We start from the raw sequence: 56,093 nt of genomic DNA, 5'->3' as shown, positions 1-56,093 counted from the left end.
AGCTGTCTCTCGACCTCGCGTTCCCGCCTGGTGTCGGCGTGCACGCCGGTGAGCCGGACGATCAGCGGCAACGTCGGGCCCTGCACGAGCAGGGTGAACAGCACCACCGCGAAGGCGATGAACAGGATCTGCGAGCGCGCGGGGAAATCGGCGCCGGAGGCGATCGTGAACGGCACGGCCAGCGCCAGCGCCACCGTCGCGACGCCGCGCATTCCCGCCCACCAGGTGACGACCACCTCCCGCCAGGTGAACGCGTCGTCGGCGGAGCGCCGCAGCTGCCCGCCGAGCGCCAGCGTGGCAAGCAGCCAGACCAGCCGCAGCAGCACGACGACCGCGATCACGGTCGCGGTGACGCCCGCCAGCGCCGCCCAGTCCGGGCCGACCGCGGCCAGGACGACGCGCAGTTCCAGCCCGATCAGCGCGAACGCGAAGCCGGTGATGAGCATCTCGGCGATATCCCAGAACGCGTCGGCCACCAGCCGGTACTCGCGGTCGCCGATCTCGGTGACCGCATCGGTCAGATACAGCGCGCACACCAGTACCGCGAGCACCGCCGAGCCTGCCCAGTGCTCGGCGACCCCGTAGGCGACGAACGGCAGCAGCAGGCTGAGCGCCACCTGGCAGGTGGCGTTGTCGAGGTAGCGGGTGAGCCTGCTGCCGAGCCAGCCGAGCAGCAGACCGACGCCGAGCCCGACCACGGCGGCCACGACGAACTCGCCGAGCGCGTGCCACGGCGAGAACAGCCCGGTCACCACCGCCTGGATGCCGACGGTGTAGATGACGATCGCGGTGACGTCGTTGAACAGGCCTTCGCCGCCGAGGGTGACGATGAGCCTGCGCGGCAGCCCGAGCCTGCCCGCCATCGAGGTGGCGGCGACCGGGTCGGGCGGGGCGACCAGCGCGCCGAGCACCAGCCCCGCCGCGACCGCGGTCGCCGGGTTCCAGGCGTGGAACACCGCGGCGACCGCGATCGCGGTGACAATCACCAGCCCGACCGCGCGCAACGCGATGATCTGCCAGTTCTCGGCGAACTGGCGCCACGAGGTGCGCCGGGCGGCGGCGTAGAGCAGCGGCGGCAGGACAAGCGGGAGAATGAGTTCGGGCGGGATGTTCAGGCTCGGCACCGCCGGGATCAGCGCCAGCAGGCAGCCGAAGACCGTCATCAGGATCGACGGCGCCACGCCGGTCCGCCCGCCGAGCGGCTCGGCGAGCACCGCGGCGAGCAGGATCACCAGAGTGAGCACCAGCTGGTCCATGGGCGAAAGTCTCACCGACCGCGGCGGCCATCGGGCCGTCGACGCGCCGATACGCGGCCGACCGAGGACCGCGCATCCCACGACTTGGCACCGGGCCGGTGCCCACCGGCAGATCTCGCACCGCCCCGCCGCGCACATCCCGGCTCGGGAACTATGCGCAGGTCAGGGCAGGACAGCAGCCGCGGGCGGAAGCACGATCGGCGGCAGCGGGAACGGCAGCTGGATGACCGGAGGTGGTGGCGGCGCGGGGGGCGGCGGCGCCGGAACCGGGATGATCTCCGGCTCGGGTTCCGGCGGGGGCGGCGGCGGGACATACACCGGCGGCGGCGGTTCGTAGACCGGGGGCGGTGGTTCGTAGACCGGTACGGGTTCCGGGGGCGGTGGGGGCGGCGGCGCGGGGGCGGGCGGGACGGCCGCATCCGGAGTGGTCACTGTGCAGGTCCAGGCGCCGTCGTCGACCTGCCAGTGCGCGACGATGCCGCCCGCCGAGCAGTTGCCGCCGACCCGGCGCGCCGGCCACGGCGGGGCGAATCCCACCGGCTGATCGGCGTACCCGTCCGAGGTCGGCGTGCCGACGCCGTTCTCGTCGAGCTTGTCGTTCTCGTCACCCTGGTTCGCCCGCATGATCAGGCCGAGCGCGACGACCAGCGCGAGCAGCGCGGCCAGTACCGCCGCGATCGCGATCACCCGGGTTCTGCTGCTCTCTGCCATCGCACCGCCTTCGCCCGCGGACATGGACCTCCCCTGTCCAGCAGGCTACCGCACGGTTGCTCTTCGGCCGGTCCGGTCGAGCAGACTGCCCTGGCCAGGGCGCATACGTATATTCGGCGGTTGCCGGATGTTTACTTGATCGCGACCCTGACCTTGATCGCGTCGGCGTCGGTGTTGTGCAGGGCCTGCGCGATCAGGGTGCTCAGATCCAGCTGGGGACCGGTGGCGGTGATCGACTCGGTCAGTGGCCGCAGGCCGGGCAGCAGAGCCGACAGCTCGGGGCCGATCTCGTTCAGCTCGGCCGTGAGCTCCTCGAGGAAGGGCACGAGGCCACCGTCGCGCAGGTACATCTCCGGGTCGCCCCCGCCGGCGGCAGTGGCCCGGCCGACCGATTCGACGAACTCGTCGATCACCTGACTCAGCCGCACGAACGCGGGCGCGGCCGCCGAGGTGGCCGGTCCGGCCCAGGCGATATCGCCGGAAACGTACTCGAAGTTGTTCTGCAGTTCGGCGATCGCGGGCGCGCGACTCATGATCGCGGCGGCCAGCAGGTCACCGGCGCGCGCCAGTTCGGGGATGACGTTCTCGGTCCCGGTCATGGCCTGGCCGAGCGTGTCGACCAGCGAACCGACGACCGCGGGGTCGAGCTGCTCCACTGTCTTGGTGACCAGCCGCGCGACCTCGGGAATCGATATCGGGGTCCGCACGTTCTCCCCCGCCAGCCGTTGCCCGTCGCTCAGGTACGGTCCAGCACCGTCGCGCGGCACGAACTGCACGTACGGCTCACCGAGCGAGGACAGGTGCTCGACGGTGACGACGCTGCTCATCGGCACCTTGTGCTCGGCGCCGAACCGGAAACCGACCTCGACACCGCCGGTCGCCGCGGTGGCGACGGCGGTGACCTCGCCGATCTCGATCCCGGTCAGCAGGATCGGCGAGCCGACGCTGAGGCCGCCGGAGTCGGCCAGCTCGATCGAGGCCTCGGTGAAGTCGGCGAACGGGTCGACCCGCACCACGCCGAAGGTCAGATAGCTCGCGCCGAGCACGGTGATGGCGGCGATGCCGCCGAGCGAGGCAAGGGCACCGGTCTTCATCGCACCATTCCGATCATCCGCAGCGCGGTGACGATCTGCTCGATCTGCTCGTCCTCGGACACCCGAACGCCGGTGACGTTCACCTTCGGTCCGCGCTCGGCGAAGGGAATCACCTTGTCCCGCAGCAGCGCCGTGAGCAGCGCCATGTTCGTGGACGAGCGCAGGTCGGCCGAGCCGCCGGTGGCCAGCGGCAGGAACGCGGTCGCGGCCGCGTCGCCCGCGCCCGCGATCGGAGCGAGCCAGGTCAGCGAGGAACCGACCGGGCCTAGCGCCTGGAAGATGGTCATCGTCCTGGCGATCGAGTCCTGGGTACCCGACAGCGACCGGACGGCCTCCGGCGTGAGGATGTTCGTGAGTTCCGCTTCGATGCCGACCATCACCTCGGCATTGGACGCGAGGCCGTTGACCAGCAGGTCGATCTGGTCCAGGTTGGCGGCCAGATCGGCGGCGTCGGCACCCATGACCGCCGAGATGCGCGCGGTCTCGGCCGGGTCGCGCGGCATCACCGAGTTCACCCGGCCGATCATCTCCTGCAACTGGCCGACGGCGCCGCCCTGCACGAACAGCGCCATGGTCGCCATGGTGTCCTCGAGCTGGACCGGGTTCTTCGTCTGGTCGATGCCGATGGTGCCGCCGTCGCGCAGCAGAGTGCCGAAGCCGTCGCGCGGGGTGGTCAACGCGACGTGGATGTCGCCGAGGATGGTGTCCTGGCGCAGCTCGGCGATGGTGCGCGCGGGCAGCTGCACCGACGCGCGGATGTCGGCGTCGACGATCACGTAGCCGCCGCGGCCCGCGGGCGCGTCGGCGGGCTGGACCACCCGGACATCGTCGACGGTGCCGATCTCGGCGCCGTTGGCGATCACCTTGGATTTCGCGGGCAGGTTCAGCGCGCTGCTGAACTCGATGTGCACCCGGTAGGTGGGGCCGCTGACGGCGGAACCGGGCACCGGCACGTCGGCGGGGTCGAAGCCGCAGCCGCCGACCGCGAGACCGGCCACGACCACCAGCGCGATCACACCGCGCCGCATACTCTTTCGCCTGATCATCGGGCACCTGCCGTTCCCAGCACCAGCTGGACGAGGTTCACATCGGTCAGCCCGAGCGCCGGGTCCTGGCACTGCCCGGGAACCGCCGCGTTCACCGCGGCGCACACCTGGTCGGCCTCGGTGGCGGGCAGCGCCACCTTCGGCGGGGCGTAGGTGATCGTCGTGCCGCCTGCCACGCTCTGGAACGCCGAGGTCAGGGCGGGCATCTTCAGCACCACCTCGCGCAGCGAACCGACGTCGGCGCGCAGCAACTTCACCAGCCCGACGGTGCTGTCGAGCGCCCCGAGCAGCGGGTCACCCAGGATGACGGTGAGGTCGTTGAGCATCGGCAGCAGCTCGCCGAGACCGTCGAACAGCGAGGTCGCCGGGCCGAGCAGATCGTCGGAGGCTTGGTTCAGCAGCGGCGCCAGCCGGACCAGCATCGTTTGCAGGTCGCCCCAGTTGGCGGCGACGCGATTCGAGACCGAGGCGAAGGCGTCGAAAAGCCCCGCCAGATGGCCGATGTCGGCGTCGGGCTGGTTCATGGCCGAACCGAGTTTGTGCACCAGCTCGTTGACCGTCGGGCCGACGCCCTGGGTGGCCCGGTCCAGCGAGGCCAGGCCGTCGACGAGCGCGGTCGGCTGGCCCGCTTCGGCGCCGGAGAGCTGTTCGGACAGGCTCGCCAGCGCGGTGAGGGTTTCGGTGATGCTCTTGGGCGTCAGTGTCTTGGTGATGCACGCGTCACCGAGCGGGGTGGTGTCCTCGCCGGTGGTGAGAACGGCCAGATTGCGGTCGGCGGCAACGGAATACGCCACGGTGGTCGCGGAAGCGTCGGCGTGGACCGGATATTCGGCGTCGACTTCGAATTCGACCCGCACCTTGGCGCCCTCGTTGCGCACCGCGGTCACCGCGCCGACATCGATGCCGCGCATGGTGACGTGATTGCCCGGGTAGAGGCCGATCGCGTCGGGCATGAGCGCGCAATAGGATTCGGTCTTCTTCAGCGGATCGAAGGCGACGAAGTAGCCGCCGATCACCAGCGCCACCAGCACGGCGACCCCGGCGATCGACATGAACGCCTGCGAGGCGAGCAATCGTTTCAGCATCAGCACGCCTTCCCCGGCAGCGGCACACACACATCGGACTGGTCGACCACGATCCCGGCCTCGGGGGTGGCCAGCTCGGCGAGCTTGGCCTGCAGGCTCGACACGGTCGCGAGCAGCGGCGCGAACCGGCCCTCGAGTTCGCGGATCCGTGGGAGCGCGTCGGCCAGTGCCCGCGCCTGCGGTTTCAGGGTGGATTCCCAGCTCGGTGCCAGCGTGGCGAGCCGGTTCACCACCGAGGTCAGGAGCCGGACCGCTTCGGCCAGTTCGGCTTTGCGGCCCAGCAGCACGTCCTCGAGCAGGTTCACGTTGTCCATCAGTCTGCCGAGATCGGACTTGGCGCCGTCGTACATGGAGACGTACTCGTCGAGGATCGCGATCGAGGTCGACACCTGGGAGCGCTGCCGGTCGAGCATGTCGACGTACTTGCCGACGGTGTCGAGAGTGGTGCGCAGGGCCTCCGGCGAGGATTCGATGGCGGAGCTCGCGGCGGCCAGGTTCTCGCGCACGGTGTCACCGTCGACGGCGGCGAGTGGAGTGGTGGCGTCCTGGAAGGTCTCGATCAGACTGTAGGGCAGGCGGATCCGGTCGGCGGGGATGGGCTCCTCGCCGAGCGGCCGGGAGCCCGCCGGGTACAGCGCGACGTAGTGGCCGCCGACCACGGTGAGCATCCTGATGTCGAGCGAGGTCTGGTCACCGACGAAAACGTCGCGGTCGACGGTGAACTCCATGACCACCTTGTCCGGCTTCAGTGCCAGCGAGGTGACGCTGCCGACCGAGATACCGGCCAGCCGCACATCGTCGCCCTCGCGCACCGACTGCGCCTCGGCGAGTTCGGCGGTGTAGGTGTGCTTGCCGAACGGCACCACGTAGACGATGCCCGCGCCGACGATGAACAGCACGACCAAGCTCAGGCCGATGATGCCCATGCGCAGTTCACGGGCACGCTTGGTCGCCTCGTCCATGATCGGGCGATCGCCCGAGAAGAGCCTCAGCCGTTGCATATCGTCACCTTCTGTCCGGCGATCAGCACCTGCAGCGGCGCGGGCACCTCGGCGGCTCCGTTGCTGCAGTGCGGCGTGAAGTCGGTGAAATCGCGCGAAAGCGAGGCGTCGACGGTGGCCAGCAGACCGGGCAGGCGCACGAACACGTCGACCGCTTCCTGGGGGTTCGGGAACAGTCCGCGGATCATGGCGTCGACATCGGCGCCGCCGCCCTCGACGAGACCGAGTCCGGCCAGCAGCCGGTCGACCGGCGCGAGCACCGACGGCGCGGTAGCCGCGAACTGCGCGACACCGCCGATATTGCGCTGCATCGCCTCGAAGATGTCGGTGAGCCGGGCCAGCAGCGGCAGCAGGTAGCCGACCCGGCCGCCGTGCCGATCCCCCAGCGTCGACAGGTTGCGGATCAGGGTGTCGATCACCTGCTGGCGGTCTTGCGCGTAGCTCGCGAGCTCGTCGATCGCGGTGAGCGCGGGCCCGAGACCGCTGCCGTCACCCTCGATGACGGCGAGCATGCTGGCGGTGAACTGGTTGATCGCCTCCGGCGACAGCGTGGCCAGCACCGGCTTGAGTCCGCTGAACAGGCTGGTCACGTCGAAGGACGGGACGGTCATATCCGCACCGATTCTCGCGCCCGCCGGGATCGGCGTGCCCGGGTTGGGCGCCTGCTGCAGGTCGATATAGCGCTGACCGGTGAGATTCTGGTATCGGATGGCCAACTTGCTGTTGTCGTAGATCGGGGTGTCGGTCTTCACCGTGAGCGACACTTTGGCCTTGTCGCCTTCCAGCCCGATCTTCTCGATCTTGCCGACCTGGACCCCGAACATCCGCACGTCGTTGCCGACCTTGAGGCCGTTGGCATCGGTGAACAGCGCGTCGTGTGCCACGGTGTCACCGGCGACCGGCCGCTTGATCAGGGTGAAGACGAGCCCGAGCACGGCCAGCATGACCAGCGCGAACACACCGAGCCGCAGGGCGACACCACCGACCTTCATCAGGCACCGGCCTTTCCGAACAGCGGCACCGCGATGGCGGGCACGCCGCTGAGCTCGACGTCGAGGTTCAGGACAGGGCCGTCCGGGCCGTCGGGCATGGCGCCGCGCAGATTGGTCAGCAGCGCCCGCAGATCGGCGCCGGCCTGCCGGGAGTTGGGCGACATCTGGGCCAACGCGTACAGCATGGGGGCGAGCATGTCGGTGGTCTCGGCGAAGTGGCCGCCCGCGGTGCTCAGCGTGGTGGTCAGCGCGGGCAGGATGCTGCCGCCGATCACGCCGACGCCCATGTCGTAGCGGTCCTTGTCGACCTGGGTGATCTTGATTTCGCTGAGCCGGTCGAGCACCTGCATGGTGGCGCCCGCGAACTGGCCACCGCCCTCGAACGCGGGGCCGAGCCTGCCGAACAGCTCCGACGGCGCGACATCCTGATTGTCGGCGATGGTCTTCGCTACCGTGATCAGCGCCTGGACCAGCGGGGTGAAGGCCTTGAAGTCGGCGGCCAGCTGGGAGATCACGGTCGCCATCTGCGGGCTGGTCACGGTCATGCCGACCTGGGAGAGGCTGCGCAGGATCGCGCTCATCGTGGCGTCGTAGACCCGGCCCGCGTTGGCACCGGTGAAATCGAGAACCGTGCCCTCCCGCAGCGGGTTGCCGCCACCACCGCGCCGGAGCTCGATCTCGGCGATACCGAACAGGTTGGTCGGCGCGTAGTCGACAGCGAGGCTGTCGTCGATGCCGTGCAGCCGGTCGCCGTCGAGCAGCAGCGCGATCCGCTGGGTGCCGCGCTCGCCGGGGGTCACCTCGGCGACCTCGCCCACGGTCACCCCGTCGATGCGGACCTGGCTGCCCGCGCCGATCCCGTCGCCGAGCTGCTCGGTGTGCAGCGCGATCCGCAGTCCCTCCTCGGTGCGCAGGTTGCGATAGGCCACGGTGGCGAGCACGACAACGGCGATGAGGCCGAGGATGACCGCGCCGGTCCGGCGCGAGGTGCGCCGATCGGCGGCGACACCGGGCATTCCATAGTTAGGCACTAGCTCACCCCGTAAAACTGATCGCCGAGTTGAAGCCCCACAGCATGATCGACAGCACCATGTCGATGGCGACGATGGCCACCGAGCTGGCCCGCACCGCGCGACCGGACGCGATGCCGACCCCCTCCGGTCCGCCGGTGGCGAAGAAGCCGAAGTAGCTGTGCACCAGGATCACCACCGTGCCGAACACGGCGACCTTGATGACGGCGGCGATCATGTCGAAGCCGGAGACGAACTGGAAGAAGTAGTGGTCGTACACCCCGGCCGACTGTCCGTAGACCATGGTGAGCAGCCCGCGGCAGGCGGCGTAGGACAGGATCAGCGCGATCAGGAAGGTCGGCACGATGGCGATGGCGCCCGCGATGACGCGGGTGGTCACCACGAACGGCACCGAGCGCAGGCCGAGCGCCTCGATCGCGTCGATCTCCTCGGAGATGCGCATCGAGCCGATCTCGGCGGTGATCCGGCAGCCCGCCTGGGCGGCGAAGCCGATGGCGGCCGCGATCGGCGCGAGCTCACGGGTGGTGGCGTAGGCGGAGATGACGCCGGTCACCGGGCCCATGCCGAGCATGTCCAGCGAGGCGAAGGATTCGACGCCAACCGAGGCGCCCATCACCAGGCCGAGCACGATCATCATCGGGACGGTGCCGCCGCCGACGATGATCGAGCCGCGGCCCCAGGTCATGTCGGTGACCGCGCGCAGCGTCTCGTCGCGGTAGCGGCGCAGCGTCAGCGGCACCGAGGACAGCACCTGCCAGACGAACACAGCGATGAAGCCGAGCGATTCGCCTGCCGAGGCGACGCGCTTGCCGAGGCGCGCTGGGCCGCGCAGCCAGTGCAGTGAGGTGGGGAGATAGGAGGAGGCAGCCATCACGCCAGCTTCGTCGGGAGGAACATGGCGCTGATCTGCGTGCCGAGCAGGTTCACGATGGCGATCGAGACCACCGAGAGCACGACGGCCGCGTTCACCGCGTCGGCGACTCCGCGCGGTCCGCCCTTGGCTTCCAGCCCGCGCTGGCAGGCGATGACGACGACGAGGAAGCCGAAGATCAAGGCTTTGAGCAGCGACACCCACACGTCACCGACGGTGGCGAAGGACCCGAAGGTCGACCAGTAGCTGCCGGGGGTCACGCCCTGACCACCGACGGCGACCGCATAGCCGGCGATCACGCCGACGAAGATGATGAGCACATTGAGCATCGGGGCGACGATCAGCATGGCCGCCATCCGCGGGATCACCAGCCGGTGCACCGGGCTGATGCCCATGGTGTTGAGCGCGTCGATCTCCTCGCGGATGGTGCGCGCGCCCAGGTCGGCCGCGATCGCCGCCGCGCCGGCGCCACCGAGCAGGAAGCCGGTGGCGATGGGCGCGCCCTGCTTGATGACGCCGAGACCGCCGGTGGCGCCGAGCATCGAGTCCGCGCCGAGGCTGTGGATCAGATTGCCCACCTGCAGCGAGACGATCACGCCGAACGGGATCGCCATCAGGATCGCGGGGATCGCGGTGACCGTGATCAGCCGCCAGGCCTGGATGAGGGTCTCGCGCCACTGGAACTGACCGCGCGCGGCGTCGGTGACCGAGCCGGTGACCGATTCCTTGGCGAGATCGACGGCCCGCCCGAAGGTACGCAGGGACGACACGATGGTGTCGGTGAAATTCTTGCGGACGATCCGGGTGGCGGAATCCGGCTTCGCGGAGTGCAGATCGGTGGACATCAGCGATGCCCCCGGCCCGCTCGCGAAGCGCGGGGCATGGTGGTTTTCATACCGCACTCTCTGGCTTCGGCGTCGGTGCCAACTCCAGCAAGCTAACCGGTACTCTGCGTCACAACAAAATTTCGGGGTGGTGACGCTCGTCGCTTTTCTGCGGTTCCGCGGACAGAACGATTGTTTATGTGATCTGACCCACCCGCATTACGGACTTGCGGCCAGGAACACAAAGGCCGCGAACACCGCCAGGTGCACACCACCTTGCAACAGGGTGGCGCGCCCCGGCACGATCGTCAGCGTGCTCACCACCACCGTGAGGGCGAGCAGCACCATCTGGGTCGCGCCGAGACCCAGGATCAGCGGCCCCTCCAGCCAAATCGTGGCCACCGCGATCACCGGGATGGTGAGGCCGATGCTCGCCATCGCCGAGCCCATCGCCAGATTCAGCCCGATCTGCACCTGATTGCGCCGCGCCGCGTTGACCGCGGCCAGCGTCTCGGGCAGCAACACCAGCATCGCGATCACCACACCGACGGCCGACGGCGGCAGCCCGGCCGAGGCCACCGCCGATTCCAGCGCGGGCGAGACCACCTTGGCCAGCCCGACCACGCAGATCAAGGCGAGCAGCAGCAGCCCGAGACTGACCAGCGCGGCCCGGTTGGTCGGGGCCGAATCGTGCGGATCGGTCTCGATGACCGCGCCCGCGTCCTCCACCGGAAGGAAATCGTCGCGGTGCCGCACCGTCTGCATCATCACGAACAGCAGGTACAGCGCCAGCGAGGCGACCGCGGCGAAGGCCAGCTGCGCGGTGGAGAACTCCGGGCCGGGCAGGCTGGTGGTGAAGGTGGGCAGCACCAGACTGAGCGTGGCCAGGGTCGCGACGGTCGCCAGTGCCGCGCCGGTGCCCTCGGAGTTGAACACGGCCACCCGCCTGCGTAACGCGCCGACCAGCAGCACCAACCCGAAGATGCCGTTGCAGGTGATCATCACCGCGGCGAACACGGTGTCGCGCGCCAGCGAGGCCGATTTCTCGCCGCCGGAGATCATCATGGTCACGATCAGCGCCACCTCGATCACCGTCACCGCCACCGCGAGGATCAGCGAGCCGAACGGTTCGCCGACCCGGTGCGCGACCACCTCGGCGTGATACACCGCGGCGAGCACCACACCGACCAGCGCGACACTCACCACCGCGACCACCGCCCCCGGCACCGACCGCCCCCAGGTGAGTGTGAGCAGCAGGGCGGCGAGAAAGGGGAGGAGGATGGTCCATCTGGTCGTCAATGCGGCGATCATGATCTCCATCGTTCCAGGTCGGCATGCGCGGGCCCGGCAAGCGCGACCCGAAAGATCGCCGATGGATTCCACCGGCCGCCCCGATGCGGAACAATGCAGGCCGTGCGGACCCAGTTCACCCTCGAGCTCGTCGCGTTGTCGAACGATCTCACCCTGATGTCTCGCCTCGCCCACGATGCGACCGAGCGAATCACCGAGGCACTAGCCGCCGCGGATCTCACCGTGACCTACGAGGTCTTCGCCATCGACGAGCGGCTCCAGCAGATGTTCGCCACCTGCGAGCACCGCACCATGGCACTGCTCGCGCTGCAGGCGCCGGTCGCCCGCGATCTGCGCCATGTGGTCACCACCATCCAGGTCGCCGGTGAGCTCTCGCGCATCGGCAGGCGCACCGAGACCGCGGGCCAGTACGTCTACCGCGCGCACCCCGATCGGGTGGCGCCGGAACCGATTGTGGCCGAGCTGGTGTCGATGGGCACCCTCGCCGCGGAAAGCGTTGCCCAGGTGAGCAATTCGGTGGCGACCGGAAGCTTCCCCGCCGACGACGGCGCCGCGGCGGCGGCGACCATGGAAGCGCTGTGCGGGCAGTTGCGCACCACGCTGACCGCCCACGAATCCGGGATCGACAGCGGCACCGCAATCGATCTGGCCCTGCTCGGCAGTCAGTTCCAGCGATGCGTCGACCATGCCGCCCGGATCGCGCGGCTGATCCAGTTCCTGGACACCGGGATTCCGCCGGAGAGCGGCACCCTGCCGGACTGACACCCACCCGGACGTGACATCTGTCACCCTGGGTTTACCGCTCGCTCGCCTAGGTCACCTCCGTCGATAGGTGAACGCTATTGAGCCGCAATCACATTGCACTGTCCTGTGCCGAAGGTCATAGCCGACAATCGGATACGGTGCCGCCTGCGGCCGTTAGGTTGTGCCGGTTCATTTTCGACGAAGTGTGGGTGGTACGGGCATGAAGTGGTCCTCGATCAGTGGCTCTCCCCTCGGCCGGGCGGTGCTCGCCCTGGCCGGGGCGGTCGTGCTCGCGGTGGTACTGACGGTGACCAATTCGCTACTCGACACGGTGAGCCCCACCGCCCCAGGCCCCGGCCCGGCGAGTGCGATCACGGTGTCGGGCAAGGAGATCGGCGACATGATCGCAACCCTCGTCGTCGCGAAGGAAGGCTCGATGACGGGCTATTCCCGGGACGAGTTCCCGCATTGGGACACCAACAAGCCCGAACACGGTTTCACCGGCGACCTGGCGCAGTACGCCAAATGCACCAGCCGGGAGGTGATGATGCTGCGCGACGCGACCGGCGGGGTCACCCTCGACCCGAAATCCTGTGAACTGTCGGTACCCGCGGGTGCGGGCTGGCAGGACCACTACGGCTTCGTCGACAAGAAGACCGGTCAGCTCGGGCCCTACAAGTTCATCACCGACCCGTCCAAGGTCGATGCCGAGCACATCGTCGCGCTCGCCGAGGCCTGGCGTTCCGGCGCGGCCGACCGCGACGAGGACACTCGCCGCCGCATCGCCAACGACGCACTGAACCTGGTCGCCGCCGACCCGTCGGCCAATCGCTCCAAGGGTGATCAGGATCCGGCGAACTATCTGCCGCCCGGCGAATTCCGGTGTGCCTATGTCGAGCACTACGTGAAGGTCAAGATAAAGTACGCGCTGACCGTTGACACCGCCGAGCACACCGCGTTGCGCACCGCAGTCGAGGACTGCTCCCGACGAGGAGAGTTCAAATAAGCGAGACGATCGAGATCACCGCCGACAGCGCCGTCATGACCGAAGAGGAAGGGACGGTGTCCGGCGAACTCGACGTCATGCTCGACGACGCGGGCCGCGGTCTCGTCCGCTACCGCGGTACCGACACCTGGTACACCATCGGCAACATCGAGGCCGAGCCGCCACGCACCTGGGAGTGTGTCGCCGACCTGGTGAAAGCGATCAAGAAGGTCGCCGGAACACGGGATGTGGCGGGCAACACCGTCGTCTTCGAAGCCTGAGGCCGCACCTGGCAATCTGGTAGTTATGCCGATCGCCTCCCCACCAACCCCGACCCGTGCCCCCGCGTGGTCGTCGCTCGGGCACCGGATGCCGCTCGCGGCGGCACTGCTGGCCACGGGCGCCGTGCTCGTCACGGCGCTCACCTGGCAGGTCGACAACGACGCGGGCATCATCGGCCTCGATCCACGGGTGCTCGACTGGATGCTCGCGCACCGCGGCGAGCCGCTGACCTCGATCGCGCGGATCGTCACCGATCTGGGTGACACGCTGTCGATGACCATCCTGGCCGCGGTGGTCATCTGCTGGTTCGCCGCCCGCCGGGACCTGCCGAACGCGCTGCTGGTCGCGGTGGCCTCGGTGGGCGCCGGAGTCCTGGTGGTGGTCGTCAAGCAGCTCGTCGGCAGGCATCGCCCGCCCGAGGTGACCCGGCTGATGGAGGAGCCGAGCCTGTCCTATCCCTCCGGCCACACCCTCGGCAGCACCGTGGTGATCGGCATCGTGGCGCTCACCGTGATCCCGGGCCTGCGGCACCGGCCGACGCGCCTGGCGGCCACCGTGTTCGCTGTGCTGTTCCCGATCGCGGTGGGCATGTCCCGGATCTACCTGGGCGTGCACTGGTGCACCGATGTGCTCGCCGGTTGGATCTTCGGGGTGTGGTGGTTGCTCCTGTGCGTCACCGCCTTCGCCTGGATCCACCGTGGGCGGCTCGCCCGGCGTGTCGCGGTCGGCACCGGGGCGGCCGAGCGGAGCTAGCCGCTCCCGCCCCGGTGCCCGAACCGGATGCCGGATCAGGACTTCGCGGCCGGTTCCCGCTGAACCGGCGCATCCCAATCAATGCGATACCTGCGCTCGTCCCCCATGGTCTTCTCGGGGTTCATCACGGTTCTGACCATCAGCGGCATCATCGCGTTCATCATCCGGCGCGCGAACGGGCCTGGCGTCTTGCTGTGGTTGATCTTGGCCGCGCGGGCGGTGATCGACTCCACTCTGGTGCGCCGCAACCGCTCATAGGCGGCGAACGCCGCACTCGGCGTGTCGCGGTCGCGCAGGCAGCGGGCCAGTTGCACGGCGCTCTCGATGGCCAGCGACGCGCCCTGCCCCGAGCTGTTCGACGGCGCGTGCACGGCGTCGCCGACCAGCACCATCCGGTCGCGGTACCAGTGCGGCACCGGCGGCATGATATGCAACGCGCCGGTGATCTCCAGGGTCTCGGCGGTGGTGCGGCGGGCGAACTCGCCGCCCGGTGTGTCGGGGGCATAGGTCTCGCGCAGCACCCGCAGCCACTCCGTCGCGGGGACCGCGCGGGCCTCGGTCAGCGAGAGGTACCGCTTGCTCGGCAGGTTGGCGCCCCAGGTGACCCGGCCCTGCGCTTCCTTCCAATACAGGTAGTAGGCCTTGGCGCCGAACGCGAAGACCATGGTGTCGTCGGGCAGGTCGAGTTCGTAGTCGAGCCGGGCGCCGAAACCGAGCATGCCGGTGTAGCCGGGGCCCGGCGCGCCCGGATCGATGAGTCCGCGGACGGTCGAGCGGATGCCGTCGGCGCCGATCAGGATGTCGGCGGTGGCGGTGCTGCCGTCGGCGAAGTGGGCGGTGACCCCGGTGGACTGCTCGTCGACCCGGACCAGCCGCTTGCCGTAACTGAAGGGCACACCGGCGGCGACCGCGTGATCGTGCAGGACCCGGTGCAGCGCACCGCGGTCGACGACCTGCAGGGGCGGCTGATCGGCGAGTACCGGCAGGACGTGTTCGCGGCCGCCGACGGCGAGCCGCATCCCGGCCACGGGCAGCGCGATCCGGCGCACGGCATCGCCCGCGCCGAGCAGATCCAGGGCGGCGACCCCGTTGGGGGCCAGCGCGAGCCCGGAGCCGATCCCCTCCGACGGCCCGGAGTAGGCCTCGTGGACGTGGGCGTCGATCCCCGCCTTGCGCAGGGCGGTAGCCGCGACGGGACCGGCGATGCCGCCGCCGATGACGAGTGCGGAACGAGTGGTGGACATGGGTGATCTCCAGATCTGTGTCTGCGTCACCCGGGCTATTGTGTGGGTGCCAGCCTCGCCAGCCGGGTGCGCGCATGCGTGTGAACACGGGTGTCGGGACGGTTGCCTCGGTCCGGTGGGGTGTTGCCGCACCGCACCGGACCGAGGGTCTATTCGGGGTGAATCCGGTCGTTCCCCCCTTCGGCGAGTTCGGGAATCCGGTCGGCGGGCATCCCTTCGGCGTGCCACTGCCGCCACATCTGCAGGCCGTCGAACGTGCCGGCGCGGAGTTCGTCGCGCAGCGAACGGGCCCATCGCGCTTCGGCTTCCAGCATCGCCAGCCCGTATTCGGACTCGACGACGAACAGCCGCGGCAGGGTGCCCGCCAGCCCGGCGAGGTCGGTCCTGGTGCGGTCGATCACCTGCTCCAGCGCCGTGACCCGGCGGCCGAGCAGTTCGATCACCTCGTCCGGCGGGAGCACGGCGAGCACCGAGAGGCCTGCGGTGAACCGGTGGTGTTCGGGCTCCGGCGAGGCGAGCAGTTCCCTGGTCCAATCGGCCATCTCGGCGCGCCCGGCGTCGGTGATCCGGTAGATCACCCGCTCCGGTCGCGCGCCGTCCCGCTCACTACCGACGACCTCGAGGAAACCGGCCTTGGCCATGTTCTGGACCACCGTGTAGAGCGAGCCCCACTTGATGTCCATGTCCTTGTCTTTGCCGTGCGCGCGCAGGGTGGCAGCGATCTCGTAGCGGTGCATCGGCCGTTGCACGATCACCGACAGCACGGCGAGCGCGAGCAGGTTGTTCACCTTGCGCTTCGTGGCCATCGCCGCCTCCTTACTCGTCTACGAATATACGTCGACGAGTATTCGGCGACAACCCTCAGACCTTGACCGGCTCGGCGTCGGCCCCCTGCTCGAGCAGCTTGCCCGCGATAGTGGACAGCGCCTCGTCGAGCAGCGCGCGATCGGCGGGATCCTCGTAGTTCCAGTCGTCGAGCCGATCACCCAGCCAGCGCCGCCAGCCCTGGCGCAGCACGTCGATCTCGACGGTGCCCTGCTCGGTCAGCGACAGCGCGCCCGCGTCGTCACGGAGCAGGCCGCCGTCGACGGCGTGCCGGAAGACCGGCGCCAGCACCTCCACCGGCAGCCGGTGCCGGAAGGCGATGGCGTGCACCGTGGCACGTTGGCCCTGCTTGTCGTAGAGGTACACCTGTCCGAGCGCCCAGGCCGCGTCGGGGCCGAGCGTGCTGCCCGAGGCCCGGATCAGCTCGGGAATGATCGGCTTGGCCGCCCTCGCCTTGCGCACCGTCGCCGCGACCGCGCGTTCCAGCTGCACCACCCGGTCGTCGGAGTCGGGCAACGAGAAGCCCTCGCCGATATCGTCCGCGCCGTGCCTGGCGCTGTCGCGCAACCGCACCTGCGGCAGGAACCAGGCCACGACGAACCCGACCAGCGCCACCGGGATCACCCACCGGAAGACGTAGCCGATCGAGCTCGCGTACGCGTCGATGATCGGCGCGGCCTGCTCGATCGGCAGCTCACGCAGCAATCGCGGGTTCACGGCCACCTCGGGTGTGACGCCGGGTGCCTGCCGCAGCGCCTCCGTCAGCGCGGGTTCGCTCCGATTGCTGTACAGGGTGCCGAACACGGCGGTGCCGAACGCGCTTCCGAGGGTGCGGAAGAAAGTGACGCCGGAGGTGGCGGTACCGAGATCGGCGTAGGGCACCGTGTTCTGCACGACGATGGTGAGCACCTGCATCGACAGGCCGAGGCCCGCGCCGAGGATCAGCATGTACAGCGATTCCAGCCAGATACTGGTCTGACGGCCCATCGTCGACATCAGGGCGAGGCCGAGCGCGAGCACCGCCATGCCGACGATCGGGAAGTAGCGGTAGTGCCCGGTGCGCCCGACCACCTGGCCGGAGAAGATCGAGGTGATGAACAGGCCGACGACCAGCGGGAGCGTCCTGACTCCCGAGACGGTCGCGGTGGCGCCGTCGACGTACTGGAGGTAGGCGGGCAGATAGGTCATCGAGCCGAGCATTGCGAAGCCGACGATGAAGCTGAGCACCGAGGACACGGTGAACACCCGGCTGCCGAACAGCCGCATGGGCAGCATCGGCGCCACCGCCCGGTTCTCCACCCGCACGAACGCGATCAGCAGCAGCACCGCGAGTACGAACAGCCCGATGATCTGCCAGGAGCCCCACGGATATTCGTTGCCGCCGAACTCGAGGCCGAGGATCAGCGCCGAGACACCGAGCGCGACGAGCCCGATGCCGAGGTAGTCGATCACCGGCCTGGCCACCGAGCGCAGCTTCGGCAGCGTCCGCGCTGCCATCGCGATCATGAGGATCGCGAGCGGGACGTTGACGTAGAAGCACCATCGCCAGCTCGCGTGGTCGGTGAACAGTCCACCGAGGGTGGGTCCGACGACGGTGGTGATGCCGAAGACCGCACCGAGCGCGCCCTGATACTTGCCACGTTCACGCAGCGGGATGGTGTCGGCGATCAGAGCCATCGAGGTGACCATCAAGCCGCCCGCACCGATGCCCTGGATCCCCCGTGCCACGATCAGCACGCCCATGCCGGGCGCGAGCCCGGCCAGCGCGGAGCCGACGATGAAGATCAGGCCGCTCACCTGGAACAGCAGTTTGCGGCCGAACAGATCGCCGAGTTTGCCTGCGAGCACGGTCGCGACGGCTTCGGCGAGCAGATAAGCCGTCACCACCCAGGCCATGTGGCCCGCACTACCGAGGTCGGCCACGATGGAGGGCAGCGCCGCCGACACGATGGTCTGATCGAGCGCCGCCATGAGCATGCCGAGCACGACCGTGGCGAAGATGATGTTGATCTTGGCCTTGCTCATCGGCGCGACGGGCTCGTCTACAACGACACCATCCGGCATGGCCCCAGTATGGGCGTTCCTGCCGCGCCACCGAGTTCAGTGACACGGCAGCAAATCACCAACGATCCTCAGCGCACGGCGTAGTCACCGAGCCCTGGTTCCAGCGCATCGAACGCGACGCGGGCGTACTCGGCCAAGGCCGTAGCGATCTCGGCGTTCGGCTGACCGTCGAGGGTGCGGCGCAGGATCTCCTCGAACAGCACCCGGTGCACCCCGGCGAGCTGGGCCGCGGCCACCCGCGGGGTGATGTCGGCCTGCGCGGCGCCGGTGTCCTCGGCCAGCGCGCGGGCCAGCGCGGTCTCGCGGTCCTCGTTGAACTCGCGCAGCCGCGCCACCAGGGCGGGACTGTCGGTGATCATCTTCGCGAACGGCAGGCCGCTGAATCCGATCACCTGGTCCTCGGCGGCCACGGCCGCGAGGTAGGCGCGGCGCAGAGCGGCCAGCGCCGACTCCCCCGGTGCGCGATCGCGCACCACGGCGGCGAGCTGTTCGACGTAGACCTCGCCGAGGTCGAGGGCGAGGTCCTCCTTGCGCGGGAAGTAGTTGGTGACAGTCATCTTGGCCACCTCGGCAGCCGCGGCGACATCGGCGATGGTGACTCTGTCGAATCCGCGGGCCAGGAACAGCTCGGTCGCCCGGTGCGAGATCTGCTCCCTGGTCTGCTGTTTCTTCCTGGCGCGTAACCCCTGCTGCGTGGTCATGCCATCACCATAGCTGAAGTCGTCCCATATTTATGCTTGACATATTTTTAGGTTCCACCTAAGTTTGTGTTCGCCGCCGGGTAGGGGCGATCCGCCGCCCCACCCATCCCCCCGATACCCGCCGCCTGGGAGTCCTCTTGCCTGTCACCACCGACCCCGTCCGCGACTATCTGACCGCCATCGCACGCACTCCCCTGCTCACTCCCGCCGAGGAGTACGCGCTCGCCGTGCGTGTCGCCGCGGGGATCGAGGCCCGCGCCGAGCTGGACGAGAACGCCGTCGGCGGTGTCGAACCGAGTGCGGCGCGGCGAGAGCTGCTGCACCGCACCGAGACCGATGGCCTGCGCGCCAAGGACCAGATGGTGCGGGCGAATCTGCGCCTTGTCGTCTCGATCGCGCGCCGGTTCCCGACGAACACCGGGATGTCGCTGCTGGATCTGATCCAGGAGGGCACGCTCGGCCTGATGCGGGCGGTGGAGAAGTTCGACCACCGGCGCGGGCTCAAGCTCTCGACCTACGCCACCTACTGGATCCGGCAGTCGATCGGCCGCGCGCTGACCGATCAGGGTCGCGCGATCCGGCTGCCCTCCAACGTGGCCGACGTGCTGCACCGGGTGATCCGGGTCCGCCGCGAGCTCACCCATCGGCTCGGCCGCGCGGTCACCGTCGAGGAGCTGGCCGCGACCGCCGAGCTCACCGTCGCCCAGGTCGAGGCGATGCTGCGGTACGAGGCCGAGCCGGTGTCGCTGCACGCGCCCGTCGGCGAGGACACCGAACTCGGCGCCCTGCTCCCCGATGCCACGCCGTCGCCCGCGGAGGTGGTCGCCGAGCGGATGCTCCCCGGCCAGCTGGCCGCCGCGCTGGCCGGGCTCACCGACCGCGAGTCCGCGGTGATCCGCCTGCGCTACGGTCTGGATCGCGGCGAGGGTCGCACGCTGGAGGAGGTGGGGTCCGAGCTCGGCGTCTCACGGGAACGAGCCCGCCAGATCGAGGCGAAGGCGATGACCAAGCTCCGCAGGCCCGGATGTGCCCGTAGGCTGGCGGGGCTGCTCGACTGAACCCTATGCGCCGATCTTACCGAAGAGTAAGATCCGGGGGCATGGCATGGAAACCATCTGAAATCGCGGACCAGACCGGGCGCACGTTCGTGATCACCGGGGCCAACGGCGGCCTCGGCACCGAAACCACCAAGGTGCTGGCAGGCAAGGGCGCCACCGTGATCATGGCCTGCCGCAACGCGGCCAAGGCACAGCCGATCGCCGACGCCATCCCCGGTGACGTCCGGGTGGCCGCGCTCGACCTGGCCGACCTGGCTTCCGTGCGCGCCTTCGCCGAGCAGCAGGGCGAATTCGACGTGCTGATCAACAACGCGGGCCTGATGAACATCCCGTTCTCCCGCACCGCCGACGGCTTCGAGACCCAGTTCGGTGTCAACCACCTCGGTCATTTCGCGCTCACCGGCCTGCTGCTCGACCGCATCGGCGACCGGGTGGTGACCCTGGCCAGCATCGCGCACAAGCAGACGCCGAAGCTCTGGATCGACGACCTCAACTACGAACACCGCCGCTACCAGCGCAATCTCGCCTACGCCCAGGCCAAGCTGGCCAATCTGATGTTCGCCCGCGAACTGCAGCACCGGCTCACCGCCGCCGGTTCGGCGACCAGGTCCTACGCGGTGCATCCCGGCGTCTCGGCGACCGACCTGTTCGCCCGCACCGAAACCCTGCTGGACAAGGTGAGCAAGCCGGTGATCAAACTCGTCGGCCATCCGCCCGCCCGCGCCGCGCACTCCACCCTGTTCGCGGCGACCGAACCCGACGCCGACCCGACCGTCTACTGGGGCCCCAACCGGTGGATGCAGTCCCAGGGTCCGGTCGAGCCGTGCCCGTCCAGCGGGCTTTCCCGCGATCGCGACCTGCAACGCAGGCTGTGGGAGGAATCCGAGCGGATGACCGGGATCGCCTACAAGTTCTGATCGACCGAGAGCACGATCTTGCCGCGGGTGCGCTGGTTGTCGGCGATGTCGTGCGCCTTGGCGGCCAGTTCCAGCGGCAGCACGGTGTCCACGTGGACCCGCAGCGCGCCTGCGTCCACCAGGACGGCGACCGCGAGCATGCTCGCCCGATCGGCCTCGACGATCATGAAGCCCGCCCGCAGCCCGAGCGGGCGGGCCGCCGCGGCCAGCGCGGCCTCCGCCGGTGATGCCAGCGACACCACCACGCCGCCCTGGCGCAGGGTGCGCAGGGAGCGCGGACCGTATTCGCCGCCGACCGTGTCGAGGACGACGTCGATATCGCGCACGGTCTCGGCGAAATCGGTCTCGGTGTAGTCGATGACCTCGTCGGCACCCAGTTCGCGCACGAACTCGTGGTTGTCGGCCCTGGCCGTTCCGATCACATAAGCGCCACGGGCCTTGGCGATCTGCACCGCCACGTGTCCGACTCCGCCCGCGGCGGCGTGGATCAACACCCGCTGACCTGGCCGCACCTCGGCGGTGTCGACCAACGCCTGCCAGGCGGTGAGCGCGACCAGCGGCAGCGCGGCGGCCTCGATGTGACTCAGCGTCGCCGGCTTGCGCGCGAGATGGCGGGCGGGCGCGGTGACGTACTCGGCGTAGGTCCCCGCGGCCTTCGGCAGCCGCGGCATGCCGAACACCTCGTCGCCGGGCGCGAACAGGGTGACGCCGGGACCGACCGCCTCGACCACTCCTGAGACATCCCAGCCGAGCGGGACGATGGTGCCGAACAGACCGCCGGTCGCGCGGTGCCAGGAATCGGTGGGGTTCACCCCCGCCGCCCGACCCGGATCAGCACCTCGGCCGGGCCCGGCTCCGGCCGCTCGATCTCGACCACCCGCAGCACCTCAGGTCCGCCCAAGGTGTCCTGTCCGATCGCGCGCATGTCATCTCTCCTGTGTCCGTGTGAGTGCTACGGGAGACAACGATGCCGTGACGTCGGAGCGCGAACGAGTGGCAAGATAGACAATATGTGCAAGAATCTTGCCATGCATCGCGTGGTGGTTCTGGCCCTGGACGGGGTGTATCCCTTCGAGCTCGGCATTCCGGCCAAGATCTTCGGGACCGCGACCACCGAGGACGGCGGCCCGCTCTACGACATCCGCACCTGCAGCCTCGACGGGGCATCGGTGCGCACCGATGCCGACTACGCGATCGCGGTCACCTCGGACAGCCGCGCACTCGCCGAGGCCGACACGGTCGTCATCCCGCCGTTCTCCGACTGTGACGCCGACATCGACTGGCTGCCCGCGGAACTGGCCGCGGCCATGGCCCTGATCCCGCCCACCGCGCGGATCGTCACCATCTGCACCGCCGCCTTCGTCCTCGCCGCCCTCGGCCTGCTCGACGACCGGCCCGCCACCACCCATTGGAAGCAGGCCGACCGATTCCGCGCGCAGTTCCCGCGGGTGCGGATGGACGCCGACGTGCTGTTCGTCGACGACGACCGCATCCTCACCGCCGCGGGCAGCGCGGCAGGCATCGACCTGTGCCTGCACCTGGTGCGCCGCGATCACGGCAGCGCGGTGGCCAACCGGGTCGCCCGGCTGTGCATCGTGCCGCCGTGGCGCGAGGGCGGGCAGGCCCAGTTCATCGACCGGCCGGTGCCGGAGCCGAACGCCGCGAGCACCGCCGCCACCCGGGCCTGGGCGATCACCCGGCTCGATCAGCCCTTGTCGCTGGCCGAACTCGCCGCGCACGCCAGGATGAGTGTGCGCACGTTCTGCCGTCACTTCCGCGCGGAAACCGGGCTGCCGCCGGGCCAATGGCTGACCCAGCGGCGCGTCGATCATGCCCGCCACCTGCTCGAAGCCACCGAGCTGCCGATCGACCGGGTGGCCGCCGAGTCCGGTCTCGGCACCGCGGCCTCGCTGCGCCAGCACCTGGCCGCCACCGTCGGGGTCTCGCCGTCGGCCTATCGGCAGACCTTCGCCCGAACCCCGCGCTGACCCGATGTGACGCCGGGCTCTCCCGCCCACACCTGCTCCTACGTCGCGTGTAGTAGGCAGGTACCGTGGAGCGCGTGTCCGCTGCACCGCACCGTCCCGCGCACAATCGGCCCGCCCTGATCGCGCTGGTCGTTGTCGTCTTCGTGGGATGTCTCGCGCTGGCCTGGTGGCAGTGGGAGCGGTTCGAATCGGCGTCGGGCACCGGCCAGAACCTGGGCTACGCCCTGCAGTGGCCGCTGTTCGCCGCGTTCGCGGTGTTCGCCTATGTGCGGTTCGTCCGGCTCGAACGGGAGGCCGAGGAACCCGCGGCACCGCTGCGGGCGAAGGAAGCGCCGCGTGAGATCCCCGCCGGGATTCTGCCGGAGCGCCCGACCGCAGCGCCCGCCGACGACCCGGAGACGGTCGCCTACAACCAGTACCTGGCGCACCTGCACGCCAGCGACATCGAGACGCAGGTCCGCTCGGCCGACCTGCACAGCACCGAGAGGAACGCCGGGTGACCACCGACGAAGACACCACAACCGCCGCGCCCGCGGTCGGCACCGCCAAGATCGGCTCGGCCCTGCAGCGCTATCGGGTGCTGGCCTGGGTCACCGGTATGTGGCTGCTGCTGCTCACCGGCGAGATGATCGCCAAGTACGGCTTCGGCGTCGACACCCCGAGCTGGATCGCGGTCGTGCACGGCTGGGTGTACTTCGCCTACCTGCTGGTCACCGCCGATCTGGCGGTGAAGGTGCGCTGGCCGATCGGCCGCACGGTGGGCACCCTCATCGCGGGCACCATCCCGCTGCTGTCGTTCTTCGTCGAGCACCGTAACGCGAAGGACGTCAAAGCACAGTACGGCCTCTGACTCCACCTACGCCGATCGCCGCCGCCCGGACAACCGGGTCGGCGGCGATCGTTGTTTCGCGACTCAGACCAGCGCGGACAGTGCGGGCAGGAGCTGGATCAGCGCCCGGCCGCGATGGGACACCGCGTCTTTCTCGGCGGGCGTGAGCTCGGCCGCGCTGCCGGTACCGCCCTCGGGGCGGAACAACGGGTCGTAGCCGAAGCCGCCTGCCCCGGCGGGCTCGCGCGCGATGCTGCCGCGCCACTCCCCGCGCGCCACGGTGGTGGTGCCGTCGGGCAGCACCAGCGCACACGTCGAGACGAACGCCGCGCCGCGCCGCTCGTCGGGGACGTCGCCGAGCTGACCGAGCAGCAGCGCGTTGTTGGCGGCGTCGTCACCGTGGCGGCCGGACCAGCGGGCCGACAGCACACCGGGCATGCCGTTGAGCGCGTCCACCTCGATCCCGGAGTCGTCTGCCACACAGGGCAATCCGGTCGCGACGGCACCGTCGCGTGCCTTGGCGATCGCGTTCTCCTCGAAGGTGGCCCCGGTTTCCGGCGCCTCCGCGTAGGGCGGCACATCGGCCAGGCTCACCAGCTCGATTCCGGCCACCCCGGCCTCGTCGAGGATGCGCCGCAGTTCCTTCAGCTTCTTGGCGTTGCGACTGGCGACCAGCACCCGTGCGGCCACCGCTACTTCTTTCCGGCAGGCTCGGGCAACACACCGGGGTAGGGCTGCGCGAGGGCTTCCTTCTGCACCGCGAACAGCTGCTCACAACCGGCGAGCGCGGAATCGAGCAGCTTGTCCAGCGTCGAGCGCGGGAATGTCGCACCCTCACCGGTGCCCTGGATCTCGACCAGGGTGCCGGTATCGGTGGCCACCACGTTCATGTCGACCTCAGCGCGCGAATCCTCCTCGTACGGCAGGTCGAGGCGCACCCTGCCGTCGACGACGCCGACGCTCACCGCGGCGATCATGCACGAGATCGGTTGCGGGTCGGCCAGTTTCCCCGCGGCGGCCAGGTAGGTCACCGCGTCGGACAGCGCCACGTAGGCGCCGGTGATGGCGGCGGTCCTGGTGCCACCGTCGGCCTGCAGTACATCGCAATCGATGGCGATGGTGTTCTCGCCGAGCGCGGCCAGATCGATGCAGGCCCGCAGCGACCGCCCGATCAGCCTGCTGATCTCCTGGGTGCGGCCGCCGACCTTGCCCTTCACCGACTCACGACCGCTACGGGTATGCGTGGCGGCGGGCAGCATCGCGTATTCCGCGGTGAGCCAGCCCAGCCCGGAATCCCGGCGCCACGGCGGCACACCCTCGGTCACACTGGCCGTACACATCACCCTGGTCTGCCCGAACTCCACCAGCACCGACCCCGCTGGATGCGTGGTGAAGCCACGGGTGATCCTTACCTCGCGGAGTTCGTCATCCGCCCTACCATCGGCTCGTCTCGACACACGGGTAGCTTAGGTGCCTAGAGGTCGAAGGTCTCGCCCGGGGAGACGGCGTGGACAGGGCCCGCGAACGCCGCCTTGGCCTCGGCGATGACGTCCTCGCGCGAGGTCCACGGGGGAATGTGGGTGAGCAGCAGTTCCTTCGCCCCGGCGCGGGTGGCGATTTCGCCCGCCTCGGTGCCCGAAAGGTGAATGCCCGGCGGACGATTCGCCGGATCGTGGGTCCACGACGCCTCCGACATCAGCACATCGGCGCCCTCGGCCAGCTCGACGACGGCATCGCACATGGCCGTGTCGCCGGTGTAGACGAACACGCGGCCGTCGGCGGCGGTGATCCGCAGCCCGTAGGACTCCGGCGGGTGGTACATCCGGCGCGCTTCGACCGTGTGGCCCGGACCGAACGAAACCGGGACGTTCTCGACCCAGGCCTGCGAGTCGATCACATCGGACCAGTCGTCGGTCTCGCCGCCGATCTCGGCGGAGGCGTTGCCGATGCGCAACGCCGCGTCGGACGGGCCACGCACCAGCGCCCTGCCCTGCGGCGGGTTCGGGTGGTAGCGGCGCCAGACCAACAGCGCGGGCAGGTCGAGGCAGTGGTCGGCGTGCAGGTGGGTGAGGAAGATGTCGACGTCACCCGGATTCAGGTGTTTTTGCAGCGCGCCGAAGATGCCGGGCCCGAAGTCGATGACGGTGGGCCTCATGTCCGGGCCGGTCAGCAGGTAGCCCGACGCTGGGGAGTCCGGGCCGGACACACTGCCCGAGCACCCGAGGACGGTAAGGCGCATGCCCCCATGCTGCCACGACGTGCTGGTGCTCAATGCAGGATCCCCCCAAATTCCAGACCGGACCCCCGGCTACCGCGTTGGTACTGCGCGGCCGACCGATGCTCCACGGCGGCGTCGACGTTCATCACCAGAGAGTACCCAGCCCGCCAGGACTCCACCCACCGCCCCGAAAAGATGCCCCTGCCAAGAAATTAACGGGTCGCTGGGCAACACTCCCCACAGCATCGAGCCGTAGAACAGGAAGATCACCACGCCGAGCACGATCTGGCCGACATTGCGCGCGAACCAGCCACGGCAGATCAGATAGGTGAGCCAGCCGAACACCAGCGACGACGCGCCGACGTGCACGCTGCCGGTGGACCCGGTGAGCCAGGTGCCGACCCCGGCGACTCCCCAGATGATCGCGGTCGCCGCGATGCCGCGCCCGATCCCCGACAGCAGCACCAGGAAGCCGAGGACGAGCAGCGGCAGCGTATTGGCCATCAGATGGTCCCAGCCGCCGTGCAGCAGCGGCGCCCACAGGATGCCGTCGAGCCCGTCGACCTCGCGCGGTTCGATCCCGCCCGCGTCGAGCCGGCCTGGCGCGCCGGTCGGCCGGTCGGCCGACAGCACCGCGTCGACCCCCTCGATCACATAGAGCGACCCGACGAAACCGACGATCACCACCGCGGCCCGCGTCCACGCCCCCAGACCACTACGCCGTGCGGGAGGACCTGGACTGGTCCGCCCCTGCAACCCGGCGATCCGGTCCGGATCGAACGAGGCCCCTACCCCACCGCTCACCGACATCGCCTCCCTCGGACCGACGGACTCGGCCGCTACCGCCAAGGGTACAGACCCACCGCCCCCGGCCCACTAGCTACGAAGGAGCAAGCAACGGTGCCTGATCGACGGGACACCAGGGGACCGCGACTCGAGCGCGCCAGCGCTCCAAAGACTCAAGCCCAGAGCTGGCCGTCGAGCTTTTCCTCCGCCTCGTCGAGGGTGCCGTCATAGGCGCCGGTGGACAGGTACTTCCACCCGCCGTCGGCGACCACGAAGGCGATGTCGGCGCGCGTACCCGCCTTCTGCGCCTTCTTGGCGACACCGAGCGCGGCGTGCAGGATCGCGCCGGTGGAGATCCCGGCGAAGATGCCCTCCTCGCCGACGAGCTCGCGGGTGCGCTTGACCGCGTCGTACGGGCCGACCGAAAAACGGGAGGTGAGGACCGTCTCGTCGTAGAGCTCGGGGATGAAGCCCTCGTCGATGTTGCGCAGGCCGTAGACCAGTTCGCCGTAGCGCGGTTCGGCGGCGACGATCTCGATGTCCGGCACCTTCTCGCGCAGGAATCGTCCGGTGCCCATGAGCGTGCCGGTGGTGCCGAGCCCGGCCACGAAGTGGGTGATCTCGGGCAGGTCGGCGAGCAGTTCGGGACCGGTCGTCTCGTAGTGCGCGAGCGCGTTGGCCGGGTTGCCGTACTGGTAGAGCATCACCCAGTCGGGGTTGCGCGCGGCGATCTCCTTGGCCATGGCCACGGCCTGGTTGGAACCACCGGCGGCGGGTGAGTCGATGATCTCGGCACCGAACATGGTGAGCAGCTGGCGCCGCTCGACCGAGGTGTTCTCCGGCATCACGCAGACGATCCGGTAGCCCTTGAGCTTGGCCGCCATGGCGAGCGAGATGCCGGTGTTGCCGCTGGTCGGCTCCAGGATGGTGCACCCGGGGGTGAGCAGCCCGTCGGACTCTGCCTGCTCGATCATCCGCAGCGCGGGCCGGTCCTTGATCGAGCCGGTGGGGTTGCGGTCCTCCAGCTTGGCCCACAGGCGAACGTGGTTGTCGCCGTCCCACTGCGGGGACAGGGTGCGCAGCCCGACCAGCGGCGTGTCGCCGAGGGTCGCGATCAGCGATTCGTAGCGTGCCACCGTCAGCGCCGGGTCGAGCGACGGGCGCGGAGCACGATATCGACACTGCCGCCCGCGACGGCGGGCAGGATGGTGACCGATGCGCCCGCGGGCACCTCGGCGTCGAGTCCACCGGCGAAACGCACGTCCTCGTCGTCGACGTAGATGTTGACGTAGCGGTTCAGCTTGCCGCCGGAGAGCAGCCGCTCGGCCAGCCCCGGATGGTTGGCCTCGAGGTTGTCGATGAGCGCGGAGAGGGTATCGCCCTCGCCCTGGACGCGCTTCTCGCCTCCGGTGAGACCTCGCATGATGGTCGGGATGGACACGGTTACCGGCATGGGGACTCCTCGGGTGTGACTTCTCGTTCGATGGGGTTCAGGCGTCGTAGGACTCGACGACCCGTACTGGTTCTTCGGTGACCTCGCCGTCGACGATGCGATAGCTGCGCAGTTCGTGCCGCTGCGGATCGCGGGTGGAGATCAGCACGTAGTGCGCGAACGGCTCGGAGGCGTAGGAGATGTCGGTGCGGCTCGGGTAGGCCTCGGTGGCGGTGTGCGAGTGATAGATGACGACGGGGGTCTCGTCGGCGTCGTCCATGGCACGCCAGACCTTCAGCTGCTCACCGGAATCGAAGCGGTAGAAGGTGGGCGAGCGCTCGGCGTTGAGCATCGCGACGAAGCGTTCCGGCCGATCGCTGTCCTCGGGACCGGCGATGATCCCGCAGGCCTCGTCGGGGTGGTCGGCGCGCGCGTGCGCCACCATCGCGTCAACGAGATCGGCCCGGATTACCAGCACTTCCTCGACCCTTTCCACGAACCTGTCTGCGTGCCGTCGAGCACCACCTCGACAACGACTCACCCTATTCGGGTATTCCAGACACCGCGCACTCCGGTCCCCACCAGCGCCGATCGCGCCGGTCAGCGGGGGAAGAGGTCGAGGTAGGCCGGGATGCCCGCGATCGAGGTGGCGCTCAGCACGGCGTCGACGACGGCCCGCTCGACCACGACGGCGGCGGCGGTGCACAGCTGGTCGAGCAGCAGCAGGTCGCCGGGGAAGGCACCGGGCAGCGGGGTCGGCGGCGCCTCGATCGTGCCGGTGGACAGGGCGAACAGGGTGTCGCCGTCCAGCGGTGAGTGCACCGGCCGGATCGCGCGGGCGAGCCCGTCGTGGGCGGTGGCGGCCAGGCGGCGGCAGGAGATGGGGTCGAGCGCGGCATCGGTCGCGACCACGCCGATGGTGGTGTTGAGCACGGTGCCCTTCACCGGCAGCGCGTTGAGTGCGGCGAGCTCGGCCTCGGTGCCCGGCCGCAGCCCGAAGAACTCCGGCCCGTCGGTACCCGCGCCCCACAGCAGCCCGGTACGCGGATCGACCACCGAGCCGACCGGATTGGCCACGATCACCGCGCCGACGGTGACTCCCGCGCCCGGGCCGTCGGCGAGAACGACGCTCGCCGAACCGATTCCGCCCTTGAGCGCGCCTGCCCGCGCGCCGACCCCCGCCCCGGCGGTGCCGCGCGCGAAGGCGGTCGCCGCCGCCTCGGCCGCGAGGAAGCCGGCGTCGGCGGTCGGCCGGATGTGCCAGTCACCGACAGGCAGGTCGAAGATCACCGCGGCCGGCACGATCGGTACCACCCGGCTCGGCTCGGCCGGATCCATCGGGATGCCTTCGCGATGTTCCTCGGCCCAGCGCATGACGCCGTCGGCGGCGGCGAGCCCGTAGGCGCTGCCGCCGGTGAGCAGGACCGCGTTCAGCTGCCGGACGGTGTTGGCCGGGTCGAGCAGATCGGTCTCCCTGGTGCCGGGCCCGCCGCCGCGCACATCCACCGCGGCGGTCGCGCCGCCGGGCACCCGCACGACGGTGCAGCCGGTCGCCGCGCCGGCGCCGAGGGTGACGTCGTCGTCGAGGAGCTGGTGCTGACCGACAAGCACACCCGCCACATCGGTGATCGAGTTCCGTTGGCCGACCGTGCTGCGCATGTCTGCGACCCTAGCCGCGATCAGGGCGCAAGTGCCTGCAACAGCGAGTCCTGCATCCAGGTGAGCCAGTGGTAGACGTCGAGGTGCGGTGCGCGCGGGTCACCCGGATCGAAGTGGTCGGGCGTGTCGTCGTCGATGTCGAGCAGCGTGCCCAGCGCGAGCCGGACATCGGTGAGCGCGGCCAGCCACGCGTCGGCCTGTTCGGGAGTGAGCACGATCTTGCCGCCGGTCTCCGGGCAGCTGTCGAGCACGACCCGGCCCGCGGCCAGCTTCGCGTCGATGATCTCCGGCTCGTGCAGGCTGCGCAGGGCCGCGTTGAGGTCGGCTCGCTTGGCATCGGGGGAACCTGGCTCGGCCCGGTGGAAATCGGGCAGCAGGCGCAGCAGCTGCGGATCGTCGGGCGGGGTGGAATTGCCGGTGCGCAGGCCGGTGAGCGCGGCGAGCTCGTCTTCCGGCGTTTCGGCGGCACGATCGCTGAGGAGTCCGGACACGGCGCCGATCAGGGAGCGCAGAACGGTGGCCTCGTGCTCGTCCATCTCGGATCGCACCTTGAGGCCACTCAGTGAGTTCTTCCTGCTCCACTTGCGCACAGGGTTACACGGTACTTCAGTCGTCGCGCTGCATCGTCGCCCAGAGTCCCGCGGCGTGCAGCCGCCGCACGTCCTGTTCCATCTTGTCCCGCGAGCCCGAGGACACCACCGCCTTGCCTTCGTTGTGCACCTGCAGCATCAACTCGGTCGCCTTGGCTTTGCTGTAGCCGAACAGCTTCTGGAAGATGTAGGTGACGTAGTGCATGAGGTTCACCGGGTCGTCCCAGACGACGGTGACCCACGGACGGTCTTCGGCCTCGAGGATCTCGGCACTCTCGACCGCCTCCGGCATCGCCTGCGCCGCGGACAGTGCGGCGTTCACGGCGTCGGTGACGGCGCCGGCTCGAACGGTATTGCACACGGCCATAAACCCCAGGGTACGACGCGGCCGCGAAGAAACAACACCCGCGGTGACTACAGTTTCGATTGTGCAGATCCGTGACGAGTTCGCCAGCACCGCGCTGCTGACCGATCAGTACGAGCTGACCATGCTGGCCGCCGCGCTGGCCGACGGTTCGACGCACCGTGCGTGCACCTTCGAGGTGTTCGCCAGACGACTGCCCGCGGGCCGCCGCTACGGTGTCGTCGCCGGTACCGGCCGGCTGCTCGACGCGCTGACCGACTTCCGCTTCGGCGAGCCGGAACTGGCGGTGGTTGCGACGTTCCTCGACCCGGCCACCGTCGACTGGCTGCGCGAGTACCGCTTCACCGGTGACATCGACGGCTACGCCGAGGGCGAGCTGTACTTCCCCGGCTCGCCGGTCCTCACCGTGCGCGGCAGTTTCGCCGAATGTGTGCTGCTGGAGACCCTGGTCCTGTCGATCCTCAATCACGACACCGCCATCGCCTCCGCGGCCGCGCGGATGGTGAGCGCGGCGGCGGGCAGACCGATGATCGAGATGGGCTCGCGGCGCACCCATGAACGCGCCGCGCCGTCGAGTTCGCGCGCCGCCTACCTCGCCGGATTCGACGCCACCTCCAATCTGGAAGCGGTCCGCAGCTTCGGTGTGCCCGGCGCGGGCACCAGCGCGCACGCGTTCACCCTGCTGCACAGCGGCGCCGACGGCGCGCACGAGGCGGCCGCGTTCCGCAGTCAGGTCGACACGCTCGGCATCGGCACCACGCTGCTGGTCGACACCTTCGACATCACCAGGGGCGTCGCTACCGCCATCGAAGTGGCCGGACCCCAGCTCGGTGGCGTGCGGATCGACTCCGGCGATCTCGGCGTGCTGGCCAGGCAGGTCCGCGAGCAGCTCGACGACCTCGGCGCCACCGGCACCCGCATCGTGGTCTCCGGCGATCTGGACGAGTACGCGATCGCCGCGCTGCGCGCCGAACCGGTGGACGTCTACGGCGTCGGCACCTCCCTGGTGACCGGGTCCGGCGCGCCGACCGCGGGCATGGTCTACAAGCTGGTCGAGGTCGAGGGCATTCCGGTCGCCAAGCGCAGCAGCCACAAACAGTCGCGCGGCGGCACCAAGAAGGCGATGCGGCTGGCCCGCGCCACCGGCACCATCGTCGAGGAGATCGTCGGCCCCGCCGACGGGGAAACGCCGTCCACCAACGGATTCCAGGTGCGCGAGCTACAGGTGCCGCTGGTCCGCAAGGGCGCGGTGGTCGACGGGGTCGCCACGCTGACGCAGAGCAGGGAGCTGGTCGCACGCGGGCTGGTGAGCCTGCCGTGGGAGGGCCTCAAACTGTCGGCGGGCGAGCCTGCGATCCCGACGACCATGTTGTGACATCGGAGCGCCCGCGCGCTCGCCCTCGGGTCCCGTCGAGCGGGGATCGGTCGCGTGCGTTGGCCGCGGCGCTCGGTGGCGGGCTGCCGTGGCGGATCGCGGCCCCTGTCGCCGTGAGGGGCGGTGGCGTGCCGCGGGGTGGTTCGCGGTGGCAGGTGGGGGCACGGCGGCGGAGAATGGTGCCGAGCTGCCGCGCGCGGGCGCGGCACGACGGGTCGGCGCCGGTGGGCGCGGGAATCGGAGGGTGGCATGGGACGCGGTCTGGTGATCGTGGATGTCCAGAACGACTTCTGCGAGGGCGGGTCGCTCGCGGTCGCGGGCGGCGCGGCCGTGGCGCGGGCGATCAGCGATTTCGTCGCGGGCAGGAAGTACGACGCGGTGGTCGCGACCAGGGACTATCACATCGATCCCGGCCGCCATTTCGCCGAAGAACCCGATTTCGTCGACACCTGGCCACCGCACTGCCGGGTGGGCACGCCCGGCGCCGATTTCCATCCTGAACTGGACCTCGGCCCGGTCCAGGAGGTGTTCTCCAAAGGCGCGTACTCGGCCGCGTACTCCGGGTTCGAGGGCAGCACCGCCGACGGTATCGGTCTGGCCGACTGGCTGCGCGAGCACGGGATCGACTCGGTCGACGTGGTCGGCATCGCCACCGACCACTGTGTCCGGGCGACCGCTCTCGATGCCCACAGCGCGGGATTCGGCACCCGCGTCCTGCTCGACCTCACCGCCGGGGTCGCCCCGGACACGGTCGCCGCGGCCCTGACCACCCTGCGCGAGGCCGGCGTCGAACTGACGGGCGAGCCGACTGCCTGAGTCATCCGGCTAGCCTGCTCGGATGGACTACCGATTTCCGGCGCGGGCACGCGACTCGCTGGCCGCGGCACTGGCCGGGCTCGACAGCATTCACGATGCCGCCGACCTGGTCTTCTGGTCCAATCCGGTCACCGCGGAGTTGCAGCGCGCCGGGGTCGGCGCGTTCGCCGAGCTGCCGCCCGCCTTCGCGCACCTGCTCGCGTTGTCGAGCCTGCACGCCACGGTTCTCGACACCGGTTTCAGCGGCTATCTGCGCACCCGCGGCGCCGAACTCCCGTGGGCGACCCGCGGATTGCGTGCCGCGGGGATGCCGCGCCTGGCCGCGGCCGCGATCCTGGCCGCCCGCGACGCCGCCGCGAGCGGGCCCGACGACGATCTGGAGCGCTTCTTCGACGATGAACACCAGACCCTGGCCAACCCCGCCCAGATCCGCCGCCCCGATGGCGCCCGCGCCGACGACCCGGACGAGATCTACGACATCAACGAACCCGAGGACTTCGAACGCCGCGTCCTCGACTATCTCCGCACCAACCTGCACGATTTCGTCCGCGAGTCCTGAGCCGGGCGGGCTTGTCGGGGTGGGCGGATAAGCTCTCCGCGTGCCCGAACTTCCTTCCGTCGCCGACCTGCTCGCCACCGCCGTGCATGCGCTGGGAGGTAAGGAGCGCACCGGGCAGACCACCATGGCCACCGCGGTCGATCACGCGATCGACACCAAGGAGCATCTGGCGGTGCAGGCGGGTACCGGCACCGGCAAGTCGCTGGCCTATCTGGTGCCGAGCCTGCGCCACGCGGTCCGCACCGGCCGCACCGTCGTCGTGTCCACGGCCACCATCGCGCTGCAACGTCAGCTCGTCGACCGGGACCTGCCGCGCCTCGCCGAGGCGCTCGCGAAGCCGCTCGGCCGGGCACCGCAGTACGCGATCCTCAAGGGCCGCAACAACTATCTGTGCCTGAACAAGATCAACAGCGTGATCCCGGAAGACACCGGCGAGGCCGAACTGTTCGACGCGTTCGCCATCTCCAAGCTGGGCAGGGAGGTGCAGCGGCTCAACGAATGGGCCTCCGACACCGAGACCGGCGACCGCGACGAGATCGCGCCAGGGGTGAGCGACCGCGCCTGGCGACAGGTCAGCGTGTCCTCGCGGGAATGCCTGGGTAAGACCCGCTGCCAGTTCGGCCAGGACTGCTTCGCCGAGAAGGCGCGCACCGAATCGGCGCAGGCCGACGTGGTGATCACCAATCACGCGCTGCTCGCCATCGACGCGATCAGCGGCATCCAGGTGCTACCGGAACACGATGTGGTGGTGATCGACGAGGCGCACGAGCTGGTCGACCGGGTCACCGGCGTCGCCACGGCCGAACTCGCGGCCACCGCGATCGGCGCCGCCGCACGCCGCTGCACCAAGCTGATCGACGAGCGCGAGGTGGACCGGCTCGACGGCGCCGCCGAGGCCTTCCACGAGGCGCTGGAAGACCTGCCGCCGGGCCGGTGGGACCAGCTGCCCGACGGCATCGCGCCGGTGCTCGCGCTGGTCCGCGACGCGGCGTGGAACGCGCGCACCGCCATCGCACCGCAGGGCGGGGTCAAGGCCGCCGACGACCCGGACAACGCGGCGGCCCGCACCATGGCCGTCGCCGCGCTCGACGAGGTCCACGACGCCGCGGTACGCGCGCTCACCGCCTTCGAGGAGGCCGATCCGGCCGCCAGGCGCGATGTCATCTGGCTCTCGGCCGACGAGATCCGTGGCGTCGCGCGCCGCACGCTGCGGATGGCGCCGCTGTCGGTGGGTGGGCTGTTGCGCAGCAGGCTGTTCGGCACCGCGACGGTGATCCTCACCTCGGCCACGCTGCAGATCGGCGGCTCGTTCGACGGTCTCGCCGTCACCTGGGGGCTGCCGTCGCAGTCCGGCGGCAAGGTCGATCCCGCGCTGGCCAACGGCGCCACCGCACCGGCAGATGTGGAATCGATGCGCTGGAGTTCGCTCGATGTCGGCTCCCCGTTCGACCATGCCAAGTCCGGCATCCTCTACGTCGCCAAGCATCTGCCCGCGCCGGGGCGCGACGGCCTCTCGCCCGCCTACCTCGCCGAGATCGAGCAGTTGATCACCTCGGCGGGCGGGCGCACGCTCGGGTTGTTCTCATCGATGCGGGCCGCCAAGGCCGCGACCGAGGCGCTGCGCGCCCGGCTCGACACCCCGGTGCTGTGCCAAGGCGAGGATTCCATGGGCGCGCTGGTCCGCAAGTTCGCCGACGACCCGGCCACGTCCCTGTTCGGCACGCTCACGCTCTGGCAGGGCGTCGACGTGCCTGGCCCGTCGCTGAGCCTGGTGATCCTGGACCGCATTCCGTTCCCCCGTCCCGACGACCCGCTGCTCACCGCACGCCAGCGCGCCGTGGAATCGCGCGGCGGCAACGGGTTCATGGCGGTCGCGGCCAATCACGCCGCACTGCTGCTCGCCCAGGGCACCGGTAGGCTGCTGCGCAGCGTCGACGACCGCGGGGTCGTGGCGATCCTCGACTCGCGCCTTGCCACCGCGCGCTACGGTGGCTACCTGCGCGCCTCGCTGCCGCCGTATTGGGAGACCACCGATCCCGAGGTCGTGGCGAAGGCACTACGCAGGCTCACCGCAACGGCCTGAGGCGAGCCGAGTCCTGCAATCCGCATGACCACAACCTTGAATTCAGTGCCGGGCGAACGTATCTCGTGAGAACGTGGGCGCATGCACCACGCCGATGGCGAGGTACTCGGCGAATTTCTGGTCAGCGCAAGATCTTTGGCCGAGTACCGCGCGATGTTTCAGCTGTCCGACGACGATCTCAGCGGTCGCCGAATCCTCGATTGTCCTGGTGGCGCGGCGAGTTTCACCGCTGAGGCGAGCACGCTCGGTGCCACCGTCACCGCCGTCGATCCGATCTACGCCCGCTCCACCACCGCCCTGGCCGAGGACGCCGTCACCGAGAACGACCGCGCCGTAGCCTGGGCCGCCGCCAACGCGCACCGCTACCGCTGGGACTGGTACGGCTCCCCCGGCGGGCACGCCGCGATCCGCCGCGGCGCCGCCCGCCGTTTCGCCGCCGACCTGCGCGCCGAGCCGCACCGCTACATCGCGGCGAGCCTGCCCGAATTACCGTTCCCCGACAAGTCGTTCGACCTCACCCTCAGCTCGCACCTGCTGTTCAGCTACGCCGATCGGCTCGATGCCGAGTTCCACCTCGCGGCGCTGCACGAACTGTCCAGGGTCACCGACGGCGAGGCCCGGCTCTATCCCCTGCTCGACTACACCGGCGGGGCACTGGACGAGCTGATCGGGTACCTGCGTACCGAACTGCGCGACAAGGGCGTCCACACCGCGGTACGCAAGGTTCGCTACGAGTTCCACCACGGCGCCGACACCATGCTGGTGCTACAGCCGACGTCCTGACCAGCACCGACGCCACCGTGGACCGTTCGGTTCCATGCGGATCGCCTACCGATGGCGGGCCGCGGCGCGGATCCGCCGAGGGTGCGCGGTAGGTTCTTAGTCGTGCATACGACGCGAGTGGGGCGGTAGCACGTGGACCTTCCACGCAAGGCCTCGACGCTGCTGCTGCTACTCGGTGCCGCCGTCCTCGGCGTGACGCTGCTGTTCACGACCATGGACCCGTGGATGGACAGCGGCGGCATTCTCGCGGGCGGCCTCGACGTGCACATCTACCGCGACGGCGGCTGGCGGGTGGTCCACGACAAGGCCCTCTACCTCGAGCCGACGCATCTGGGGTTGCTCTACACCTACACCCCGTTCTCGGCGCTGGCGTTCCTGCCGCTGTTGCTGATCCCGTGGTCGGCCGTCACCACCACCTGGCTGGCACTGAATCTGCTCGTACTGTTCGCCGTGGTGCTGCGGAGCTGGCGGATGCTCGGCTACCGGGTGACGCCGCGCCTCGCCGCCGTCAGCGCGCTGATCGTGCTCGCCTGCACCTTCGCCGAGCCGGTGCGCACCACCCTGTACTACGGGCAGATCAACCTCTGGCTGATGCTGCTGGTGCTGTGGGACTTCTCTCGCGCCGAGGGCAGCAGGCTGCGCGGGCTCGGTGTCGGGATCGCCGCGGGGATCAAGCTGACGCCGCTGTACTTCGTCGCCCAGTACGCCGCGCAACGGCGGTGGCGTGCGGCGGCGACGGCGGCGCTCACCTTCCTCGCCACGATCGGCCTGACCGCCCTGGTGCTACCGCGTGACTCCTATCAATACTGGACTTCCACGTTCTTCCAGTCCGGCCGCATCGCCCCCGATATGCACCCGTCGAACCAGTCGCTGCGCGGCGCCATCGCGCACCTGCTGCACGGCCCGGCGCCGATCTGGTTGTGGCTGCTGATCGCGATACCGGTGGCACTGACGGCGCTGTGGCTCGCCGCGGCCCTGGCCCGCCGCGGCGAAGCGCTGCTCTCGGTCACCCTCGGCGGTCTCACGGCCTGCGCGATCTCGCCGTATTCGTGGGGCCACCATTGGGTCTGGTTCGTCCCGCTGCTGGTATACCTGATTCACCGCGCCCAGACCCGCGGCCGCTGGTGGTTCACGGCCGGGGCGCTGTACCTGGCCATCGCGGCCTGGACCTACCAGTACACGGCCACCTGGGTGAGCGTCGGCACCTTCTTGCTCCCGCCCTGGTGGCCGGGCAGCCAGATCCTGATGAACGTGTACGTGCTCATCTATCTGATCGTGGTTGCCGGTCTCGTCCGGCTGGTGCGCACCGAGCCGCCCCAGCCGGGCGACGCCCCGGCGCGGACACCCCGGCCGGCGTCTCCGCTAGCCGCACGACCAGTCGAAAACGCCTGATTCCAGATCGATTTGGGCGTTGCCGCCGCCGAAGTTCATCCCGGCGACCTCTTCGATCTCCAGGTAGTACGGGGTGAGGCCTTCCGGCATCGCCTGGACCGGGAAGGCGGTCCCGCCGAGATGGGAGCGGCCGAACAGCGGCTCGGCCCACGGAGTCCAGCCGGAGTCGTCGGTGAGCGGGTCCTGGTAGCGGGTGTCCGGCTCGTATTCGACCGGCGGGATGCCGACATTGGGGTCGCCGACCCGCTCGGCCAGCCACACGCCGATGGTGGGGTGGGCGTCGTCCCAGGCGTTGCAGCCCCCGTCGCTCGCGACCGGCGCTCCGGGCGGGCGCACGTCGGCGGGCGCGGCGACCGGACCGTCGGCGAATTCCCGCTCGGTGAGCCAGATCAGGGCGAAGACGCCGCCGATCTCGTCGTGCAGCAACTGCAGCTGGGGATGCAGCCGGGTGGTGGCCAGCTCGCGCGCGATCGGATCGCCGGAGTTCGGGTCGGGCGTCACCGGCTCGTCGGCGTCGGCGAACTGACCTTCCCCCTGGAAGAACGCGATGGCGGGGAAACCAGGGCCGCGGCGCTGGAAGTCGGCGGGCAGGCGCAAGGTGAGCGCGTGCATCATCGGCAGGCCGGTGACCGGCCCGCGCGGCCAGGTGGCCGGATCGATCGCGGGCCCTTCGCTGCCGATCCAGCCGCAGCGCACCGGCGCGGCGAGCGTCATCGGTTCACCGTCGGGCGTCTCCGCCAGTTTGTCCGCGGAATCCCCGAAACCCAGGTCGTAAGCCTTCATCGCAGTCTCCTCCTCGATGCGCGGACGATGCGTCGGCACAGTGTTCGCCGTGCCGACGCCGAGGGTAATCGCCCGCGCCGTCGGCCGCGGGCAGTGCGCCCAACCGCGAGCGTACGGCCGGTAACGAAACAGCGGCGCGGCGCGGCGAATCCACCGCACCGCGCCGCTGTTCGTCTCAGCTCAGAGCACGCCCTTCAGGATCAGCGTGACCACGGCGGTGACCACGGCCAGCGCCACCGCGGCCCCGCCCCACACCACGCCCTGGCGCGCCCACGGCCGCCCGTGGTCGAGCGAGAACCGGCCGGGGCCGGTGAAGGCAAGTGCCGCGGCGGCGATAGCGAACAGCAGCGGGGTCGAATAACCCTGGACCGACGGATCGGCCGGGAACAGACCACCGCTCCACAGCACGTTGATGGCGTTGATCATGGTGCCGACCACGATGGCGGCGGCCAGCGGCGTGAACAGACCGAAGACAAGCAGCAGCCCACCGATCAGCTCGGTGAGCCCGGCCAGCGTGCCGAACAGCGCGCCCGGGTTGTAGCCCATGCCCTCGAACATGTCCTGGGTCGCCGAAAGGCCTGGGCCGTTGAACCAGCCGAACAGCTTCTGTGCGCCGTAGGCGGCCATCAGGCCGCCGAAGCCGACGCGGAGCACGAGCAGGCCGATGCCCGCGGCGTTGATCTCGTCGGCGGTGGTTGTGGTGACGGTCGTGGGAGTGGTGCGGCTAGCGGTGTCGGTCATCGTTGCGTCCTCATCTGCGATTCGATCCATGCCCGCAACCGGACCACAGTCCGGTTGCCTTCCGGTCACAACCCTGGGTCCACGGCTACTATTTCACGTCACCCCCACCAGAACTGTGACGCTGCTCACAGAAATGCGAAAGGGCCGCCCGAATCGGACGGCCCCTTCTAGTGATCTGTCACCACGCCATGGTCGCGTAGCTGACGAGCGTGCTCTCCGACTCCTGCGACAGCTTCCAGGTGCCGTCGATGTTCTTCCAGGTCACCGGGATCGGGAAGACGTAGTCACCGAGCTGGCTGTTCAGGGTGGCAGAGAGGGTGTCGCCCTCCACGGTGACCGGCCCCGTGACGTACCAGGTGTAGCCCGGGATCCGGTTGACGGTGTCGCGAACCACCGTGAGGCTGCCGGCGTTGCCCGACTCCAGCTCGGCGGCCGAGCCGTTCATGGCGGCCTGCAGCTTGCCCTGCAGCTCACCGGCCGACGGCGCGGCCGGGGCGGCGATGGCGGCGGGCGCGGCGACGACGGCCGCGGTGACCGGCGCGAAGAGGGCGGCGACCGCCATCGTTGCGGCAGCGAACGAGCGCTTCATAGGTGATTCTCCTTCAAGCTTGGCTAGGCTTGCCTAAGTATAGACACACCTATGCCGCGCGCACCTATTCCACCAGGAAGAAGAAGTACCCGAGGAACAGCGCCATCAACGCCCACATGGCCGGGTGGATCTCCTTGATCCGGCCCTTGGCGACCATCACGATCGGGTAGAAGATCATGCCGATCGCCAGACCGTTGGCGATCGAATAGGTCAGCGGCATCATGATCACGGTGAGGAACGCGGGCACCGAATACTCGAGGTGCTGCCAATCGATATCACCGAGCGCCCGCGACATCAGCACGCCGACCACGATCAACGCCGGCGCGGTCAGCGCGGGCGAGCCGGCGATCACCGAGAAGATCGGATAGCAGAACATCGCGACCAGGAACCAGCCCGCCGTGGTCACGGCGGTCAGCCCGGTCCGGCCACCCGCCGACACACCCGCCGTCGATTCCACATAGGCCGTGGTGGTGGAGGTGCCGATGATCGCGCCCGCCGTTGTGCCGACCGAGTCCGCCGCCAGCGCGCTCGCCGCACGCGGCAGGGTGCCGTCCTTCTTCAGCAGCCCCGCCTGATTGGCCACCCCGATCAACGTGCCGGAGGAGTCGAAGAAATCGACGAACAGCATGGTGAGCACGACGACGATCATCTGGCTGGTGAAGGCGTCCGGCAGGTGGATGATCGCCTGGCCGAAGGTCTGATCGAGCCCCTTGGGCAGCTCGGCGATGCCGTCCGGCACCGCCACCAGACCGGTCACCATGCCCAGGATCGCGGTGGCGACGATGCCGTACATCACCGCGCCGTGCCAGCCGATCACCAGCAGCACCACGGTCACGACCAGTCCGAACAGCGCGAGCAGGGTGGTGCCGACCGTCAGGTCGCCCAGCGTCACCAGCGTCGCCTCGCTGTCGACGACGATGCCGGCGTTCTTCAAACCGAGGAACGCGACGAACAGGCCGATGCCGGCGCCGACGGCGAGCTTCATCTGCATCGGAATCGCGTTGAGAATGCGTTCGCGGACCTTGGTGACCGCGAGCACGAAGAAGATGACGCCGGAGAGCAGGGTGCCCGACAGCGCCACCTGCCACGGAATGCCCATGCTGAGCACCACCGTGAAGGCGAAGAACGCGTTCAGCCCCATACCCGGCGCCAGCGCGATCGGGTACCGCGCCCAGATACCCATGACGAGCGTGCCGAAGATCGCGGCCACCGCCGTGGCGGTGAACACCGCCTGCATCGGAATGCCCTTGTCGCCCAGCGGTCCCTCGTCACCGAGGATCGACGGGTTCACCGCGAGCACGTAGGACATGGCCAGGAACGTGACCGTGCCCGCCATCGCCTCGCGCCGGTAGGAGGACCCGCTCGACGTGACACCGAAGTATCCGTCGACGCGCCGTCGGGCACGGGTTACGACATCGCTGGCCATGACACTCCAGTCCGCGGTTTCAAAGAAGAAGGATGCCAGGGAACGGTAGCGGAAAGTTCACTGAATCGAATAACCCGCGGCCTGCGGATACGACGCAGGTCACGCGCCCGCGACGGCCACCAGCCCCAGCTCGGCGTCCGAGGCGAGCAGCGCGTTGTGCGGCAGCACCCGAACGGTGTAGCCGACCGCGCCCGACAGCGGCACCGGCGACCGCACCGAGTACTGGTCGATGCCGTCCTCGGCACCGGTGTGCGTCATCTCGATCGTGGTGGTGTCGGACAGGTCGTCGGCCGGTGACACCCGGCCGAGCACCGCCTGCACCACCACATCCGACGGTGCGAGTCCGCCGAGTTCGATCCGTGCGTGCAGCGCCAGTTCGGCGCCGATCACCGGGGTGTCGGGCAACCCGGAACTGTCAACCTGGACCACCCGCACCGCGGGCCAGGCGGCGTCGACTCGCTTGCGGTACTCGGCGACCCTGGCCGCCCCGGCGAACTTGTCCGCGGCGGCGGCGCCGAACGCCGCGGCCGCCGGGCCGTAGTACTGCTCGGCGTAGTCGCGCACCATCCGCGAGGCCAGCACCTTCGGGCTGGTGGTCTGCAGCGTGTGGCGCACCATCTCGGTCCAGCGGACGGGAACGCCGGTGGCGTCGCGGTCGTAGAACCGGGGGGCCACCGTGCGCTCGACCAGCTCGTAGAGCGCGGCGGCCTCGAGATCGTCGCGGCGATGCTCGTCGCGCACGCCGTCGGCGGTGGGGATGGCCCAGCCGTTCTCGCCGTCGTACATCTCGTCCCACCAGCCGTCCCGGATGGACAGGTTGAGCCCGCCGTTGAGCGCCGACTTCATCCCGGAGGTACCGCAAGCCTCGAGCGGGCGCAGCGGGTTGTTCAGCCACACATCGCAACCCCAGTACAGATAGCGGGCCATCGACATGTCGTAGTCGGGCAGGAAGACGATCCGATGGCGCACCGCCGGATCGTCGGCGAACCGCACGACCTGCTGGATCAGTGCCTTGCCGCCGTCGTCGGCGGGGTGGCTCTTGCCTGCGACCACCAGCTGCACCGGACGCTGCGGATCGAGCAGCAGTGCGCGCAGCCGCTCGGGGTCGCGCAGCATGAGGGTGAGTCGCTTGTAGGTCGGTACCCGGCGGGCGAAGCCGACGGTGAGCACATCCGGGTCGAAGACGTCGTCGATCCAGCCGAGTTCGGCTTCGGCCGCGCCGCGCTGATACCAGGACTCGCGCAGCCTGCGCCGCACCTCCTCGATCAGGACAGCTCGCAAGGTGTTACGGGTCGACCACAGCTGCCCGAGGTCGACATCGCTGAGCTTCTCCCAGCCGCGTGCCTCCTCCACCAGCTCCGGCCCGACGAGTTCACGGGCCTTGTCGATCCATTCCCGCGCGGCCCAGGTGGGGGCGTGTACGCCGTTGGTGACCGACCCGATCGGCACCTCGGCCGGGTCGAAGCCGGGCCACAGCCCGGCGAACATGTCCCGGCTGACCTCGCCGTGCAATTTCGATACGCCGTTGGCGCGCTGCGCCAGCCGCAGCCCCATGTGCGCCATGTTGAATACGGCGGGATCCGATTCGCGCCCGAACCCGAGGATCCGGTCGACGGAAAGTCCTGGCAGCAAGGCGGATTCGGCCTCACCGTGCGCACCGCCGAAGTACCTGCGCACCAGCGGCATCGGGAACCGGTCGATGCCAGCGGGTACCGGGGTGTGTGTGGTGAAGACCGTGCCTGCCCGCACTGCCGCCAGCGCGGTGTCGAAATCCATTCCGTCGGCGACGAATTCGCGAATCCGCTCCACTCCGAGGAAGCCGGCGTGCCCTTCGTTCATATGGAACACGTCGGGATCGGGCAACCCGGTCGCCCTCGTGTAGGCCCGCACCGCGCGGACGCCGCCGATGCCTGCCAGGATCTCCTGTTTGATCCGGTGGTCCTGATCGCCGCCGTAGAGCCGGTCGGTGACCGCGCGCAGCTCGGGATCGTTCTCGGCGATATCGGAATCGAGCAGCAGCAACGGAATCCGGCCGACCTGGGCGATCCACACCCTGGCCCGCAGCACCCTGCCCTCCGGCATGCCGACATGGATCAGCACCGGTGACCCGTCGCTGGTCAGCAGCCGCAGCGGCAGCCCCTGTGGGTCGAGCGCCGGATAGTGCTCCAGCTGCCAGCCGTCGGCCGACAGCGACTGCCGGAAGTAGCCGGAGCGGTACAGCAGCCCGACCCCGATCAGTGGAAGACCGAGATCCGAGGCGGCCTTGAGGTGGTCACCGGCGAGAATGCCGAGGCCACCGGAGTAGTTCGGCAGCACCTCGGTGACTCCGAACTCCATCGAGAAGTAGGCGATCCCGGCGACCGTCGTTCCGGTCTGCTCCTGGAACCAGCGCGGCCTGCTCAGATAGTCGGCCAGCCCGGCGGCGGCCGCGTCGACCCGCGAAGTGTAGCCGGAGTCGGCCGCCAGCTCATCGAGCCGCTCGGCGGGCACCTCCCCCAGCATTCGCACCGGATCCTGGCCGACGACACGCCACAGCGCCGGGTCGAGTTCGGCGAACAGATCCTGCGTCGGGCCGTGCCACGACCACCGCAGGTTCGTCGACAACTCGCCGAGCGCGGCGAGCCGCTCCGGCAGGTGGGCACGGACAGTGAACCGACGAAGTGCCTTCACCAGCCGAACTGTACCGGCTCACCCGCCGCCTCGCGTCGGCTCGGGCTCGTGCTCAGCTCGCGGCGTCGGCGGGCTGCTCGGCGAACTGCGCGGCGAACTCCGGCGACGGGGGGATCTCGGTGATGATGTCGACGAGCACGCCCGCGGGGTCGGCGACGATGAAGTGACGCTGCCCGAAGTCCTCGCTGCGGATCTCGAGTTCGGCCCGCATGCCACCGGCGACGACGAGCCGCTCCCATTCGGCGTCGACGTCGTCGACCTCGAAGTTCAGGATCAGGCCCTGGACCGGCTTGCCGAAACCGGCCGGGATGGTCGGGTGGGTCGGATCGAGGAGGGCCAGCTCGTAGGCGGGTTCACCGTCGGGCGCCGGTCGACGCAGGCTCACGTACCAGTCGGCCTCGAAGGTGATCTCGAAGCCGAACCAGCTGGTGTAGAAGTCGCGCGAGGCCGCGATCTCACTGGTGGCCAGAACCGGGTAGAAGCTGCTCAGTGCCATGACATTCCCTTTCACATACCGTTGGTATGTGTCGTAGAGTAGTTCACATACCATCGGTAGGTCAATAGGGAAGGACGAGCGATGGCATCGACCGCACGGGCCAAGCAGCGCGAGGAGACGCGACAGCTGCTGATCGCGCGCAGCAGGCAGCTGTTCGCGACGAAAGGCTATGCCGCCGTTGGCTTGTCGGAGATCGTGGCGGAGGCGGGCGTCACCAAGGGCGCGCTGTACCACCACTTCGACAGCAAGGCCGACCTGTTCCGCGCGGTGCTCACCCAGGTGCAGACCGAGGTCGGCGCCGAAGTCGCCACCGCCGCCGACGCCGAGCCCGACCCGTGGACCCAGCTGCGCACCGGCTGCGCGGCTTTCCTGCGGGCCTGCACCGATCCCCTGGTCCAGCGAATCATGCTCATCGACGGCCCCGCCGTACTCGGCTGGCACGAATGGCGCGAACTCGACGAGGTGAACTCCGCCCGGCACCTCGGCGAGGCGCTGCAGTCACTGGTCGACGCGGGAATCCTGCCGCCCCAGCCGGTCGCCCCGCTGACCCGGCTCCTGTCCGGCGCCATGAACGAGGCCGCGCTCTGGCTCGCAGGCAGTACCGACCCCGACGCTCTCCCCGACACCGTCGCCGCGCTCGACCGGCTCCTGTCCGGCCTCGGCCCCCGTCCGGCGAGAATGCAGTAGGTTTGTCCGGTGACCGGCCGGATTGCCATCGATGACATCGCCCCGTCGATTCCCGGCGGCCGCCCGGCGAAGGCGGCGGTGGGCGAGGTGTTCCCCGTGCGGGCCGTTGTCTGGCGGGAGGGCCACGGTGCCGTGGCGGCGACGCTGGCGGTGCGCGCTCCGGGGTCGACCCGGATCAACCGGATCCCGATGACACCGGACTACGAGCCGGACGTGTTCAACGCCGTCTTCACCCCGCACCAGCCGGGCACCTGGGCGTTCCGCATCGAGGGCTGGAGCGATCCGATCACCACCTGGCGCTCGGCCGTGGAAGCCAAACTCGCGGTCGGTCAGTCGGCCGCCGACCTCGCCAACGATCTCGAGATCGGCGCCACCCTGCTCGACCGGGCAGCCCAGGCGGTGCCGAAGAAACAGTTCGAGCGGCTGCGCGCCGCGGCGGCGGCCCTGCGGGGGGAGGAACAGCTGCCGGCCAGGGTCGCGCCCGCCTTCAGCGCCGAGGTCGCCGAGATCCTGCGCGCCACGCCGCTGCGCGAACTGGTCACCCGCAGTGCCCAGCACACCGTGCACGTGGAGCGGCGGCGCGCGCTGGTCGGCTCGTGGTACGAGTTCTTCCCGCGCTCCACCGGCGGCCGCGATGCCGACGGCAATCCGGTCCACGGCACCTTCGCCACCGCGGCCGCCGACCTACCGAGGATCGCGGGCATGGGCTTTGATGTGGTGTATCTGCCGCCGATCCACCCGGTCGGCGAGATCAATCGCAAGGGCCGCAACAACGCCCTCACCACCGAACCAGGTGATGTGGGCTCACCGTGGGCCATCGGTTCGGCCGACGGCGGCCACGACGGGATCCACCCGCGTCTCGGCACCGAGGACGATTTCGCCGACTTCGTCGCCGCCGCACAGGATCTCGGGCTGGAGGTGGCACTCGACCTGGCCTTGCAGTGCGCCCCCGACCACCCCTGGGTCAGTGCCCACCCGGAGTGGTTCACCACGCTGCCCGACGGCACCATCGCCTTCGCCGAGAACCCGCCGAAGAAGTATCAGGACATCTACCCGGTCGATTTCGACAACGATCCCGACGGCATCTACGCCGAGGTGCTGCGGGTAGTGCGGCACTGGATCTCCCTCGGCGTCACCATCTTCCGGGTCGACAACCCGCACACCAAGCCCGCCGACTTCTGGGAGTGGCTGATCGCGCAGGTGCGCCATACCGATCCAGGCGTGATCTTCCTGTCCGAGGCATTCACCCGCCCCGCCCGCCTGTACGGTCTGGCCCGGCGCGGCTTCAGCCAGTCCTACACCTATTTCACCTGGCGCGTACACAAGTGGGAGCTCACCGACTTCGGCAACGAGCTGGCCGCCAAGGCCGACGAAGCCCGCCCCAACCTCTTCGTGAACACCCCCGACATCCTGCACGAGAGCCTGCAGCACGGCGGGCCGGGCATGTTCGCCATCCGCGCCGTCCTCGCCGCCACGCTCGCGCCGACCTGGGGGGTGTACTCCGGGTACGAACTGTTCGAACACGAGGCGGTGCGGCCGGGCAGCGAGGAGTACCTGAACTCCGAGAAGTACGAACTGCGGCCACGCGATTTCGCCGGTGCCCTGGCCAGGGGAGAATCCCTGGAACCGTGGCTGACCAGGCTCAACGAGATCCGCCGTGCCCACCCCGCGCTCCAGCAGCTGCGCTGCATCCACTTCCACCACATCGACAACGACGCGCTCATCGCCTATTCCAAGTTCGATCCGGCCTCCGGCGACGCGGTACTGGTGATCGTGAACCTGAATCCGTACGGCGCCGAACAGGGCCACATCTCGCTCGATCTGCCCGCGATCGGCCGCGAATGGCACGACCATCCGGTGGTGTTCGACGAGGTCAGCGGTGAGGAATACCATTGGGGCCAGCGCAATTTCGTGCGCCTGGAGCCGTCACGCGCGGTCGCCCACATTCTCGCGCTGCCCGCTGTCCCCGCCGCCGCCCGCGCCCCACTGGCCTACCGCCGGACCTTCTGATGAAGCGCCGCGACCTGATGCTGCTCGCCGCGGGCACCCACCCCGACCCGCACACCGTCCTCGGCGCGCATCCGCATCCCGACGGCACCGCGGTGCGCGCGCTTCGCCCGCATGCCGAGTCCGTGACGGTCCTGGTCGGCGCGGCCGAGCACCCACTGAAATCGCTGGGCCACGGCGTATTCGGTGCGGTTCTGCCCTACCCCGAGATCGACGACTACCGCCTGCGCACCGGCTATCCGGGCGGCCGGACGGTCCTGTCCGCCGACGGCTACCGCTTCCTGCCCACCGTCGGCGAGTTCGATCTGCATCTGATCGGCGAGGGCCGCCACACCCGGCTGTGGGAGGTGCTCGGCGCGCATCCGCGGCACTACACCACCCTCGACGGGGATGTCGACGGCACCTCGTTCGCGGTGTGGGCACCGAATGCCCGCGGCGTCACCGTGTTCGGCGATTTCGATCTGTGGGGTGGCGCCTCGGCCCCGATGCGCTCGCTCGGATCCTCCGGTGTCTGGGAGGTGTTCGTGCCAGGTGTCGGCCCCGGCACCCGCTACAAGTACCGGGTGTACTGCGCCGACGGCAGGGTGGTCGACCACGCCGACCCGCTGGCGTTCGCGACCGAGGTACCGCCCGCGACCGCGTCGGTGGTCACCCGCGCCGATCACGTGTGGCGCGACAGCGCGTGGCTGGACCGCCGCGCAGGCACCGACGCCACCCGTGCCCCGATGAGTGTCTACGAGGTGCATCTGGGTTCGTGGCGGCCCGGCCTCGGCTACCGCGACCTCGCCCGGCAACTGGCCGACTACGTGCGGGCGGCCGGGTTCACCCACGTGGAGTTGCTCCCCGTCGCCGAGCACCCGTTCGGCGGCTCCTGGGGCTACCAGGTCACCTCCTATTACGCGCCGAGCTCCCGCTTCGGCAGTCCCGACGATTTCCGCTACTTCGTCGACCATCTGCACGATGCCGGAATCGGTGTCCTGCTCGACTGGGTACCCGCGCACTTCCCCCGCGACGAGTGGGCGCTCGCCCGCTTCGACGGCACCCCGCTCTACGAACACTCCGACCCCCGGCGCGGCGAGCAACTCGACTGGGGCACCTATGTTTTCGACTTCGGACGCAACGAGGTCCGCAACTTCCTAGTCGCCAACGCCGCGTACTGGATCGAGGAGTTCCACATCGACGGCCTGCGCGTCGACGCGGTGGCCTCGATGCTCTATCTGGACTACTCCCGTCCCGCCGGTGGCTGGGAGCCCAATATCTACGGCGGCAGGGAGAACCTGGAGGCCGTCGATTTCCTGCAGGAGCTCAACGACACCGTGCACCGCGCGTACCCCGGCGTGGTGACCGTCGCCGAGGAATCGACAACCTGGCCCGGTGTCACCCGCGGCACCGATGTGGGTGGGCTCGGTTTCACCATGAAGTGGAACATGGGCTGGATGCACGACACCCTCGGCTACCTGGGCCGCGACCCGATCCACCGGTCCTGGCACCACAACGAGATGACGTTCTCCCTGGTCTACGCCTGGAGCGAGAACTACGTGCTGCCGATCAGCCACGACGAGGTCGTGCACGGCAAGGGCACGCTGTGGACCAGGATGCCCGGCGACGACTTCGCCAAGGCGAGCGGCGTGCGCGCGCTGCTGGCCTACATGTGGGCCCACCCCGGCAAGCAGCTGTTGTTCATGGGCCAGGAATTCGGTCAGTTCCGGGAATGGGACAACGACCGCGGCCTGGACTGGCATGAACTGGAAAATCCACTGCACCAAGGCATTTCGACTATGGTCGCCGACCTCAACCGCACCTATACCGCACATCCGGCGCTGTGGAGCCAGGACACCACGCCCGGCGGGCATTCCTGGATCGAGGCCGACGACAGCGCCGCCTCCGTGTTCGCCTTCCTGCGCTGGGGGTCCGACGGCAGCGCGGTCGCCTGCGTCTTCAACTTCTCCGGCGCGACCAGACACGACTACCGGATCGGCCTGCCGCACAGCGGTTTCTGGCGCGAAGTTCTCAATACCGATGCCCAGGAGTACGGCGGGTCCGGCCTCGGCAACCTCGGCGGTGTGCGCGCCGAGGACACCGCCTGGCACGGCAGGCCCGCCTCGGCCGCGCTCACCTTGGCACCCAACAGCGCCGTCTGGCTGGCCGCCGAGCGCTGACCCGCTCAGTCGGTCAGGTCCACCCGGATCGTCAGCAGGTCGGTACCGACCCGGCGCTGTTGTAGCGCGGAAGCTCGCGCAGCGCGCCCGGCTCAGTTCTTGGTGGCGATGTAGTAGGTGTTGAGCGGATCACCGTCGACGTGTTCGGTGCGCACCTGGGTGAACCCGGCGTCGGTGAGCATCGACAGCGCCCGCTGCTCACCCCATACCGTGCCGAGACCGTCGCCGCCCTGGCCGAGCGACACCGACATGCAGTGCATGGTCGACACCGCGTACAGGAACGGGCCGAGCGGCAGGTCCATGTTCTCCTCGAGGACGCTCGACGCGTGGATGTCGACCATCAGGAAGACACCGTCCCCGCGCAACGCCTCGGAGATATTGGCCAGCACCTGCGCGGGATGCGCCTGATCGTGGATCGCGTCGAACACGGTGATCAGATCGCAGGATTCCGGCGCGTGCAGCTGCGCCACGTCCTGCTCGACGAACTCGACATTGGTCAGTCCCATCGCCGCAGCCTCGGCCCGGCCCGCGGCGATCGCGTCGGCGGAGAAGTCGTAGCCACGGAACCGGCTGGCCGGGAACGCGCGCGCCATCAGGTTCACCGCGTGCCCGCTGCCGCAGGCGATGTCGGCCACGTCGATGCCCATCCGCAACCGGTCGGTGAGACCGGGCGCCATCGGCAGGATCACATCGAGCAACGCGGCGTCGAACACCTCGGCGCTCTCCTCGGCCATCAGCGCGTGGAAGCGGCCGTAGTCCTCGTAGGACAGCCCACCGCCGATCCGGAACCGTTCCACGATCTTCGGTTCCACCTCGCCCAGCTGGGCGATGAACTGCATCACCCTGGCCAGATTGTCCGGGCCCGCGGCTCTGGTCAGGCTCGCCGCGTGCGCGGGCGGCAACGTGTAGGTGGCCGTGGCCGGGTCGTAGTGCACGATGCCGCCGGTGGTGACCGCGCCGAGCCATTCCCGGACATAGCGTTCGTTCAGCTCCGCCGCGGCCGCGAGTTCGGCACTGGTCGCCCCTGGATTGGCCGCCATCGTGTCGAACAGACCGACCTGGTGACCCATGCTGATCATCAGCGCGACGCTCGCGTGGTCGAGTACCTCGACCATCGCGCCGGCGAAGGCTTCCACCTCGGCCTGGTCTACGGCACCCGCGTGATCGAGAGAGGTCATGGTTGTTCTCCTCGGGTCAGCTCGCGGCCCGGTGCCGCGGGTCTGTGGGAGATACGGCGGGGCCGCCCCGGCGGTTCAGCCGGGACGGCCCCGAAGTCGGCGGATCAGTACAGCGCGGTGGCCAGCTTGCGCCGAGCCGCGACGACGACGGGCTCGGCCGGATCGAACAGCTCGAACAGCTCGAGCAGCCGGGTGCGTGCCCTGGTGCGGTCGTCACCCGCGGTGCGCTTGATGACGGCGATGATCCGGTCGAATGCCGCTTCGGCGCGCTGCTCGAGCATGTCGACGTCGGCGGCGTCGAGAGCGGCGTCCAGGTCGCCGGGGTCGGCGTCGGCGGTGGCGACGACCGCCGGGTCGAGCTGCTGAGCCCTGGTCAGGAAGCGCAGCTGGCGCAGCGCCGCCTTGGCCTCCGCGTTAGCCGGTTCGGCGGCCAGGATCGCCTCGTAGGCCGCCTCGGCGCCGGCGATGTCGCCCTCGGCGAGGGCGTCTTCGGCCGCAGTGAAGCGCGGGTCCTCGACCTCGGGCTGCTCCTGGTTCGGGTCGCCCTCGAGTTTGCCCGCGGTCGCGTCCATGACGGCGTCGAGCCACTGCCGCACCTGGGCCTCGGGTTGCGCGCCTTCGAAGTCGGCCAGCGGCTGTCCGCCCGCCACCGCGATCACCGTGGGGATACCCTGCACGCGCAGCGCCTGCACGATGTTCATGTTCTGCTCGGCCTCGATGACGGCCAGGTCCCAGCGGCCGCCGTCATCGGCATTGAGCCGTTCCAGGGTGCGCATCAGCTCGACGCTGCCCGGGCTGCGCTGGGAGAACAGCGCGACCACCACGGGCACCTGCATCGAGCGGCGCAGCACCTTGGCTTCGAAATCCGCCTCGGTGACCGTGTGGTTCCCCGGGGCAGCAGGCGCGCCGCCGGCACCGGCGGGCGGCTGCTTCAGCGCGGACAGATCCACCGCGCCGGACATGGCGGCGGCGACGGCGGGCGAAGGACGACGGGCAGCGGGTCGAGTCACGCTTTCCAGTTTGTCACGAAGCCGTCGGGGAAGTCGCCGCGGCGCCCTCGCTCGCGCCGGTGCTCAGCTCGCCGAGCTGACCGGTGCGCACCGCCCAGACCTCGAAGAGCACGGTGGCCAGCGGCGGGATGCTCGACGCCAGCGCCAGCACGGTGGTCTTCGGGCTCCAGTTCAGCTCGCGCGCGGTCAGCAGCGCGGTGATCACGAACAGGACGAAGATGCCACCGTGCACCGGCCCGAAGATCTTCACGCCGATCTCGTTGCCCTCGGCGGGCAGGTACTTGAACGCCATCCCGGTCAGCAGACCGATCCAGGACAGCGCCTCGAGCACCGCGAAGAACCGGAAGCGGCTGGCGGTGGTGCGCAGATCGAAGAAACCCATACCAGTCATTGTGCAGCATGACCTACGACACCGTGTAGTTGAACCCCTCACACGAACAGGCCCGCACGCTCGGTGGCGTGCGGGCCTGTCGCTGGTCGGTCAGATCAGGCCGGGACCTTGATGATCAGCGCATCGCCCTGGCCACCACCACCACACAGCGCGGCCGCGCCCACACCGCCACCACGACGCTTCAGCTCCAGCGCCAGATGCAGCAGAATCCGGGCACCGGACATACCGAGCGGGTGGCCGATGGAGATCGCGCCGCCGTTGACGTTCACCTTCTCCGGGTCGTAGCCCAGCTTCTTGGTGGAGGCGATGCCGACCGCGGCGAAGGCCTCGTTGATCTCGATCAGGTCCAGCTCGGCCGGGGTGATGCCTTCCTTGGCACAGGCGGCGAGGATGGCGTTGGCCGGCTGGTCCTGCAGCGTCGAGTCGGGACCGGCCACCTGGCCGGCGGCACCGATCTCGGCGATCCACTCCAGCCCGAGTTCCTCGGCCTTGGCCTTGCTCATCACGATCACCGCGGCGGCGCCGTCGGAGATCTGCGAGGCGGTGCCCGCGGTGACGGTGCCGTCCTTGCGGAAGGCCGGGCGCAGCTTGCTCAGCGACTCGACGGTGGTGTCGGCGCGGATGCCCTCGTCCTCGGTGACGTAGACCGGGTCGCCCTTGCGCTGCGGCACGGCCACCGGCACGACCTCGTCGGCGAACAGACCGTTCTTCCAGGCGGCGGCGGCACGCTGGTGCGAGGCCGCGGCGAACGCGTCCTGCGCCGCGCGGCTCACCTTGTCGAGGTCGTTGCGTTCCTCGGTGAGCAGGCCCATCGCCTGGTCGGTGATCACGTCGTGCAGGCCGTCGTAGGCCATATGGTCGACCAGGGTGGTGTCGCCGTACTTGAAGCCCTCGCGGCTCTTCGGCAGCAGGTGCGGGGTCTGGCTCATCGACTCCATACCGCCGGCCACCACGATCTCGTGCTCACCGGCGCGGATCAGCTGATCGGCAAGCGCGATCGCGTTCACGCCCGACAGACACACCTTGTTGATCAGCAACGACGGCACGTCCAGCGGGATGCCGGCGGCCATGGCCGCCTGACGCGCCGGCAACTGCCCGGCACCGGCCTGCAGCACCTGGCCGAGGATCACGTAGTCGACCTGCTCGGGGGCGACGCCGCCCTTCTCCAGCGCGGCCTTGATGGCCACGCCGGCCAGATCCGAGGCCTTGAAGTCCTTCAGGCCGCCGAGCAGCCTGCCGACCGGAGTACGCGCACCGGACACGATGACAGAAGTCGTCACGAAAGCCTCGCATTCATTGAGTCGAACCTCGCCGCGATGCACACAGCGCCACGCCGCGCGCGTCAAGGGTTGCACTCAACGGTAACCGCTGCGCGACCGTGACCGGCAGGCAGGTTCGCGCTAGCGTCGAGAGGTGACCAACGTGAACATCATCCCCGCCGACTACGTCATCGCCGTCGACCATGTGGGCATCGCGGTGCCCGATCTCGATGCCGCCGTCGCCTGGTACACCGACAACCTCGGCATGGTCGAGACCCACCGCGAGGTGAACGAGGCGCAGGGTGTCGTGGAGGCGATGCTGTCGTGCCCGGCCGCCGCCGATCGGGCCACCGCGCTGCAGCTGCTGGCTCCACTCACCCCGGAGTCGACCATCGCGAAGTTCCTCGATCGCAGCGGACCCGGCTTGCAGCAGTTGGCCTTTCGGGTCACCGACATCGAGGCCGTTTCGGCCTACCTACGCGACCGCGGTGTGCGTTTGCTGTACGAGGCGCCCCGGCACGGCACCGCCGATTCCCGCATCAATTTCATCCATCCGAAGGATGCTGGCGGTGTGCTGGTGGAGCTGGTCGAGCCGAACCCCAATGTTACGCACTAGTAAGCGGATCCGCCCGATAAATCTCGGCGCGATCACAATCGTGGTCGAGTCTCCATAGCCAGGCTCGAGGCTGTATTTTGTGTGCCATGTCGTCACCTGAGTCCGATCGCAATCGCTTCGTTGCACTGCCCTTCACCGTTGTGCGCAAGGGTTATGCGCAAGACGAGGTGCGCAACTACTTCGACCGCTTCGACGCGGAGCTCCGCGTCACCGCCACCGACCGGGATGCCGCCGCGGCGCAGGCCCGTAATCTCGCCAGCCAGCTGGAAGACGCGCGCGACGAGATCGACGAGCTCCGCAAGGAGGTCGACCGGCTGTCCGTGCCGCCGACCACCGCCGAAGGCATGTCCGACCGCATCTCGCGCATGCTGCGCCTGGCTTCGGACGAAGCGTCCGAGGTCAGGGCGCTCGCCCAGGCCGAGGCCGCGGAGATGGTGTCGATCGCCGAGCAGCAGGCCACCGAGATGCGTGGCAAGTACGAGTCGCTGCTCGCGGAGACCAAGGAGAAGCGCGAGGCACTCGAGATCGAGTTCGAGCAGACCCTCGCGAACGCGCGCACCGAGTCCGCCAAGATCATCGAGGCCGCGCAGGCCGATGTGGAACGCCTCGCGAAGGAGGCCGAGGCCAAGCGCAAGGCCACCCAGCAGGACTTCGAGGCCACCATGAACGATCGGCGCACCAAGCTGACCCGTGCCATGGAAGAGCTCGAGGCCACCAGCCGCGCCGAGGCCGCCCAGCGGATCAAGGACGCGACCGACGAGTCCAACCGGCTCATCAGCTCCGCCACCCAGACCTCCGAGCGCAAGATCGCGCATGCGAAGGAACTGGCGGAGGAGATGCGCGTGCTGCGCGGCCGGGTTCTCGCCCAGCTGCTCGGCATCCGTGGCCAGCTCGATTCCGTGCCCGCCATGCTGGCGGCGGTCAACCGGGAGAGCGAGCTGCTCGACGGCGCCCCCGAGCGCAAGTCGATCAGCAACAACGGCAACAACAAGTCGGTGTCCGGCTCCCGGCAGAACAAGGCTATCCCCGAGGTCGCCGATGCCGACTCCGATGTCGTCGACGAGGACCGCGAAAGCGCCGATATCAGCAACTGACGTCGGACCAGCGACGACATCGGCTCCACCCCACGATCAACGAAAAGCGAAGGCCGCCTCGGATATCCGAGGCGGCCTTCGCTGTGTTCGACACGGGGTTTCAGGACCAGCGACGGGTGATGCCGCGGGTCCTTCTGCCGTTCCAGCAGCCCTGATGCCAGTGCCTGCGGTCGTCTTCCCCACCGTCGGCGGCCCAGGCGACGATGTGTGCGACACCCGGCGCGATCTCGTGATCACAGCCGGGGCACCGATACGTCTTGAGCGCGCGAGCACCGGGAACCGTTCGGACGATATACGTTTCCTCGCCCGGCCCCTGCTCGGTGCGCCCGTAGACATCACCGAGCGGCGCCGGCTCGCTACGTCGCTCTGTGCGTGGTTTGCGTCGCGGCATGGTTCCAAGCCTAGAAGAGGCGGAAAACGTTGCTCTCTGTGCCGCGCAGCTCGTCGTAATCGAGCGTGAGGCAGCGTATTCCCCTGACCTCGGCGAGAGTACGCGCCTGCGGCTTGATCTGCTGGGCGGCGAACACCCCGGTCACCGGTGCCAGCAGCGGATCGCGGTTGAGCAGGTCGAGGTAGCGGGTGAGCTGCTCGACGCCGTCGATCTCCCCGCGCCGCTTGATCTCCACCGCCACGGTCGCACCGTCGGCGTCACGGCACAGCAGGTCGACCGGTCCGATCGCGGTCATGAACTCCCGCCGGATGAGGGTGTAGCCTTCGCCCAGTTTCGTCACGTGCTCGGCGAGCAGCTCCTGGAGATGGGCTTCCACGCCGTCCTTCACCAGGCCTGGGTCGACACCGAGATCGTGCGAGGAGTCGTGCTCGATGTCCTCGATGGTGATCCGCAGTTCCTCACCGGCCTTGTTGGTCACCACCCACAGCGCCTTGATGTTCTCCGGCAGCGCCGTATTGCCCTCGCGCAGCGCCGTCACCCCCACCGGCAGCTCCGCGGGCACCAGGGTGGCGATATCGCGTTCTTCCAGCCAGCACGGCGGGCTCATCCAGTTCAGCGGCTTGTACGAGCCACCGTCGGAGTGCACGAGCACCGACCCGTCGGCCTTGATCATCAGCAGCCTGCGGGCCATCGGGAGGTGGGCGGTGAGTCGGCCGACGTAGTCGACCTGGCAACGAGCAATGACAAGGCGCACCCCAGCACTCTAGGGGACGGCGAAGGGAACGCAAAAAGGCCCTCCAACCGTAGTTGGAGGGCCTTTCGCAACAGTTTGTCCGGCGGTGTCCTACTCTCCCACACCCTGTCGAGTGCAGTACCATCGGCGCAGGTGGCCTTAGCTTCCGGGTTCGGAATGGGACCGGGCGTTTC

General features: G+C 69.3%; 58 protein-coding genes and 1 rRNA gene (1 of these 59 running past the window's edge). 20 read left to right on the top strand and 39 right to left on the bottom strand.

Going from position 1 to position 56,093, the window contains the following annotated elements:
* The 11 genes from ACFOW8_RS09640 to ACFOW8_RS09590 all read right to left on the bottom strand — a co-directional run.
* Window positions 1-1,256: the 5' portion of a Na+/H+ antiporter gene (locus ACFOW8_RS09640; RefSeq protein WP_378548819.1), read on the bottom strand. Its footprint begins 319 nt before the window's first position; 1,256 of the gene's 1,575 nt are visible here — the first part of the coding sequence; the start codon lies at window positions 1,254-1,256; its stop codon lies off the left edge, out of view.
* A gap of 162 nt (window positions 1,257-1,418) precedes the next feature.
* Window positions 1,419-1,967, bottom strand: coding sequence for a hypothetical protein (locus ACFOW8_RS09635; protein ID WP_378548816.1), 549 nt, complete (start codon window positions 1,965-1,967; stop codon window positions 1,419-1,421).
* 131 nt (window positions 1,968-2,098) lie between these two features.
* Window positions 2,099-3,061, bottom strand: coding sequence for an MlaD family protein (locus ACFOW8_RS09630; RefSeq protein WP_378548813.1), 963 nt, complete (start codon window positions 3,059-3,061; stop codon window positions 2,099-2,101).
* On the bottom strand, window positions 3,058-4,107 hold the full coding sequence (locus ACFOW8_RS09625; RefSeq protein ID WP_378548810.1) for an MlaD family protein: 1,050 nt from the start codon (window positions 4,105-4,107) through the stop codon (window positions 3,058-3,060). Before ACFOW8_RS09625 ends, ACFOW8_RS09630 begins: the two co-directional genes overlap by 4 nt.
* Window positions 4,104-5,192, bottom strand: a complete 1,089-nt coding sequence (locus tag ACFOW8_RS09620) for an MlaD family protein (RefSeq protein WP_378548807.1) — start codon at window positions 5,190-5,192, stop codon at window positions 4,104-4,106. Before ACFOW8_RS09620 ends, ACFOW8_RS09625 begins: the two co-directional genes overlap by 4 nt.
* Window positions 5,192-6,193 (bottom strand): MlaD family protein, encoded by a 1,002-nt coding sequence (locus ACFOW8_RS09615; protein ID WP_378548804.1) that lies wholly within the window; start codon window positions 6,191-6,193, stop codon window positions 5,192-5,194. Before ACFOW8_RS09615 ends, ACFOW8_RS09620 begins: the two co-directional genes overlap by 1 nt.
* Window positions 6,181-7,185, bottom strand: coding sequence for an MlaD family protein (locus ACFOW8_RS09610; RefSeq protein WP_378548801.1), 1,005 nt, complete (start codon window positions 7,183-7,185; stop codon window positions 6,181-6,183). Before ACFOW8_RS09610 ends, ACFOW8_RS09615 begins: the two co-directional genes overlap by 13 nt.
* Window positions 7,185-8,216, bottom strand: a complete 1,032-nt coding sequence (locus ACFOW8_RS09605; protein ID WP_378548798.1) for an MlaD family protein — start codon at window positions 8,214-8,216, stop codon at window positions 7,185-7,187. Before ACFOW8_RS09605 ends, ACFOW8_RS09610 begins: the two co-directional genes overlap by 1 nt.
* A 4-nt stretch (window positions 8,217-8,220) precedes the next feature.
* Window positions 8,221-9,087 (bottom strand): MlaE family ABC transporter permease, encoded by an 867-nt coding sequence (locus ACFOW8_RS09600; RefSeq protein ID WP_378548796.1) that lies wholly within the window; start codon window positions 9,085-9,087, stop codon window positions 8,221-8,223.
* Window positions 9,087-9,932: an MlaE family ABC transporter permease gene (locus ACFOW8_RS09595; protein WP_378548793.1), complete on the bottom strand. Its 846-nt coding sequence runs from the start codon at window positions 9,930-9,932 to the stop codon at window positions 9,087-9,089. Before ACFOW8_RS09595 ends, ACFOW8_RS09600 begins: the two co-directional genes overlap by 1 nt.
* A 198-nt stretch (window positions 9,933-10,130) precedes the next feature.
* Window positions 10,131-11,222, bottom strand: coding sequence for a calcium:proton antiporter (locus ACFOW8_RS09590; protein ID WP_378548790.1), 1,092 nt, complete (start codon window positions 11,220-11,222; stop codon window positions 10,131-10,133).
* Between the two features lie 93 nt (window positions 11,223-11,315).
* Here ACFOW8_RS09590 and ACFOW8_RS09585 point away from each other — a divergent pair, with 93 nt between their 5' ends.
* From ACFOW8_RS09585 to ACFOW8_RS09570, 4 genes are all read left to right on the top strand, one after another.
* A complete protein-coding gene (locus ACFOW8_RS09585) occupies window positions 11,316-11,984 on the top strand; it encodes a phosphate signaling complex PhoU family protein (protein ID WP_378548787.1) in 669 nt (222 codons plus the stop codon).
* Window positions 11,985-12,186: 202 nt separating this feature from the next.
* Window positions 12,187-12,972, top strand: a complete 786-nt coding sequence (locus ACFOW8_RS09580) for an HNH endonuclease family protein (protein WP_378548784.1) — start codon at window positions 12,187-12,189, stop codon at window positions 12,970-12,972.
* 35 nt (window positions 12,973-13,007) lie between these two features.
* Complete coding sequence (locus ACFOW8_RS09575) at window positions 13,008-13,232, top strand: hypothetical protein (RefSeq protein ID WP_378548781.1); 225 nt, start codon at window positions 13,008-13,010, stop codon at window positions 13,230-13,232.
* Window positions 13,233-13,257: 25 nt separating this feature from the next.
* Window positions 13,258-13,986 (top strand): phosphatase PAP2 family protein, encoded by a 729-nt coding sequence (locus tag ACFOW8_RS09570; protein ID WP_378548778.1) that lies wholly within the window; start codon window positions 13,258-13,260, stop codon window positions 13,984-13,986.
* Window positions 13,987-14,021: 35 nt separating this feature from the next.
* Here ACFOW8_RS09570 and ACFOW8_RS09565 read toward each other — a convergent pair whose 3' ends face one another.
* The 4 genes from ACFOW8_RS09565 to ACFOW8_RS09550 all read right to left on the bottom strand — a co-directional run bounded on the left by ACFOW8_RS09565 (window position 14,022) and on the right by ACFOW8_RS09550 (window position 18,820).
* Window positions 14,022-15,230, bottom strand: coding sequence for an FAD-dependent monooxygenase (locus ACFOW8_RS09565; protein WP_378548775.1), 1,209 nt, complete (start codon window positions 15,228-15,230; stop codon window positions 14,022-14,024).
* Window positions 15,231-15,379: 149 nt separating this feature from the next.
* Window positions 15,380-16,036: a PadR family transcriptional regulator gene (locus ACFOW8_RS09560; protein WP_378548772.1), complete on the bottom strand. Its 657-nt coding sequence runs from the start codon at window positions 16,034-16,036 to the stop codon at window positions 15,380-15,382.
* A gap of 55 nt (window positions 16,037-16,091) precedes the next feature.
* The gene (locus tag ACFOW8_RS09555; protein WP_449289765.1) at window positions 16,092-18,119 is read right to left on the bottom strand and encodes an MDR family MFS transporter; all 2,028 of its coding nucleotides are present in this window, start codon (window positions 18,117-18,119) and stop codon (window positions 16,092-16,094) included.
* A gap of 68 nt (window positions 18,120-18,187) precedes the next feature.
* Entirely contained in the window at window positions 18,188-18,820 is a 633-nt protein-coding gene (locus tag ACFOW8_RS09550; RefSeq protein WP_378548769.1) for a TetR/AcrR family transcriptional regulator, read from the bottom strand.
* 137 nt (window positions 18,821-18,957) lie between these two features.
* On the opposite strand from ACFOW8_RS09550, the gene ACFOW8_RS09545 reads away from it, so the two are divergent.
* The gene (locus ACFOW8_RS09545) at window positions 18,958-19,878 is read left to right on the top strand and encodes a sigma-70 family RNA polymerase sigma factor (protein WP_378548766.1); all 921 of its coding nucleotides are present in this window, start codon (window positions 18,958-18,960) and stop codon (window positions 19,876-19,878) included.
* A gap of 41 nt (window positions 19,879-19,919) precedes the next feature.
* Window positions 19,920-20,795, top strand: a complete 876-nt coding sequence (locus ACFOW8_RS09540; RefSeq protein WP_378548763.1) for an oxidoreductase — start codon at window positions 19,920-19,922, stop codon at window positions 20,793-20,795.
* On the opposite strand, the gene ACFOW8_RS09535 is transcribed toward ACFOW8_RS09540, so the two are convergent.
* Window positions 20,783-21,607, bottom strand: a complete 825-nt coding sequence (locus ACFOW8_RS09535) for an NADP-dependent oxidoreductase (protein ID WP_378548760.1) — start codon at window positions 21,605-21,607, stop codon at window positions 20,783-20,785. The two genes, ACFOW8_RS09540 and ACFOW8_RS09535, sit on opposite strands and share 13 nt — an antisense overlap.
* Window positions 21,608-21,805: 198 nt before the next feature.
* Here ACFOW8_RS09535 and ACFOW8_RS09530 point away from each other — a divergent pair, with 198 nt between their 5' ends.
* The 3 genes from ACFOW8_RS09530 (at window position 21,806) to ACFOW8_RS09520 (ending at window position 23,633) form a co-directional block, all read left to right on the top strand.
* On the top strand, window positions 21,806-22,783 hold the full coding sequence (locus tag ACFOW8_RS09530) for a GlxA family transcriptional regulator (protein ID WP_378548756.1): 978 nt from the start codon (window positions 21,806-21,808) through the stop codon (window positions 22,781-22,783).
* A gap of 74 nt (window positions 22,784-22,857) precedes the next feature.
* Window positions 22,858-23,283, top strand: a complete 426-nt coding sequence (locus tag ACFOW8_RS09525; RefSeq protein ID WP_378548754.1) for a transcriptional regulator — start codon at window positions 22,858-22,860, stop codon at window positions 23,281-23,283.
* A complete protein-coding gene (locus tag ACFOW8_RS09520) occupies window positions 23,280-23,633 on the top strand; it encodes a DUF3817 domain-containing protein (RefSeq protein ID WP_378548751.1) in 354 nt (117 codons plus the stop codon). Before ACFOW8_RS09525 ends, ACFOW8_RS09520 begins: the two co-directional genes overlap by 4 nt.
* 63 nt (window positions 23,634-23,696) lie before the next feature.
* On the opposite strand, the gene rdgB is transcribed toward ACFOW8_RS09520, so the two are convergent.
* The 10 genes from rdgB to clpS form a co-directional block, all read right to left on the bottom strand.
* A complete protein-coding gene (gene rdgB / locus ACFOW8_RS09515) occupies window positions 23,697-24,302 on the bottom strand; it encodes an RdgB/HAM1 family non-canonical purine NTP pyrophosphatase (protein WP_378548748.1) in 606 nt (201 codons plus the stop codon).
* Window positions 24,303-24,304: 2 nt separating this feature from the next.
* The gene (gene rph / locus ACFOW8_RS09510) at window positions 24,305-25,069 is read right to left on the bottom strand and encodes a ribonuclease PH (RefSeq protein ID WP_378548745.1); all 765 of its coding nucleotides are present in this window, start codon (window positions 25,067-25,069) and stop codon (window positions 24,305-24,307) included.
* 17 nt (window positions 25,070-25,086) lie between these two features.
* The gene (locus ACFOW8_RS09505; protein WP_378548742.1) at window positions 25,087-25,851 is read right to left on the bottom strand and encodes a cyclic nucleotide-degrading phosphodiesterase; all 765 of its coding nucleotides are present in this window, start codon (window positions 25,849-25,851) and stop codon (window positions 25,087-25,089) included.
* A 69-nt stretch (window positions 25,852-25,920) separates the two neighbouring features.
* Window positions 25,921-26,640 carry a rhomboid family intramembrane serine protease gene (locus ACFOW8_RS09500; protein ID WP_378548739.1) on the bottom strand — a complete coding sequence of 240 codons (720 nt, stop codon included), beginning with the start codon at window positions 26,638-26,640 and terminating at the stop codon, window positions 25,921-25,923.
* A gap of 149 nt (window positions 26,641-26,789) precedes the next feature.
* Window positions 26,790-27,752 (bottom strand): PLP-dependent cysteine synthase family protein, encoded by a 963-nt coding sequence (locus tag ACFOW8_RS09495; protein ID WP_378548736.1) that lies wholly within the window; start codon window positions 27,750-27,752, stop codon window positions 26,790-26,792.
* A 2-nt stretch (window positions 27,753-27,754) separates the two neighbouring features.
* Window positions 27,755-28,069: a MoaD/ThiS family protein gene (locus tag ACFOW8_RS09490; RefSeq protein ID WP_378548733.1), complete on the bottom strand. Its 315-nt coding sequence runs from the start codon at window positions 28,067-28,069 to the stop codon at window positions 27,755-27,757.
* 37 nt (window positions 28,070-28,106) lie between these two features.
* Window positions 28,107-28,526 carry a Mov34/MPN/PAD-1 family protein gene (locus tag ACFOW8_RS09485; RefSeq protein ID WP_378548730.1) on the bottom strand — a complete coding sequence of 140 codons (420 nt, stop codon included), beginning with the start codon at window positions 28,524-28,526 and terminating at the stop codon, window positions 28,107-28,109.
* 122 nt (window positions 28,527-28,648) lie between these two features.
* Entirely contained in the window at window positions 28,649-29,707 is a 1,059-nt protein-coding gene (locus ACFOW8_RS09480; RefSeq protein WP_378548727.1) for a P1 family peptidase, read from the bottom strand.
* Window positions 29,708-29,727: 20 nt separating this feature from the next.
* Window positions 29,728-30,297 (bottom strand): oxidative stress transcriptional regulator AosR, encoded by a 570-nt coding sequence (gene aosR / locus ACFOW8_RS09475; RefSeq protein WP_378548724.1) that lies wholly within the window; start codon window positions 30,295-30,297, stop codon window positions 29,728-29,730.
* A gap of 16 nt (window positions 30,298-30,313) precedes the next feature.
* Window positions 30,314-30,664, bottom strand: coding sequence for an ATP-dependent Clp protease adapter ClpS (gene clpS / locus ACFOW8_RS09470; protein WP_378548721.1), 351 nt, complete (start codon window positions 30,662-30,664; stop codon window positions 30,314-30,316).
* A 61-nt stretch (window positions 30,665-30,725) separates the two neighbouring features.
* On the opposite strand from clpS, the gene ACFOW8_RS09465 reads away from it, so the two are divergent.
* The 6 genes from ACFOW8_RS09465 to ACFOW8_RS09440 all read left to right on the top strand — a co-directional run bounded on the left by ACFOW8_RS09465 (window position 30,726) and on the right by ACFOW8_RS09440 (window position 37,669).
* Window positions 30,726-32,036 (top strand): nicotinate phosphoribosyltransferase, encoded by a 1,311-nt coding sequence (locus ACFOW8_RS09465; protein WP_378548718.1) that lies wholly within the window; start codon window positions 30,726-30,728, stop codon window positions 32,034-32,036.
* Window positions 32,037-32,285: 249 nt separating this feature from the next.
* On the top strand, window positions 32,286-32,852 hold the full coding sequence (locus ACFOW8_RS09460) for an isochorismatase family protein (RefSeq protein WP_378548715.1): 567 nt from the start codon (window positions 32,286-32,288) through the stop codon (window positions 32,850-32,852).
* A gap of 22 nt (window positions 32,853-32,874) precedes the next feature.
* Window positions 32,875-33,411: a DMP19 family protein gene (locus ACFOW8_RS09455; protein WP_378548712.1), complete on the top strand. Its 537-nt coding sequence runs from the start codon at window positions 32,875-32,877 to the stop codon at window positions 33,409-33,411.
* Between the two features lie 40 nt (window positions 33,412-33,451).
* Window positions 33,452-35,494, top strand: a complete 2,043-nt coding sequence (locus ACFOW8_RS09450) for an ATP-dependent DNA helicase (RefSeq protein WP_378548709.1) — start codon at window positions 33,452-33,454, stop codon at window positions 35,492-35,494.
* Window positions 35,495-35,575: 81 nt separating this feature from the next.
* Window positions 35,576-36,277: a methyltransferase domain-containing protein gene (locus tag ACFOW8_RS09445; RefSeq protein WP_378548706.1), complete on the top strand. Its 702-nt coding sequence runs from the start codon at window positions 35,576-35,578 to the stop codon at window positions 36,275-36,277.
* A gap of 132 nt (window positions 36,278-36,409) precedes the next feature.
* A complete protein-coding gene (locus ACFOW8_RS09440) occupies window positions 36,410-37,669 on the top strand; it encodes a glycosyltransferase 87 family protein (protein ID WP_378548703.1) in 1,260 nt (419 codons plus the stop codon).
* Here ACFOW8_RS09440 and ACFOW8_RS09435 read toward each other — a convergent pair.
* The 6 genes from ACFOW8_RS09435 to ACFOW8_RS09410 form a co-directional block, all read right to left on the bottom strand.
* The gene (locus tag ACFOW8_RS09435; RefSeq protein ID WP_378548700.1) at window positions 37,640-38,452 is read right to left on the bottom strand and encodes a hypothetical protein; all 813 of its coding nucleotides are present in this window, start codon (window positions 38,450-38,452) and stop codon (window positions 37,640-37,642) included. The genes ACFOW8_RS09440 and ACFOW8_RS09435 overlap by 30 nt on opposite strands.
* A gap of 180 nt (window positions 38,453-38,632) precedes the next feature.
* On the bottom strand, window positions 38,633-39,193 hold the full coding sequence (locus ACFOW8_RS09430) for a DoxX family protein (protein ID WP_378548697.1): 561 nt from the start codon (window positions 39,191-39,193) through the stop codon (window positions 38,633-38,635).
* 178 nt (window positions 39,194-39,371) lie between these two features.
* A complete protein-coding gene (locus ACFOW8_RS09425; protein ID WP_378548694.1) occupies window positions 39,372-39,782 on the bottom strand; it encodes a hypothetical protein in 411 nt (136 codons plus the stop codon).
* Between the two features lie 64 nt (window positions 39,783-39,846).
* Complete coding sequence (locus tag ACFOW8_RS09420; protein WP_378548691.1) at window positions 39,847-41,208, bottom strand: NCS2 family permease; 1,362 nt, start codon at window positions 41,206-41,208, stop codon at window positions 39,847-39,849.
* Between the two features lie 99 nt (window positions 41,209-41,307).
* Entirely contained in the window at window positions 41,308-43,878 is a 2,571-nt protein-coding gene (gene glgP / locus ACFOW8_RS09415) for an alpha-glucan family phosphorylase (RefSeq protein ID WP_378548688.1), read from the bottom strand.
* A 52-nt stretch (window positions 43,879-43,930) separates the two neighbouring features.
* Window positions 43,931-44,374, bottom strand: a complete 444-nt coding sequence (locus tag ACFOW8_RS09410) for a VOC family protein (RefSeq protein ID WP_378548685.1) — start codon at window positions 44,372-44,374, stop codon at window positions 43,931-43,933.
* 81 nt (window positions 44,375-44,455) lie between these two features.
* Between ACFOW8_RS09410 and ACFOW8_RS09405 the strand changes: the two genes are divergently transcribed.
* The 3 genes from ACFOW8_RS09405 to glgB are packed head-to-tail and all read left to right on the top strand — an operon-like array spanning window position 44,456 to window position 49,227.
* Window positions 44,456-45,061 (top strand): TetR/AcrR family transcriptional regulator, encoded by a 606-nt coding sequence (locus tag ACFOW8_RS09405; RefSeq protein WP_378548682.1) that lies wholly within the window; start codon window positions 44,456-44,458, stop codon window positions 45,059-45,061.
* Window positions 45,062-45,070: 9 nt separating this feature from the next.
* Window positions 45,071-47,071: an alpha-1,4-glucan--maltose-1-phosphate maltosyltransferase gene (locus ACFOW8_RS09400; protein WP_378548679.1), complete on the top strand. Its 2,001-nt coding sequence runs from the start codon at window positions 45,071-45,073 to the stop codon at window positions 47,069-47,071.
* Entirely contained in the window at window positions 47,071-49,227 is a 2,157-nt protein-coding gene (gene glgB, locus ACFOW8_RS09395) for a 1,4-alpha-glucan branching protein GlgB (protein ID WP_378548676.1), read from the top strand. Before ACFOW8_RS09400 ends, glgB begins: the two co-directional genes overlap by 1 nt.
* Window positions 49,228-49,319: 92 nt before the next feature.
* On the opposite strand, the gene ACFOW8_RS09390 is transcribed toward glgB, so the two are convergent.
* From ACFOW8_RS09390 to ACFOW8_RS09375, 4 genes are all read right to left on the bottom strand, one after another.
* Window positions 49,320-50,405 carry a class I SAM-dependent methyltransferase gene (locus ACFOW8_RS09390; RefSeq protein ID WP_378548673.1) on the bottom strand — a complete coding sequence of 362 codons (1,086 nt, stop codon included), beginning with the start codon at window positions 50,403-50,405 and terminating at the stop codon, window positions 49,320-49,322.
* A 104-nt stretch (window positions 50,406-50,509) separates the two neighbouring features.
* Window positions 50,510-51,367 (bottom strand): tetratricopeptide repeat protein, encoded by an 858-nt coding sequence (locus ACFOW8_RS09385; RefSeq protein WP_378548836.1) that lies wholly within the window; start codon window positions 51,365-51,367, stop codon window positions 50,510-50,512.
* Between the two features lie 61 nt (window positions 51,368-51,428).
* On the bottom strand, window positions 51,429-51,806 hold the full coding sequence (locus ACFOW8_RS09380) for a DUF3817 domain-containing protein (RefSeq protein ID WP_378548670.1): 378 nt from the start codon (window positions 51,804-51,806) through the stop codon (window positions 51,429-51,431).
* 95 nt (window positions 51,807-51,901) lie between these two features.
* Complete coding sequence (locus ACFOW8_RS09375) at window positions 51,902-53,086, bottom strand: acetyl-CoA C-acetyltransferase (RefSeq protein WP_378548667.1); 1,185 nt, start codon at window positions 53,084-53,086, stop codon at window positions 51,902-51,904.
* Window positions 53,087-53,219: 133 nt separating this feature from the next.
* Here ACFOW8_RS09375 and mce point away from each other — a divergent pair, with 133 nt between their 5' ends.
* Window positions 53,220-53,681 (top strand): methylmalonyl-CoA epimerase, encoded by a 462-nt coding sequence (mce, locus tag ACFOW8_RS09370; protein WP_378548664.1) that lies wholly within the window; start codon window positions 53,220-53,222, stop codon window positions 53,679-53,681.
* An 86-nt stretch (window positions 53,682-53,767) separates the two neighbouring features.
* Entirely contained in the window at window positions 53,768-54,775 is a 1,008-nt protein-coding gene (locus ACFOW8_RS09365; RefSeq protein ID WP_378548662.1) for a hypothetical protein, read from the top strand.
* Window positions 54,776-54,875: 100 nt separating this feature from the next.
* Here the strand turns inward: ACFOW8_RS09365 and ACFOW8_RS09360 are convergent, their stop codons facing one another.
* The 3 genes from ACFOW8_RS09360 to rrf all read right to left on the bottom strand — a co-directional run.
* Entirely contained in the window at window positions 54,876-55,166 is a 291-nt protein-coding gene (locus tag ACFOW8_RS09360) for an ATP/GTP-binding protein (protein WP_378548660.1), read from the bottom strand.
* 10 nt (window positions 55,167-55,176) lie between these two features.
* A complete protein-coding gene (nucS, locus tag ACFOW8_RS09355; RefSeq protein WP_378548657.1) occupies window positions 55,177-55,920 on the bottom strand; it encodes an endonuclease NucS in 744 nt (247 codons plus the stop codon).
* Between the two features lie 77 nt (window positions 55,921-55,997).
* Window positions 55,998-56,093, bottom strand: a 5S ribosomal RNA gene (gene rrf / locus ACFOW8_RS09350); the annotation flags it as partial.

Source organism: Nocardia rhizosphaerae (genome assembly GCF_042650365.1).
GTDB lineage: Bacteria > Actinomycetota > Actinomycetes > Mycobacteriales > Mycobacteriaceae > Nocardia > Nocardia rhizosphaerae.
This window is presented reverse-complemented; position numbering and strand designations above follow the sequence as displayed.

Coding starts and splice junctions, on each gene's coding strand:
- ACFOW8_RS09635 (WP_378548816.1), bottom strand. CDS start 1,967: ATGGCAGAGAGCAGCAGAACCCGGGTGATCGCGATCGCGGCGGTACTG.
- ACFOW8_RS09630 (WP_378548813.1), bottom strand. CDS start 3,061: ATGAAGACCGGTGCCCTTGCCTCGCTCGGCGGCATCGCCGCCATCACC.
- ACFOW8_RS09625 (WP_378548810.1), bottom strand. CDS start 4,107: ATGATCAGGCGAAAGAGTATGCGGCGCGGTGTGATCGCGCTGGTGGTC.
- ACFOW8_RS09620 (WP_378548807.1), bottom strand. CDS start 5,192: ATGCTGAAACGATTGCTCGCCTCGCAGGCGTTCATGTCGATCGCCGGG.
- ACFOW8_RS09615 (WP_378548804.1), bottom strand. CDS start 6,193: ATGCAACGGCTGAGGCTCTTCTCGGGCGATCGCCCGATCATGGACGAG.
- ACFOW8_RS09610 (WP_378548801.1), bottom strand. CDS start 7,185: ATGAAGGTCGGTGGTGTCGCCCTGCGGCTCGGTGTGTTCGCGCTGGTC.
- ACFOW8_RS09600 (WP_378548796.1), bottom strand. CDS start 9,087: ATGGCTGCCTCCTCCTATCTCCCCACCTCACTGCACTGGCTGCGCGGC.
- ACFOW8_RS09595 (WP_378548793.1), bottom strand. CDS start 9,932: ATGTCCACCGATCTGCACTCCGCGAAGCCGGATTCCGCCACCCGGATC.
- ACFOW8_RS09590 (WP_378548790.1), bottom strand. CDS start 11,222: ATGATCGCCGCATTGACGACCAGATGGACCATCCTCCTCCCCTTTCTC.
- ACFOW8_RS09585 (WP_378548787.1), top strand. CDS start 11,316: ATGCAGGCCGTGCGGACCCAGTTCACCCTCGAGCTCGTCGCGTTGTCG.
- ACFOW8_RS09580 (WP_378548784.1), top strand. CDS start 12,187: ATGAAGTGGTCCTCGATCAGTGGCTCTCCCCTCGGCCGGGCGGTGCTC.
- ACFOW8_RS09575 (WP_378548781.1), top strand. CDS start 13,008: ATGACCGAAGAGGAAGGGACGGTGTCCGGCGAACTCGACGTCATGCTC.
- ACFOW8_RS09570 (WP_378548778.1), top strand. CDS start 13,258: ATGCCGATCGCCTCCCCACCAACCCCGACCCGTGCCCCCGCGTGGTCG.
- ACFOW8_RS09565 (WP_378548775.1), bottom strand. CDS start 15,230: ATGTCCACCACTCGTTCCGCACTCGTCATCGGCGGCGGCATCGCCGGT.
- ACFOW8_RS09560 (WP_378548772.1), bottom strand. CDS start 16,036: ATGGCCACGAAGCGCAAGGTGAACAACCTGCTCGCGCTCGCCGTGCTG.
- ACFOW8_RS09555 (WP_449289765.1), bottom strand. CDS start 18,119: ATGCCGGATGGTGTCGTTGTAGACGAGCCCGTCGCGCCGATGAGCAAG.
- ACFOW8_RS09550 (WP_378548769.1), bottom strand. CDS start 18,820: ATGACCACGCAGCAGGGGTTACGCGCCAGGAAGAAACAGCAGACCAGG.
- ACFOW8_RS09540 (WP_378548763.1), top strand. CDS start 19,920: ATGGCATGGAAACCATCTGAAATCGCGGACCAGACCGGGCGCACGTTC.
- ACFOW8_RS09530 (WP_378548756.1), top strand. CDS start 21,806: ATGTGCAAGAATCTTGCCATGCATCGCGTGGTGGTTCTGGCCCTGGAC.
- ACFOW8_RS09505 (WP_378548742.1), bottom strand. CDS start 25,851: ATGCGCCTTACCGTCCTCGGGTGCTCGGGCAGTGTGTCCGGCCCGGAC.
- ACFOW8_RS09500 (WP_378548739.1), bottom strand. CDS start 26,640: ATGTCGGTGAGCGGTGGGGTAGGGGCCTCGTTCGATCCGGACCGGATC.
- ACFOW8_RS09490 (WP_378548733.1), bottom strand. CDS start 28,069: ATGCCGGTAACCGTGTCCATCCCGACCATCATGCGAGGTCTCACCGGA.
- ACFOW8_RS09480 (WP_378548727.1), bottom strand. CDS start 29,707: ATGCGCAGCACGGTCGGCCAACGGAACTCGATCACCGATGTGGCGGGT.
- clpS (WP_378548721.1), bottom strand. CDS start 30,664: ATGGCCGTGTGCAATACCGTTCGAGCCGGCGCCGTCACCGACGCCGTG.
- ACFOW8_RS09460 (WP_378548715.1), top strand. CDS start 32,286: ATGGGACGCGGTCTGGTGATCGTGGATGTCCAGAACGACTTCTGCGAG.
- ACFOW8_RS09455 (WP_378548712.1), top strand. CDS start 32,875: ATGGACTACCGATTTCCGGCGCGGGCACGCGACTCGCTGGCCGCGGCA.
- ACFOW8_RS09445 (WP_378548706.1), top strand. CDS start 35,576: ATGCACCACGCCGATGGCGAGGTACTCGGCGAATTTCTGGTCAGCGCA.
- ACFOW8_RS09435 (WP_378548700.1), bottom strand. CDS start 38,452: ATGAAGGCTTACGACCTGGGTTTCGGGGATTCCGCGGACAAACTGGCG.
- ACFOW8_RS09430 (WP_378548697.1), bottom strand. CDS start 39,193: ATGACCGACACCGCTAGCCGCACCACTCCCACGACCGTCACCACAACC.
- ACFOW8_RS09425 (WP_378548694.1), bottom strand. CDS start 39,782: ATGAAGCGCTCGTTCGCTGCCGCAACGATGGCGGTCGCCGCCCTCTTC.
- ACFOW8_RS09420 (WP_378548691.1), bottom strand. CDS start 41,208: ATGGCCAGCGATGTCGTAACCCGTGCCCGACGGCGCGTCGACGGATAC.
- ACFOW8_RS09410 (WP_378548685.1), bottom strand. CDS start 44,374: ATGGCACTGAGCAGCTTCTACCCGGTTCTGGCCACCAGTGAGATCGCG.
- ACFOW8_RS09405 (WP_378548682.1), top strand. CDS start 44,456: ATGGCATCGACCGCACGGGCCAAGCAGCGCGAGGAGACGCGACAGCTG.
- glgB (WP_378548676.1), top strand. CDS start 47,071: ATGAAGCGCCGCGACCTGATGCTGCTCGCCGCGGGCACCCACCCCGAC.
- ACFOW8_RS09390 (WP_378548673.1), bottom strand. CDS start 50,405: ATGACCTCTCTCGATCACGCGGGTGCCGTAGACCAGGCCGAGGTGGAA.
- ACFOW8_RS09385 (WP_378548836.1), bottom strand. CDS start 51,367: ATGTCCGGCGCGGTGGATCTGTCCGCGCTGAAGCAGCCGCCCGCCGGT.
- ACFOW8_RS09380 (WP_378548670.1), bottom strand. CDS start 51,806: ATGACTGGTATGGGTTTCTTCGATCTGCGCACCACCGCCAGCCGCTTC.
- ACFOW8_RS09365 (WP_378548662.1), top strand. CDS start 53,768: ATGTCGTCACCTGAGTCCGATCGCAATCGCTTCGTTGCACTGCCCTTC.
- ACFOW8_RS09360 (WP_378548660.1), bottom strand. CDS start 55,166: ATGCCGCGACGCAAACCACGCACAGAGCGACGTAGCGAGCCGGCGCCG.